This window comes from Thermococcus prieurii (assembly GCF_054657655.1).
In genome coordinates, this window is record NZ_BAAHYH010000001.1 from 161,313 (window position 1) to 214,570 (window position 53,258).

58 protein-coding genes, 1 rRNA gene and 2 pseudogenes (2 of these 61 cut by a window edge) are annotated in these 53,258 nt (G+C 55.1%); 36 read left to right on the plus strand and 25 right to left on the minus strand.

The window, feature by feature from the left end:
• From ACYQ04_RS00970 to ACYQ04_RS00980, 3 genes are all read right to left on the minus strand, one after another.
• Positions 1-389, minus strand: the 5' portion of a protein-coding gene (locus tag ACYQ04_RS00970; RefSeq protein WP_460126843.1) for a ParA family protein. Its footprint begins 382 nt before the window's first position; the window shows 389 of its 771 coding nt (coding positions 1-389); its start codon is at positions 387-389; the stop codon falls past the left edge of the window.
• A 26-nt stretch (positions 390-415) separates the two neighbouring features.
• On the minus strand, positions 416-1,651 hold the full coding sequence (gene ftsZ / locus ACYQ04_RS00975) for a cell division protein FtsZ (RefSeq protein WP_099212142.1): 1,236 nt from the start codon (positions 1,649-1,651) through the stop codon (positions 416-418).
• 68 nt (positions 1,652-1,719) lie between these two features.
• Positions 1,720-1,911 carry a ribbon-helix-helix domain-containing protein gene (locus ACYQ04_RS00980; RefSeq protein WP_042691673.1) on the minus strand — a complete coding sequence of 64 codons (192 nt, stop codon included), beginning with the start codon at positions 1,909-1,911 and terminating at the stop codon, positions 1,720-1,722.
• A 159-nt stretch (positions 1,912-2,070) separates the two neighbouring features.
• On the opposite strand from ACYQ04_RS00980, the gene cgi121 reads away from it, so the two are divergent.
• The 4 genes from cgi121 (at position 2,071) to ACYQ04_RS01000 (ending at position 5,226) form a co-directional block, all read left to right on the plus strand.
• Positions 2,071-2,478, plus strand: coding sequence for a KEOPS complex subunit Cgi121 (gene cgi121 / locus ACYQ04_RS00985; protein WP_460126846.1), 408 nt, complete (start codon positions 2,071-2,073; stop codon positions 2,476-2,478).
• Positions 2,479-2,566: 88 nt separating this feature from the next.
• Positions 2,567-3,745: a pyridoxal phosphate-dependent aminotransferase gene (locus ACYQ04_RS00990; protein WP_460126848.1), complete on the plus strand. Its 1,179-nt coding sequence runs from the start codon at positions 2,567-2,569 to the stop codon at positions 3,743-3,745.
• 9 nt (positions 3,746-3,754) lie between these two features.
• Entirely contained in the window at positions 3,755-4,021 is a 267-nt protein-coding gene (locus tag ACYQ04_RS00995; RefSeq protein ID WP_460126850.1) for a TMEM165/GDT1 family protein, read from the plus strand.
• Between the two features lie 11 nt (positions 4,022-4,032).
• Positions 4,033-5,226 carry an MFS transporter gene (locus tag ACYQ04_RS01000; RefSeq protein WP_460126852.1) on the plus strand — a complete coding sequence of 398 codons (1,194 nt, stop codon included), beginning with the start codon at positions 4,033-4,035 and terminating at the stop codon, positions 5,224-5,226.
• Here the strand turns inward: ACYQ04_RS01000 and ACYQ04_RS01005 are convergent.
• Positions 5,223-6,323, minus strand: coding sequence for a TRM11 family SAM-dependent methyltransferase (locus tag ACYQ04_RS01005; RefSeq protein ID WP_460126854.1), 1,101 nt, complete (start codon positions 6,321-6,323; stop codon positions 5,223-5,225). The genes ACYQ04_RS01000 and ACYQ04_RS01005 overlap by 4 nt on opposite strands.
• 69 nt (positions 6,324-6,392) lie before the next feature.
• On the opposite strand from ACYQ04_RS01005, the gene ACYQ04_RS01010 reads away from it, so the two are divergent.
• Genes ACYQ04_RS01010 through ACYQ04_RS01020 form a run of 3 tightly spaced genes read left to right on the plus strand, consistent with a single transcriptional unit; the run spans position 6,393 to position 8,354 of the window.
• Positions 6,393-7,691: a prenyltransferase gene (locus ACYQ04_RS01010; protein WP_460126856.1), complete on the plus strand. Its 1,299-nt coding sequence runs from the start codon at positions 6,393-6,395 to the stop codon at positions 7,689-7,691.
• Entirely contained in the window at positions 7,645-7,926 is a 282-nt protein-coding gene (locus tag ACYQ04_RS01015; RefSeq protein WP_460126858.1) for a hypothetical protein, read from the plus strand. The genes ACYQ04_RS01010 and ACYQ04_RS01015 overlap by 47 nt, the downstream gene beginning before the upstream one ends.
• A 5-nt stretch (positions 7,927-7,931) precedes the next feature.
• A complete protein-coding gene (locus ACYQ04_RS01020; RefSeq protein ID WP_460126860.1) occupies positions 7,932-8,354 on the plus strand; it encodes a secondary thiamine-phosphate synthase enzyme YjbQ in 423 nt (140 codons plus the stop codon).
• Here the strand turns inward: ACYQ04_RS01020 and ACYQ04_RS01025 are convergent, their stop codons facing one another.
• Positions 8,355-8,912 (minus strand): Era-like GTP-binding protein, encoded by a 558-nt coding sequence (locus tag ACYQ04_RS01025; RefSeq protein ID WP_460126862.1) that lies wholly within the window; start codon positions 8,910-8,912, stop codon positions 8,355-8,357.
• Positions 8,913-8,961: 49 nt separating this feature from the next.
• On the opposite strand from ACYQ04_RS01025, the gene ACYQ04_RS01030 reads away from it, so the two are divergent.
• Together ACYQ04_RS01030 and ACYQ04_RS01035 are read left to right on the plus strand one after the other, a co-directional pair.
• Positions 8,962-9,270 (plus strand): GTP-binding protein, encoded by a 309-nt coding sequence (locus ACYQ04_RS01030; protein ID WP_167913821.1) that lies wholly within the window; start codon positions 8,962-8,964, stop codon positions 9,268-9,270.
• A gap of 2 nt (positions 9,271-9,272) precedes the next feature.
• The gene (locus tag ACYQ04_RS01035; protein ID WP_460126865.1) at positions 9,273-9,830 is read left to right on the plus strand and encodes an HD domain-containing protein; all 558 of its coding nucleotides are present in this window, start codon (positions 9,273-9,275) and stop codon (positions 9,828-9,830) included.
• A 25-nt stretch (positions 9,831-9,855) separates the two neighbouring features.
• On the opposite strand, the gene ACYQ04_RS01040 is transcribed toward ACYQ04_RS01035, so the two are convergent.
• From ACYQ04_RS01040 to ACYQ04_RS01050, 3 genes are read right to left on the minus strand one after another with little or no spacing between them, the layout of a single operon-like run.
• Positions 9,856-10,716 carry a hypothetical protein gene (locus tag ACYQ04_RS01040; RefSeq protein WP_460126867.1) on the minus strand — a complete coding sequence of 287 codons (861 nt, stop codon included), beginning with the start codon at positions 10,714-10,716 and terminating at the stop codon, positions 9,856-9,858.
• A gap of 22 nt (positions 10,717-10,738) precedes the next feature.
• Entirely contained in the window at positions 10,739-11,026 is a 288-nt protein-coding gene (locus ACYQ04_RS01045; RefSeq protein WP_460126869.1) for a hypothetical protein, read from the minus strand.
• Positions 11,027-11,071: 45 nt separating this feature from the next.
• On the minus strand, positions 11,072-12,436 hold the full coding sequence (locus ACYQ04_RS01050) for an ATP-binding protein (RefSeq protein WP_460126871.1): 1,365 nt from the start codon (positions 12,434-12,436) through the stop codon (positions 11,072-11,074).
• 138 nt (positions 12,437-12,574) lie between these two features.
• On the opposite strand from ACYQ04_RS01050, the gene wtpA reads away from it, so the two are divergent.
• From wtpA to wtpC, 3 genes are read left to right on the plus strand one after another with little or no spacing between them, the layout of a single operon-like run.
• Entirely contained in the window at positions 12,575-13,633 is a 1,059-nt protein-coding gene (wtpA, locus tag ACYQ04_RS01055) for a tungstate ABC transporter substrate-binding protein WtpA (RefSeq protein ID WP_460127244.1), read from the plus strand.
• A 37-nt stretch (positions 13,634-13,670) separates the two neighbouring features.
• The gene (gene wtpB / locus ACYQ04_RS01060; RefSeq protein WP_460126873.1) at positions 13,671-14,423 is read left to right on the plus strand and encodes a tungstate ABC transporter permease WtpB; all 753 of its coding nucleotides are present in this window, start codon (positions 13,671-13,673) and stop codon (positions 14,421-14,423) included.
• Complete coding sequence (gene wtpC / locus ACYQ04_RS01065; protein ID WP_460126875.1) at positions 14,410-15,444, plus strand: tungstate ABC transporter ATP-binding protein WtpC; 1,035 nt, start codon at positions 14,410-14,412, stop codon at positions 15,442-15,444. Before wtpB ends, wtpC begins: the two co-directional genes overlap by 14 nt.
• Here wtpC and tsaA read toward each other — a convergent pair.
• On the minus strand, positions 15,416-16,072 hold the full coding sequence (gene tsaA / locus ACYQ04_RS01070; RefSeq protein WP_460127245.1) for a tRNA (N6-threonylcarbamoyladenosine(37)-N6)-methyltransferase TrmO: 657 nt from the start codon (positions 16,070-16,072) through the stop codon (positions 15,416-15,418). The genes wtpC and tsaA overlap by 29 nt on opposite strands.
• Before the next feature lie 33 nt (positions 16,073-16,105).
• Complete coding sequence (locus ACYQ04_RS01075; protein ID WP_460127246.1) at positions 16,106-17,371, minus strand: adenosylhomocysteinase; 1,266 nt, start codon at positions 17,369-17,371, stop codon at positions 16,106-16,108.
• Positions 17,372-17,424: 53 nt separating this feature from the next.
• Between ACYQ04_RS01075 and ACYQ04_RS01080 the strand changes: the two genes are divergently transcribed.
• Together ACYQ04_RS01080 and ACYQ04_RS01085 are read left to right on the plus strand one after the other, a co-directional pair.
• Complete coding sequence (locus tag ACYQ04_RS01080; protein WP_460126877.1) at positions 17,425-17,997, plus strand: cyclase family protein; 573 nt, start codon at positions 17,425-17,427, stop codon at positions 17,995-17,997.
• 223 nt (positions 17,998-18,220) lie between these two features.
• Positions 18,221-19,384, plus strand: a complete 1,164-nt coding sequence (locus ACYQ04_RS01085) for a cell wall-binding repeat-containing protein (RefSeq protein ID WP_460126879.1) — start codon at positions 18,221-18,223, stop codon at positions 19,382-19,384.
• Here ACYQ04_RS01085 and ACYQ04_RS01090 read toward each other — a convergent pair whose 3' ends face one another.
• Complete coding sequence (locus ACYQ04_RS01090) at positions 19,385-19,747, minus strand: ribonuclease P protein component 4 (protein WP_460126880.1); 363 nt, start codon at positions 19,745-19,747, stop codon at positions 19,385-19,387.
• A gap of 1 nt (position 19,748) precedes the next feature.
• Positions 19,749-21,236: a hypothetical protein gene (locus ACYQ04_RS01095; RefSeq protein WP_460126882.1), complete on the minus strand. Its 1,488-nt coding sequence runs from the start codon at positions 21,234-21,236 to the stop codon at positions 19,749-19,751.
• Positions 21,237-21,289: 53 nt separating this feature from the next.
• Here ACYQ04_RS01095 and rrf point away from each other — a divergent pair.
• Positions 21,290-21,411: ribosomal RNA gene (rrf, locus tag ACYQ04_RS01100) — 5S ribosomal RNA — on the plus strand.
• 74 nt (positions 21,412-21,485) lie between these two features.
• Entirely contained in the window at positions 21,486-22,520 is a 1,035-nt protein-coding gene (locus ACYQ04_RS01105) for a hypothetical protein (RefSeq protein WP_460126884.1), read from the plus strand.
• Here the strand turns inward: ACYQ04_RS01105 and ACYQ04_RS01110 are convergent.
• A complete protein-coding gene (locus ACYQ04_RS01110; protein ID WP_460127247.1) occupies positions 22,500-23,243 on the minus strand; it encodes a PH0542 domain-containing protein in 744 nt (247 codons plus the stop codon). The genes ACYQ04_RS01105 and ACYQ04_RS01110 overlap by 21 nt on opposite strands.
• A 69-nt stretch (positions 23,244-23,312) precedes the next feature.
• Between ACYQ04_RS01110 and ACYQ04_RS01115 the strand changes: the two genes are divergently transcribed.
• Entirely contained in the window at positions 23,313-24,584 is a 1,272-nt protein-coding gene (locus ACYQ04_RS01115; protein ID WP_460126886.1) for an outer membrane protein assembly factor BamB family protein, read from the plus strand.
• Here ACYQ04_RS01115 and ACYQ04_RS01120 read toward each other — a convergent pair.
• Genes ACYQ04_RS01120 through ACYQ04_RS01165 form a run of 10 tightly spaced genes read right to left on the minus strand, consistent with a single transcriptional unit; the run spans position 24,577 to position 35,237 of the window.
• Positions 24,577-25,602 (minus strand): CheF family chemotaxis protein, encoded by a 1,026-nt coding sequence (locus ACYQ04_RS01120; protein WP_460126888.1) that lies wholly within the window; start codon positions 25,600-25,602, stop codon positions 24,577-24,579. The genes ACYQ04_RS01115 and ACYQ04_RS01120 overlap by 8 nt on opposite strands.
• 18 nt (positions 25,603-25,620) lie before the next feature.
• Positions 25,621-26,361, minus strand: a complete 741-nt coding sequence (locus tag ACYQ04_RS01125; RefSeq protein WP_460126890.1) for a hypothetical protein — start codon at positions 26,359-26,361, stop codon at positions 25,621-25,623.
• Positions 26,362-26,400: 39 nt separating this feature from the next.
• A complete protein-coding gene (locus ACYQ04_RS01130) occupies positions 26,401-28,644 on the minus strand; it encodes a methyl-accepting chemotaxis protein (protein ID WP_460126892.1) in 2,244 nt (747 codons plus the stop codon).
• 25 nt (positions 28,645-28,669) lie between these two features.
• A complete protein-coding gene (locus tag ACYQ04_RS01135; protein WP_460126894.1) occupies positions 28,670-29,161 on the minus strand; it encodes a chemotaxis protein CheD in 492 nt (163 codons plus the stop codon).
• Positions 29,162-29,164: 3 nt separating this feature from the next.
• Entirely contained in the window at positions 29,165-29,962 is a 798-nt protein-coding gene (locus tag ACYQ04_RS01140) for a chemotaxis protein CheC (RefSeq protein ID WP_460126896.1), read from the minus strand.
• A complete protein-coding gene (locus ACYQ04_RS01145) occupies positions 29,959-30,591 on the minus strand; it encodes a chemotaxis protein CheC (RefSeq protein ID WP_099212079.1) in 633 nt (210 codons plus the stop codon). Before ACYQ04_RS01145 ends, ACYQ04_RS01140 begins: the two co-directional genes overlap by 4 nt.
• Entirely contained in the window at positions 30,581-32,929 is a 2,349-nt protein-coding gene (locus ACYQ04_RS01150) for a chemotaxis protein CheW (RefSeq protein WP_460126898.1), read from the minus strand. Before ACYQ04_RS01150 ends, ACYQ04_RS01145 begins: the two co-directional genes overlap by 11 nt.
• Positions 32,904-34,013 carry a protein-glutamate methylesterase/protein-glutamine glutaminase gene (locus tag ACYQ04_RS01155; RefSeq protein ID WP_460126900.1) on the minus strand — a complete coding sequence of 370 codons (1,110 nt, stop codon included), beginning with the start codon at positions 34,011-34,013 and terminating at the stop codon, positions 32,904-32,906. The genes ACYQ04_RS01150 and ACYQ04_RS01155 overlap by 26 nt, the downstream gene beginning before the upstream one ends.
• A gap of 11 nt (positions 34,014-34,024) precedes the next feature.
• On the minus strand, positions 34,025-34,387 hold the full coding sequence (locus ACYQ04_RS01160; protein ID WP_042690875.1) for a response regulator: 363 nt from the start codon (positions 34,385-34,387) through the stop codon (positions 34,025-34,027).
• Positions 34,362-35,237: a CheR family methyltransferase gene (locus tag ACYQ04_RS01165; protein ID WP_460126903.1), complete on the minus strand. Its 876-nt coding sequence runs from the start codon at positions 35,235-35,237 to the stop codon at positions 34,362-34,364. The genes ACYQ04_RS01160 and ACYQ04_RS01165 overlap by 26 nt, the downstream gene beginning before the upstream one ends.
• A 243-nt stretch (positions 35,238-35,480) precedes the next feature.
• Here ACYQ04_RS01165 and ACYQ04_RS01170 point away from each other — a divergent pair, with 243 nt between their 5' ends.
• Together ACYQ04_RS01170 and ACYQ04_RS01175 are read left to right on the plus strand one after the other, a co-directional pair.
• Entirely contained in the window at positions 35,481-36,689 is a 1,209-nt protein-coding gene (locus ACYQ04_RS01170) for a methyl-accepting chemotaxis protein (protein ID WP_460126905.1), read from the plus strand.
• A 4-nt stretch (positions 36,690-36,693) separates the two neighbouring features.
• Entirely contained in the window at positions 36,694-37,134 is a 441-nt protein-coding gene (locus tag ACYQ04_RS01175; RefSeq protein ID WP_460126907.1) for a chemotaxis protein CheW, read from the plus strand.
• Here ACYQ04_RS01175 and ACYQ04_RS01180 read toward each other — a convergent pair.
• Positions 37,131-38,177 (minus strand): hypothetical protein, encoded by a 1,047-nt coding sequence (locus tag ACYQ04_RS01180; RefSeq protein WP_460126908.1) that lies wholly within the window; start codon positions 38,175-38,177, stop codon positions 37,131-37,133. The two genes, ACYQ04_RS01175 and ACYQ04_RS01180, sit on opposite strands and share 4 nt — an antisense overlap.
• 84 nt (positions 38,178-38,261) lie before the next feature.
• On the opposite strand from ACYQ04_RS01180, the gene ACYQ04_RS01185 reads away from it, so the two are divergent.
• The 17 genes and pseudogenes from ACYQ04_RS01185 (at position 38,262) to ACYQ04_RS01265 (ending at position 53,118) form a co-directional block, all read left to right on the plus strand.
• Complete coding sequence (locus ACYQ04_RS01185; RefSeq protein ID WP_158523841.1) at positions 38,262-38,477, plus strand: hypothetical protein; 216 nt, start codon at positions 38,262-38,264, stop codon at positions 38,475-38,477.
• Entirely contained in the window at positions 38,474-38,803 is a 330-nt protein-coding gene (locus ACYQ04_RS01190) for a helix-turn-helix domain-containing protein (RefSeq protein ID WP_042690868.1), read from the plus strand. Before ACYQ04_RS01185 ends, ACYQ04_RS01190 begins: the two co-directional genes overlap by 4 nt.
• A 9-nt stretch (positions 38,804-38,812) precedes the next feature.
• Positions 38,813-39,766, plus strand: a complete 954-nt coding sequence (locus tag ACYQ04_RS01195) for a class I SAM-dependent methyltransferase (RefSeq protein WP_460126909.1) — start codon at positions 38,813-38,815, stop codon at positions 39,764-39,766.
• 145 nt (positions 39,767-39,911) lie between these two features.
• Positions 39,912-40,547 (plus strand): flagellin, encoded by a 636-nt coding sequence (locus ACYQ04_RS01200; protein ID WP_099212063.1) that lies wholly within the window; start codon positions 39,912-39,914, stop codon positions 40,545-40,547.
• Between the two features lie 13 nt (positions 40,548-40,560).
• Entirely contained in the window at positions 40,561-41,196 is a 636-nt protein-coding gene (locus ACYQ04_RS01205) for a flagellin (protein WP_099212061.1), read from the plus strand.
• A gap of 54 nt (positions 41,197-41,250) precedes the next feature.
• Positions 41,251-41,916, plus strand: coding sequence for a flagellin (locus ACYQ04_RS01210; protein WP_460126910.1), 666 nt, complete (start codon positions 41,251-41,253; stop codon positions 41,914-41,916).
• A gap of 10 nt (positions 41,917-41,926) precedes the next feature.
• Positions 41,927-42,703 carry a flagellin gene (locus ACYQ04_RS01215; protein WP_460126911.1) on the plus strand — a complete coding sequence of 259 codons (777 nt, stop codon included), beginning with the start codon at positions 41,927-41,929 and terminating at the stop codon, positions 42,701-42,703.
• 12 nt (positions 42,704-42,715) lie between these two features.
• Entirely contained in the window at positions 42,716-43,195 is a 480-nt protein-coding gene (locus ACYQ04_RS01220; protein ID WP_460126912.1) for a flagella accessory protein C, read from the plus strand.
• A 3-nt stretch (positions 43,196-43,198) separates the two neighbouring features.
• The gene (locus ACYQ04_RS01225; RefSeq protein WP_460126913.1) at positions 43,199-44,635 is read left to right on the plus strand and encodes a FlaD/FlaE family flagellar protein; all 1,437 of its coding nucleotides are present in this window, start codon (positions 43,199-43,201) and stop codon (positions 44,633-44,635) included.
• A 20-nt stretch (positions 44,636-44,655) separates the two neighbouring features.
• Positions 44,656-45,177: a flagella gene (locus tag ACYQ04_RS01230; protein WP_099212050.1), complete on the plus strand. Its 522-nt coding sequence runs from the start codon at positions 44,656-44,658 to the stop codon at positions 45,175-45,177.
• Positions 45,177-45,659: an archaellum stator protein ArlG gene (gene arlG, locus ACYQ04_RS01235; RefSeq protein WP_460126914.1), complete on the plus strand. Its 483-nt coding sequence runs from the start codon at positions 45,177-45,179 to the stop codon at positions 45,657-45,659. The genes ACYQ04_RS01230 and arlG overlap by 1 nt, the downstream gene beginning before the upstream one ends.
• A 41-nt stretch (positions 45,660-45,700) precedes the next feature.
• Positions 45,701-46,399, plus strand: a complete 699-nt coding sequence (arlH, locus tag ACYQ04_RS01240) for an archaellum protein ArlH (protein WP_099212047.1) — start codon at positions 45,701-45,703, stop codon at positions 46,397-46,399.
• 1 nt (position 46,400) lies between these two features.
• A pseudogene (locus ACYQ04_RS01245) lies at positions 46,401-48,042 on the plus strand (type II/IV secretion system ATPase subunit).
• 10 nt (positions 48,043-48,052) lie between these two features.
• Positions 48,053-49,796, plus strand: a pseudogene (gene flaJ, locus ACYQ04_RS01250) (archaellar assembly protein FlaJ).
• On the plus strand, positions 49,793-51,766 hold the full coding sequence (locus tag ACYQ04_RS01255) for a COG1361 family protein (RefSeq protein WP_460126915.1): 1,974 nt from the start codon (positions 49,793-49,795) through the stop codon (positions 51,764-51,766). The pseudogene flaJ and the gene ACYQ04_RS01255 overlap by 4 nt, the downstream one beginning before the upstream one ends.
• 41 nt (positions 51,767-51,807) lie before the next feature.
• A complete protein-coding gene (locus ACYQ04_RS01260) occupies positions 51,808-52,458 on the plus strand; it encodes a protein-L-isoaspartate(D-aspartate) O-methyltransferase (RefSeq protein WP_460126916.1) in 651 nt (216 codons plus the stop codon).
• A gap of 39 nt (positions 52,459-52,497) precedes the next feature.
• The gene (locus tag ACYQ04_RS01265) at positions 52,498-53,118 is read left to right on the plus strand and encodes an HAD-IB family phosphatase (RefSeq protein ID WP_460126917.1); all 621 of its coding nucleotides are present in this window, start codon (positions 52,498-52,500) and stop codon (positions 53,116-53,118) included.
• 135 nt (positions 53,119-53,253) lie between these two features.
• Here the strand turns inward: ACYQ04_RS01265 and ACYQ04_RS01270 are convergent, their stop codons facing one another.
• Positions 53,254-53,258: the 3' portion of an A24 family peptidase C-terminal domain-containing protein gene (locus ACYQ04_RS01270; RefSeq protein WP_460126918.1), read on the minus strand. 1,213 nt of this gene lie beyond the right edge of the window; 5 of the gene's 1,218 nt are visible here — the last part of the coding sequence; the start codon falls outside the window, past its right edge — the gene reads right to left on this strand; its stop codon occupies positions 53,254-53,256.

Here is a 53,258-nt window from a genome sequence, read left to right on the forward strand (position 1 = left end):
CTCGGCGGGTTGTCTATTAGAACGTAGTCATAGTCGGGCAGAATTGGTAGTAGGGCCTTTTCAAGCCTCCTCTCGCGGTTGTAGGCGTTGATTATCTCGATTTCCTTGGCCGAGAGGTTTAGGTGGCTCGGAATGAGGTCAAGGTTTTCCCGGACGCTTATCAGGCTCTCATCAATTTCGCTCTCCCTTGTCATGAGCGTTCCAACGTGCCTCTCGGCGTAGTCGAGGACTTTCATACCGATTAAACCAAAGGTTAGGTTGAACTGCGGGTCAACGTCAACGAGCAGGACCCTCTTGCCCATATCAGCCAGGGAGTAGCCGAGGTTCATCGTCAGGGTTGTCTTCCCGACTCCCCCCTTCTGATTGGCAACGCTGATTACCACTGCCATGGTTTTCACCCGATGAGTTAAAAGAGTCAGGAAAGGTCCTCAAAGTCGTCAAGGACCCTGCTCACGTAGGTTGGAAGCCCACCCTTTGACTCTTCCCTCCTGGCTATCGTCTTGTAGAGCTTGTCCTCGAAGGATTCGAAGGTCTTCTTGGGCTTTGCCGGCAGGAGGGACTCCTTTGGTGCGAGCTGGAGTGCCGTTTCGCCTCCGAGAATGTGTGGACTCTTGACGCCGGTCATTATCACCATGGCCCTGACCATCTTGCCCATATCCTCGTCAATCCTTGCACCCCACTTGATTTCGCTCTTCTCGCCGAGCTTCTCGTAGACGATGTTCATGGCCTCGTTAATCTCACCAAGGCTGACGTCCGGGCCAACGGTGAAGTGGACGAGGGCCTTCTCACCGCTTCCGTACTCGACGTCGAGGAGCTTGTTCTGGAGGGCGTTCTTGACGGCGTCAACGGCCCTGTTGCTCGAATCGCTCTCGCCTATTCCAATCAAAGCCGCTCCACCGTTCTTCATAACGCTGTAAACGTCCGCGAAGTCGATGTTCACCATCGACGGGAGCTTAATCGTCTCGGTTATGCCCTTGACCATCCTGGCTATTATCTCGTCGGCGAAGCGGAAGGCCGCGTTTATCGGCAACTTGGGAACGAGCTGGAGGAGCTTGTCGTTCTCGATTATCACAACGGTGTCCGAGTAGTAGAGAAGGGCCTTTATTCCTGCCCTCGCTTTCTCAATTCTCAGCTTGCCCTCGTTCTTGAAGGGGAACGTTACAACGCTCACGACAAGGGGTTCTCTAAACCTACCGTTGTGCCTGGCGCGCTCCTTGATGACCCTTGCCACAACAGGCGCCGCCCCGGTTCCGGTTCCGTTGCCCATTCCGGCGGTTATGAAGACGAGGTCAGCGTCACCGATGGTCTCGGCAATCTCATGGGCACTCGCCTCGGCGGCCCGGTAGCCTATCTCGGGGTCTCCACCTGAACCCTTACCCTGGGTTATCTCCTTACCGAGGAGGAGTTTTTTATGGGCCTTCGCGTGCTTCAGCGCCTGCGCGTCGGTGTTCATCGCTATGAGCTCCGCGCCCTGGACGCCGAGCTCGTACAGGCGCGTTATGGTATTGTTACCGGAGCCACCAACACCAACGATTACAATCTTTATCAAGTCGTCGTCATCCTCCATGAGACTCTCTTCCATCTTTGGCCTCTTTGGCTCGTCGTCGAGGTCTATCTTTATTCCCGCCTGCTCAAGCAGTTTAAACACCATCGCCCCAACCCCCATGTTAAGTATGGCGTGGGTTTAATGCCCTGATTTAAAACCTGATTTAAAGCGGCTTATTTTATGATGTAGTCAGGCGTTGAGCGGTTTTCAGTCTCAAGGCGGTACAGTTCCTTTTTCAGAAGCTCGCGTATAGCCTCGCGGATGATTTCACTTCTGTTGGGGTAAACACCCTTTTTAACGAGCTGGTCCATCGCGTTTATGAGCCCCTGCGGGAGCTGGACGCTTATGATTCTCATCCTGCTCATTCCTGCACCACCACGTTCATTAAGCCGCTGGAGTAGATAGTGATTAATTAGTTAAATACTTTGTGCTTTGGTTTTAATATTATGATAATATTAATTTCAAAAATTTTTTGAAAAACTCTTTTAAGGTTCGAATCTAAACGAAAAGATGGTGGTTCGAGAGTGATTCGCGTAACGGATGGAGTGTTCATTACGAGGGTTTTGGTTCGAAACGTTGAGGCGGTCCTTCCTTACCTTGGGAGTGACGTTCAACTGGTGAATACCAACTGTTGGAGAGCCGTTGCGTTCGCCTCGATACTGGCTTTGAGGGCTTTTGAGCGAAAAACCAACCATGCAAAGACCCTAGGGGGAGAACTGCTCCTTCGCTTGGCTGGAACACTCCAGATTAAGGATGCGATAATGGAAGTGGGTGTGAAACCTGGTGAGAATTATCTCGTCGTCTTTGGGGACGAGGCTGACACGAAGCGTGTCCTTGAGGACCTTGGATTGGAAGAGCTTCCCATCGATGAGTGCCCCGACGAAATCGCGAAAACTTTTTTTGAAAAATCAGCCCTCGTCGAAGTTTTGTAGGTGAAATTTCCCTTGTTCCAACGTTTGGTTAAGGATAGGTTTATATACCGCCCCTTTTACACCCCCGCAGTGCCCGGGGGGATGATGAATGCGCTACAAGAAGAGAAAATACTTCCTCGCCGGAAGGATAAACATAATCCAGCGCTCGAAGATTAGGGAGCTCTTCGAGAAGGCCCGGAAGATGGAAAACGTTATCTCCCTCGGAATAGGCGAACCGGACTTCGACACGCCGGAAGTTATTAAAGAGGCCGCTAAGAGAGCCCTCGACGAGGGCTACACGCATTACACACCCAACGCGGGCATCCCCGAGTTTAGGGAGGCCATAGCGGAGTACTACAAGGAGTTCTACAACGTTGATGTTGAAACTGAGAACATTATCGTTACCGCTGGTGCTTACGAGGCAACTTATTTGGCCTTCCAAAGCATCCTCGAACAGGGCGATGACGTTATCATCCCGGACCCTGCCTTCGTCTGCTACGTGGAGGACGCTAAGATAGCCGAGGCCGGAATCATTAGGATTCCCCTCCGCGAGGAGTACAAGTTCCGCCTCAACCCTGATGAGCTCGTCGAGGCGATAACGAAGAGGACGAGGATGATTGTCATCAACTACCCCAACAACCCGACCGGAGCCGTTATGAAGAAGTCCGTCGTCAAGGCCATAGCAGATATAGCCCAGGACTACAACATCTATATCCTCAGCGACGAGCCCTATGAGCACTTCCTCTACGAGGGTGCGAAGCACTACCCGATGATTAAGTACGCCCCTGACAACACGATTCTGGCCAACTCCTTCTCGAAGACCTTCGCCATGACCGGCTGGCGCCTTGGCTTCGCCATCGCTCCCAAGCAGGTCATCAGGGATATGATTAAGCTCCACGCCTACGTCGTCGGCAACGTTACGTCCTTCGTCCAGATTGCGGGCATAACGGCACTCCGCGACAAGAGGAGCTGGGAAGCCGTTGAGAGGATGAGGCAGGTCTACGACGAGAGGAGGAAGCTCGTTCTGAAGCATCTAAGTGAAGTGCCGCACCTCGAGGCCTTCAAACCAAAGGGTGCCTTCTACGTCTGGGTCAAGATTGACCCGGAGCTCGACATGACGAGCGAGGATTTCGCGGACTGGCTCCTTGAAAACGCTGGGGTCGTGGTAATCCCCGGAACCGCCTTTGGAAAACAGGGTGAGGGCTGGGTCAGGATAAGCTACGCAACCGAGAAGGAGAAGCTCATCGAGGCAATGGAGAGGATGAAGGGGGCGCTCTCCAAGCTGTGAGGTGGTTCGATGGAAAACGTCCTCCTCATGATTTTTATTACAACTTTTTTGGCCGAGTTTGGGGATAAGACCCAGCTGACTACCATAGCTTTCGCCTCGAAGTACGGATGGAAAACTGCTTTCTTGGGTGCAATCCTCGGCCTTGCGGCCGTTAACCTGATAGGAGCCCTCATTGGCCAAGAGCTTGGTAACATGTTGCCCGCATCGCTGATTAGGAAGGGCGCCGGGGTGCTCTTCATAGTCTTCGGCGTCCTCATGCTGCTTGGAAAGCTTTAGGGGTGGTTGCCATGGACAAGAGGTGGTCAACGGTATTGCTTAACACCGCTCTCCTTGCTTCCGGCTTTGGAACGATGCACATGCTCGAGAAGTTTAAGGACGCGGTTTTGACTCACTACGGAATTACCGAGGCAATGATGAGCTACCAGCAGACCGCGTACGTCGTCGGTCTCTTCGTCGCGTTCCTCCTCGGCGGAACGAGCCTTTTTAAGGGCTCCTTCAAGAGGAGCGTGGCTCTAATAGTTAGCTTCGCAGCGATTCCGCAGTTCCTGATTCCCTTCATGCCCAGCTGGTGGGGAGTTGTAGCACTCCGCTTCTTCCAGGGCTTTATCGTCGCTCTCATAGCGGTCTTCAGCAACCAGATTGGAAGGCTCTTCGTGGCCGAGAGGCCCTTTGCGAAGGGTATAATCCTTTCGGGAATCTTCTGGGGTGGAATCTACGGCATAAACCTCGCCAAGTGGGCCGGTGGAAGTAAGGCAAGCTGGTCATCAGTCACCCATGCGTTCCTAATCTCGGCCGTACTCATGTACGTCATGCTGGCAATCTGGTGGCTCTTCATTGAGGACTTCGAGATTCCAAAGGAGAAGCGCTCATCCAAGGGCAGCGTCTGGAAGATGCCCTTCACTTGGGTATTCGGGTTCACGTTCTTCCCGGCGCTCTGGATTATCTTCACCCTCGGTTCATTCACCCTCAACAGGGTCCACTTCAGCAGCTCCCAGGTGGCCAACCTCGTCATGACCCTTGAGGTCTCAATGGGCCTGTGGTCGATAATCATGGGCTACCTCGGCTACCGCCTCTCGGTTAAGAACACCAGCAACCGCGGTCTGTTTAAGGCCATCGTCAGCGTCATGACTCTCTCCTACGCGGTAACCTTCGCGGGAATCTTCATTGTCTGGAAGGCGATACTCGCCAACGACTACACGCTGGCACTCCTCGGAATAGCGATAACCGGAATCGTCCAGGGAACGGGTCCGGCCTTCTGGACCACCGCCCCCGCGGCCTACCCGAAGGAAATCTATCCAGAGGCCAGCTTCGCCCTGGGCCTAATCTCGAACTCAGCGAACGCGGTAGCCCCGAACGTCATGTTCGTCCTCGTGAAGGGCGTCACGACGGGGATGATAATCTACCTCGGCATGGCCCTGCTCGGAATACTCCTCCTGCTGGCATCGAGCAGGATGAGGCTCCCTGTCGAGGAGCTCTCCTAACCCCTTTTCTTTATTACATGGATATCCCTAACTAAGCGGTGTCTTTCTTCGTAGTCGAGGTGCCTGGATATAACCTCGAAGCCCAGTTTTCCGAGCCATCTCCGCTCCTTCTGGTAGATGCTCCCGTCCCTCAGCCTGTAGGCAGGGAAGACGAAGACTATCCTTCCGTTTCTCTTGAGCACATCGCTAAAGCTCTCGAAGACCGAAAAGTACAGCCTGTCCAGTTCGTTAGCGAGCTTTATCGCCTCCCCCCTGCCTGGGTTCCTCTTCAGGGGCTTTCCGAGGTAGGGTTCGGTGACTATGGCATCAAAGCGCTCGCGGAAACAGCGCTTCAGCTTCCTCGCGTCGCAGACCTCTATTCTGGTCGAATTCTTGAGCCTGAACTCCCGCCTGAGCCACTCGATGTTCCGCCTCGCTTCCCTCACCCTCTCGGGGTCGCGGTCGCTTCCGTAAGCGGGCAACCCCTGGAGGACGAACTCCTGAAGGACCGTTCCGATACCGCAGAAGGGGTCGAGGAAGAGGCCCTTTCTTACCTCCGTGAGGTTCACCATTATCCGGGCGAGCCTCGGCGGAATCGAGAGGATTGGCCTCTGAACCGGTCTTTCCACGTCGAGCTTCTTCAGCTCGAAGGGGTCGGTAACCTTAACCGTCTCGCCCACGAGAAAGCTTCCATCATCGCGAAATAGGAAGACAACGTCCTTAACCTCTGGAAAACCCTTCAGAATCAGCTCGGCCGGCATGGAGTAGACCTTTGCCGGCTTGAAGAACTTGGCCGGGCCTTTCCTCTTGAACTCCCTCTTTATCGCGCTCCCCAGCTTTCTCCAGAGCCTCCAGTCGTCCCTTCCGTAGAGGCTGACCGTGAAGAGCCTGGCGTATTCGAGGTTCTTTATCGCTTCCTCTCCTTCTCCGACGATTCTCACGAGCTTGAGCGACCCTCCGAGCCAGCGGAAGTGCCTCTCTATTGAAGGCTTTGACTCGAAAACAATCCAGTTTTTTCCTTCCTCAATAGGTTTAACCTTTAGACCAAAGCGCCTCGCGAATGAGAAGAACTCCGCTCTTCCAAGCTCGGGATTCTTGCCTAATATCACTCCATACATGGATTGCGCTTTGGGTAAGTTTTTAAAAAGCTTCCGAGTAATAAGGTCAGCCTTGAAGCGGTGGTCGACATGCTCATCGAGGAAGCCCTCAAATCAGTTGCGGCCATCCCGGACCCTTACATCAGGGCCGTTACTTACGCGAAGATGGGTGAAAAGCTCGCCGTCGCTCGAAATCCCCTTTACCGGGAAGCGTTTCTCAGCGCCTTTGAGTCCCTAAGTGGCATCGATGACCCCTACGCCCTGATGAAGGCGCTGATTTCAATTGGGAGTTCCCTTGGTCGTTCTGGACTCAAGGCGTATAAGAGAGTTTTTGCGAGGATTTTAAACGAATCGCGGTTCCTTGCCCATCCCCAGAGAGATGAGATACTCCGCACGGCTTCCCTCGCCCTCGTCTCCTTCGGGGACGTAGGTGAGGCAATTAACTTTGCCCTCGAAATCTCGAACGGGGATTTGAGGCAGTCTACCCTCGTGGCCGTGGTTAGGGCTGCGTCCCGCTCCCTTGAGAGGAACTCCCTGAAGACCGCTTACCGCATTAGAAAGATTAAGCTTGCCATGGAGTACATAACGGATGAGCCATACCGCTCCAAGGCCCTTTTAGAGCTCTCTAAGGGATTGATATCTTTGGGGAGTTACGGGGATGCATTCTCTGCGGTCGAGGCCATGGGGTCACGTGAATGGGCAAAACAGGCTTTCAAGGAGCTGGCGTTCAGGTTAAGCGAGCTTGGGGTTATAGAACGCTACGTTGAATCGTTCGTGTCCCTGGCGGAGGGATTATCCCGCAAATTTGGAGAGGAGTTTTGGGTCGAGCTGGCCACTGCCCTCGCACTCGCGGGGAGGGGGGAGCTTGCGGTCGGGCTTTTGAGAAAGCTTGGACTCGAGTCCATTAAGCGTGTTGCCTTGGATGTTCTCGATAAGAACCCCTCCGCACTTAAGGAGTTGCTCTCGGCGCTCTCCCACGAAGAGGCCCTCGAAGTTGGCAGGGTTTTAATGAACAGGATTCTCGAGGAGCCCTCCCCAGAGAAGAAGAGAATCGTGAACACCATAGCGAGGTTCGTCCGGTCTGAGGAGATGCTGGCCAAAGTCGCGCGCTTTTACGTTCTCATTGGTGACGTTGAGTCGGCTCGAGGAATAGGGGCGTTTCTACAGAACCCCAAACTTCGTTCGATTGTCATGGCCGACGTTGCCCACCACTACCTCAAACTCGGACGGGTTGAGGAAGCCATAGACACCGCCCTTGAAGTCCGCGACGCTCGGTTTGCCTCTCTGCTGATGTCGGAAATACTCATAAAGGCCGTTGAGAAAGAAGTTGAGGGGTCTGGTCATGGAGAGGTTGAAGGCTCTGATGGGGAGGCGCGGAGAAGGACTTGACTTCGTTAAGGACCTGGTGGGGCTCCTCCTCGCGGGAAGCGACGTTTATTCTCATGAGCCCGTCTTTAAGGACGCCATCGAGGAGATTTACTCGGTTTTAAAGGAGGAGGTTCGCTCCGGCAAATTTGAACTCCTCGATGCATACGAAACCGCGGTGGTATTAAAGGCCGTTGTTTTTAAGGAGAAACTCGAAAGGGAGCACCTCCTCAGAAAGCTCCTTGCCGAGCTGGGGTGATTGTTATGCTGTACGAGATAAGTATTGAGACGAAGGAACTCTGCCAGGTTGTTGACATAACGAACGAGGTTCAGAGGCTTGTTTATCGCTCCAAGGTGAAGCACGGGATAGCGGTCGTCTTCACCCACCACACGACGACGGGCCTCTTCATAAACGAGTACGAGCCTGGCTTAATCGAGGACATCAAGGCCAAGATGGCCGAGCTCGTGCCGAGGGAAGGTTCCTACGCCCACGACAGGATTGACAGGAACGCGCACGCGCACATAAAGGCGAGCATCTTCCTCAACCCTGAGGTTGTCGTTCCCATAGACCAGGCGGAGCTCCATCTTGGAACCTGGCAGAGGATTCTGTTTGTGGAGCTCGACGGGCCGAGGCACAGGAAGGTCTACGTCATGATATGCCCCTGCCCCGAGATGCCGGAGGAATGATTAGACGTACATCGCCATGTGGGCAATCCTTTCAAGGAGCTCGTTGAAGCCCTCGTAGGTAACCAGCGATAATGCCAGTGGCTCCTGCTCCAGCCTCTTCTTTATGATTTCCCCGAGCTCCTCCACTCGTTCCCTCGGGACGAGGTCAATCTTGTTGATGACAACGATTATCGGCTTGTCGTAGCGCATCTTGAGCATGTGGTGGAGCTTCTCCATTCCCCTGTGCAGGCCGACGGTCGCGTCGACCATGTGAATTATTATGTCCGCCGAGACTATCTCGTCTATGAGCTCTTTGAACTTCTCCTCGCTGAGGACCTTCCCGCGGAGCTCGAGCCTCGGGTCGAAGAGCCCTGCCGTGTCTATGAGCACGAACTCATCTGCCCCTCCGAAGGGGTTCTTCATGCCCTTGGGTATCTTCAGCTTTCCAAAGCGCTTCCTCACGAGTCCCTTCGTCGTCCCGGGTAAATCCTCCACCTCGCTCACCTTTCCGCCCACGAGTGCGTTCATGAGGGTTGATTTGCCGACGTTTTCGGCACCGATTATCGCAACCTTTATCATCCCCTCACCCCCTACTTCAACTCAGCGGTTGAATTTAAAGGTGATTGGCATGAGGCGCGTCAAGCTCGGTCATCACTATTACTACGTCGTCACGCCCGATGACCTTAACGGGAAGCTGAGGGGCAAAAACGTCGTCCTCGAAGGCGAAATCGAGGACAAGCCCGTCATCGAGTTCCTGCCGATGGAACTGCCGAGCTGGAGGACGACCTTTAAAATCCACGGGATAAGGGTTGACTTCGCGGGGAGTCCCTGCATAGGCAAAGGCGACACCGTTAAGGTCTACGGTCGCTTCCTCGGCGATGCAATCATCGCCACCGCCATCGAGACCGAGAGGGCCCTCTTCACGACGGAGGAGTGAGCATGCTCGACCTCCTAATCGAACTTGGCAACCTCAAGAGGCTACCAAGAACGGGCTGGCTCCTCAGGGGCGTTCCTAACCCGGAGAGCGTGGCCGAGCACAGCTACCGCGTGGCACTAATAACGCTTTTCCTCGCGGACGAGCTGAAGGCAAAAGGGGTCGAAATCGACGTCGAGAAAGCCCTGAAGATAGCGCTCCTCCACGACGTCGGAGAGGCGAGGATAACGGACATACCGAAGACGGCCCAGTACTACCTCGACAAGGGCAAGGCCGAGAAGAAAGCGGTTATGGAGCTTCTGCTTTCATCGCCAAAGCCAAAGGAGTACTTCAAGCTCTGGCGCGAGTATGAAGAGGAGACGAGCACAGAAGGGAGGCTCGTGAAGTTCGCGGACAGATTAGAGATGCTGATTCAGGCCTACGAGTACGAGAAGGTCGGCTTCAGGAACCTCGACGAGTTCTGGGGAACCCTCGAAAAGCTCCGCGAGAGCGAGTTCTACTCCCATTTCCGGGAGCTCGTTGAGGGACTCGTGGAGATGCGGGAGAAGTTGCATCGTGGTTAGTCTAATCGCGGTGCAACAATTGGACCTACGAGAGCTCCCGCAGGAACTCCTCGGCCCCCTCGAAGTCCCTCCTCTCGAGGAGCCTCTCGAAGGCAAGGTAGAGACCGAGGAGCTCAAGGTTTTTCTCCCTCATAAGCTCATCAACCCGGGCGTCGAGCTCTCTGAGGGCCCTTTCGACAGCCTCATGAGAATAGCCGGCGAACTTCAGCCCGCTGAGAATCCCGAGGAGCTTCTGGGTCTCTAGGGTGAGTGAGTTCGGTATTCCCTCCGTACGTAGTCCCTCCCCGACTGCCTTCTTCGTTTCTGGGAAGCTTGGTTTCTTCGGCACTGCCTGCACCTGCCTCGCTGTAGGTGCTGTTGGTTTTTGCTGTTCTTTCTTTGGAGTTATTCTCCAGTCCTCTGGAGTTTTGCTAAATTCTTCCCACATGAGTGTGTCCATATATTCTCTGAACTTTTCGATCTTTTCGAGATCTTCCGCGGTGTACTCGTCTTTGCCCTCCTTCCCGAAAAATCGTGCCAGCTCTTCCGCGGCCTCTATGGCCTTTTGTAGTAGTTTCTTCGCGCGCTCTCTTTGTATCTGAGTGTCTGGTATGTTGTGTGCTTGCAAAAATGCATCTATGAATTTTTCTTGTACCGCGGAATCCCTTTTTATCTTTTCAAATTCCGGGAGAAGGTTGCCCTCTTTGGGCGGCCAGTCTGGGAGCATAATCTTTCCATTTGGCAAGAGTTTTGCGTTTCTATGATGTTTCCCTATCGTGTAGTAGTATATTGGCTCTCCGAACTCCTTTTCAAGTTCCTCGAGTATTTTCTCAGTTCTTTTTCCGAGTTCTTCGTAATCCCGGACCCCTTCTCTCAGTGTAGGCCACAGGCTCATGAGTTGTAGCATGATTGTCCATTTCTGCGCGTCTTCAAAGGATCTGTGAATGTGGTGGTCTTTGCCTTTGAACACAAAGTAGTCGTGTGTGTGTTATGGCGTTTATTATCCCCTCTCGGCTGTTATATGCGTCCGGCTTCTTTGGTGCTGGCGTCCTGCCATATCTGTATACTATAAAGTCGTGGATTTTTCCCGCCTCTCCTGACAGCGTATGGCGATGTCTCAGGAGGTCTGTTGCTACAATCTCAACGGATCTGGATTTAAGGAATCCTTCCTTCTTCTTCTGCTTCTTGCCCGTCCGGGTGTGCACGTAGTATACCATATTACCACCCATCACTCTACGGCATCGGAAAGAAAAGCCTTTCCCTCAGAGGAAGTCCTTCAAGTCCCAGACGGGGTAGCTTTCCTCCCTCAGCCCCTCCTTTCCCTCAACGCCCTTCGCGATGAGGCCGTAAAGCTCTTCCCAACTTTCGAATCCCGTGACCTTGGCTTTTCTCTCAAGGTCCTTCAGGATTCCCCTCGCTTCCCGTTCACTCAAATCTTTCCATTTAACCTCGACAAACAGGGCCTTCCTCTCCCGCTCGTTCAAGGCAACCAAATCGATTTCCTCGCCCCTGTGCCACCACCTTCCGATTTTCGTGAACTTAAACGGCAGTTTTTCCGTCCTGTTCAGCTCGATTAAAAACTGCTTGGCAATGTCCTCAAACGCAAAGCCGAGGTAGCGGTTGAAATCCCGCTTGAAATCTTCGAGGGCCCCGTCAGGAAAACCGCTCTCGATTTCCTCGAAGTACGGTGCGACAAACCGGAACCAGAAGGCGAAGTAGAGGTCTTTAAAACGGTAAATCCCCCTCTTTGCCTTCCTCCCGATGGGCAGTTCCCTCTTTAGAATCCCGAGGTCTTCGAGAATTCTGAGGTAACGCGCCGTGTTCTTAGGCTCGATGAACGAATACCCGGCGATTTCATTGACGCGCGTCTTCCCTCTCGCAACGGCCTCGAGTACCGTGTAGTAAGTTTCAGGCTCCCGGAACTCCTCCTCAAGCAGTTCCTTCGCCTCGCGGAAGAGGAAGGCGTTCGGGTCAAAGAAGTTCCGCGTTATCTCCCCCTCGATGTCCCTTCCGCTGAGGAGCTCGAGGTACCTTGGAACGCCTGACGTTACTGCGTAGAGCTTTACTGCGTCCTCTGGAGCCAAGCTCGGGAACCACTCGAAGAGGTGCCTGAAGCGAAGGGGCTGAAGGTTGAGCGTCGCGTCGCTCCTGCCGTAGAGCGGACTTGAGTAGTCGAAGAAGCTTCTCTTCAGCAGTCCGACTGAGGAAGCCGAAAGAATTAGCATGACGTCGCTTTCAGGAAGAACTTCATCAACGATGCTCTGAAACTCCGCCTCGACTTCCGAGTAGCGGAGCAGATAGGAGAACTCATCAAGGAACACAACAAGTCTGCCCCCAGTTTGAGACACTATGAAGCGGAAGGCGTCTGTGAAAGTCGCGAAGTTCGGGACTGGAATCTTAAAGTGCTCCCCGATGGCCCGGTTGAGCTTCGCGAGGTTGTACTCCCACACCCTCTTCTCGAACTGAACCGCTATGGCCTCCTTGTCCTTCAAGAACTCCCTAACGAGGCGACTTTTCCCGATTCTTCTCCTTCCCGTGACGAGAACGAGCGTGAAGCCCGTTTTCTCGTAAAGTTCGTTGAGCGTTTTGAGTTCCCTCTCCCTGTCTACAAATTTTCGAATCTTCATAATATAATTACAGGTCGAAACTTGATAAAAAGGTTTCGTTGGGGCGTTGATTCACGAAAACACTTTCATTTACGTTAACGCATCTGTTTGCTCAAAATGTTTAAATACCCGTTTCTGTCCCTTATACCGGTGGTCTCTATGAGGAAGGTGGTTTTCCCGTTGATAGGGCTCCTCATACTCTCGGTTCTCGCGGCGGGGTGTATATCATCGTCAAGTAGCTCCGGCTCCGCCTCACCGAGGACTTCAAAGCCCCTCAAGGAGGAAACCCTGATAATCTTCCACGCCGGTTCGCTGAGCGTCCCGCTCCAGCAGCTGGAGTCCGAGTTCGCCAAGTACGCCGAGGAAAACCTCGGGGTTAAGGTGAAGTTCCAGGACGAGGCGAGCGGCAGCGTCATGGCCTGCAGGAAGGTAACGGATTTACACAAACCCGCTGACATAGTTGCGACGGCCGACTACACCCTCATCCCGGAGCTTTTGATTCCCAACTACACCGACTTCTACGTGATGTTCGCGACAAACCAGATAGTCATTGCCTTCACCAACAAGAGCAAGTACGCGAACGAGATTAACTCGACCAACTGGTACGAGATTCTGGCCAAGCCGGGCGTCAAGTTCGGCTTCAGCAACCCCAACGACGACCCCTGCGGCTACCGCGCAGTCATGGTCATGATGCTGGCGAGCCTTTACTACCACAAGCCGATATTCAAGACGCTGGTTGAGGACAACACCAACATATACGCAAACGGAACCCACATATACGTTCCCAAGGTGATACAGTTCAAGACCGACAAGATAGTCATGAGACCCAAGGAGACCGACCTTGTTGGTCTCGTGGAGAGCGGAGCCGTTGACTACTTCTTCATATACAAGAGCGTCGCCGAGCAGCATCACCTTCGCTACATAACCCTGCCGAAGCAGATAAACCTCGAGGACTTCAAGCTCGCGAACTACTACGGCCAGGTCGAGGTTACCATAGGCTCCACAGGCAAGACAATCAAGGCCAAGCCCATCGTCTACGGCGTCACCGTGCTGAAGAACGCCCCCCACAGGGAGCTGGCCCTCGAGTTCCTCAAGTTCTGGCTCAGCCAGCAGGGCAGGGAGATATTTGAGAAGAACTATCAGGACTTCCTCAACCCGCCGATAGCGTTCGGCAACGTTCCTGACCAAATCAAGGACGAGGTGAAGGTCGAGGGGTGAGCTTTTTATTCCCCTCTCCCAATTCAGGGGGAGAGCGATGAGGCGCGACTACACCCTCTACTTTTTCACGGCACTGGGGAGCTTCCTAATCGTCTACATACTCCTGCCCCTGGCCATGATTTACCTCAAGCAGGCCCAGGATTTTCAGGCCTTCGTCAGGACCCTCCACGACCCAGTTGTGATTTCTGCCGTCAAGCGGTCCCTTTTAACGGCCACGGCGACCGCTTTGATAGCGCTCCTCTTCGGCGTCCCCCTCGGCTACGTTCTGGCCAGAAAGGACTTCCCGGGGAAGAGCTTCGTTCAGGCGGTTGTCGATGTCCCGATAGTGATTCCCCACTCCGTCGTTGGCATAATGCTCCTCGTCACTTACTCCACCTATATTCTCGACAACTACAAGGGCATAATCGGGGCCATGCTTTTCGTCTCGGCCTCCTTCACGATAAACTCAGCCAGGGACGGCTTCTTGGCCGTTGACGAGAAGCTTGAGGCGGTTGCGAGAACCCTCGGAGCTTCCCGATTGAGGGCCTTTTTCTTGATTTCCCTTCCGATGGCCTTCCCGAGCATAGCGAGCGGGGCCATAATGACGTGGGCCCGCGCCATAAGCGAGGTCGGTTCAATCCTGATAGTTGCCTACTACCCGATGACTGCTCAGGTTCTAATTCTCGAGTACTTCAACAACTACGGTCTGAGGTCTTCCCGGCCGATAGCGGTCCTCATGGTCACGATAAGCCTCGGCATCTTCGTCGTCCTCAGGTGGCTGATAGGGAGGCGGGCCAATGCTCAGGGCTGAGGGAATCTCCAAGGACTGGAAGGAGTTCCACCTCAGGGATATAACCCTCGAGGTTAAAAAGGGCGAGCACTTCATAATCCTCGGTCCAAGCGGTGCGGGGAAGACGGTTCTCCTCGAGATAATCGCGGGGATAATAGAGCCGGACTCGGGGAGGGTTTACCTCAGAGGCAGAGACGTTACAGATTTGCCACCCGAAAAGCGCGGTTTAGCCTACGTCCCCCAGAACTACGCCCTCTTCCCGAACATGAGCGTCTACGACAACATAGCCTTCGGCCTGAAGGTCAGGAAGGTGCCAAAGCCCGAAATAGAGCGAAAGGCTAGGGAAATCTCCGAGGTTCTCGGTATAGAACACCTCCTCCACAGGAAGCCGAGGACGCTGAGCGGTGGAGAGCAACAGAGGGTAGCTTTAGCGAGGGCTTTAGTAGTCGAGCCACATTTAATCCTCCTCGACGAGCCCTTCGCGAACCTCGACGTCGGGACGAGGGCGAGGCTTCTGGTTGAAATGAAGCGCTGGAAGCGAGAGCTGGGCTTCACAGCCCTGCACGTAACGCATTCTTTTGAAGAGGCCATAAGCCTCGGCGACCGCGTCGGGGTGATGCTCGACGGCAGGCTCGTTCAGGTTGGTAAGGTCAGGGACGTCTTCTCAAGACCTGTGAGCGAGGAAGTCGCTCGCTTCCTCGGCTTCGAGAACATAATCGAGGGAATCGCCGAAGGGAGAAAGCTCAGGGTCAACGGCATCGAGATTGAACTTCCTGTTGAAGCTAAAGGAAGGGTCAGGGTCGGCTTAAGACCGGAGGACATAATAATCTCAACCGAGCCGATAAAGAGCTCCGCCAGAAACGAGTTCAAAGCGGTCGTTGAGTCAATCGAGGAGCTCGGCCCGCTCGTGAGGGTTCACCTTTCCCTCGGCGATATAATCCTTACGGCCTTTATAACCCGCTCATCGATGCTCGAACTCGGGATAGAGAAGGGAAAGGAGGTCTACGTCAGCTTCAAGGCGAGCGCGCTCCACGTGTTCTGAGCTTGTCCCTTATCTCTACCGGCAGGCTCTCGTAGACCTCATTGAGGGCATCGATGAGCTCGATGAGTTCTTTAGCCGTCAGCGTCGTCGTCTTCGGGCCGATTTCGAGTATCAGCGCGTCGTATTCCTCCGGCGAGACCTCCTCAAGCTCGTCTAAATGCTCGGCTTTCCTCGGGATTATGTTCACCTCTCCAATCATTCTACCGGCCCTTATCTCGGCCTCCCGCTCCTCTATCGGCACCTCCTTGGGACAGTCGTAGCGCTCGACGAAAATCTTGATGTCAACCACCGGCGTTCCGTCGAGGGCGTCGATATCGTCTATGTAGAGCCTTCCCTCCTCGATGCGGTGAATTCTGACGGTGTAAAGAGCTATTGGATTCGGTCTGTAGGGCGAGCGCGTCGCGAAGACGCCGGTGAGCGGGTTCTTCGGGTTCCCGTAGGGGTGCACCTTCAGGATTCTTCTCCTTGCCGGCGTGTCGCTCTCGTGGAACCAGAGGACGAGCTTGACCCAGTCACCTTCCCTGAGGCCCTCCGTTGCCTCCCAGAACTCGGGCAGGATTTCTATGTGCGTTTCCTCGCTTTTCCTTACGAAGCCGACCGGCACGATTTTGAAGAGTTCGAAGTTCATGGGCATCACCCAAGAAAGAAAGCGGAAAAGGAATCAGGTTCCGTGCTCCCAGCTCTCAAGGTATTCCTTCTGCTCCTCGGTGAGCTCCTCAATCTTTATTCCCATGGCTGAGAGCTTAATCCTCGCGACCATCTCGTCAATCTCCCTCGGCAGGACGTAGACCTTTGGCTCAAGCCTCTCGTGGTTCTCCTTGATGTACTGCGCCGCTTTCGCCTGAAGGGCAAAGCTCATGTCCATAATCTCCGCCGGGTGGCCGTCGGCCGCCGCTAAATTGACCAGCCTTCCATCGGCCAGGAGGTAGAGCCTCCTTCCGTCCTTAAGCTTGTACTCCCTGATGTTGGGCCTCGGCTCGCTTATCTCAACGGCGAGCTCCTCCAGGTCGGGCTTCCATATCTCAACGTCGAAGTGGCCGGCGTTGGCCATTATGACGCCGTCCTTCATCAGCTCGAAGTGCTCTTTGCGAATGCACTTGATGTTGCCCGTCGAGGTAACGAAGATGTCTCCTATCTTGGATGCCTCCTTCATGTCCATGACAAGGAAGCCGTCCATCCTCGCCTCCAAAGCCCTAATCGGGTCGACCTCAACAACGATTACGGTAGCGCCGAGGCCCCTTGCCCTCATCGCTATTCCCCTTCCGCACCAGCCGTAGCCGACAACGACGACGTTCTTTCCGGCGACGAGCAGGTTTGTGGTCCTTATTATGCCGTCCCACGTGGACTGGCCGGTTCCGTAGCGGTTGTCGAAGAGGTATTTGGTATAGCTGTCGTTGACCGCTATGATTGGGAACCTCAGAACCCCGTCCTTCTCCATCGCTCTCAATCTGATAACCCCGGTGGTCGTTTCCTCGCTCGCGCCCCAGATTTCGCCTATCAGTTCCTGCCTTTCCCTGTGGACGGTGCTTATCATGTCCGCTCCATCGTCTATGATGATGTTGGGCCTTATGTCAAGGGCGCGATGCATGTTCTCGTAGTACTCCTCCCTGCTCTCGCCTCTAATCGCGTAGACCTTGACGCCAGCTTTAGCCAATGCGGCGACGACATCATCTTGGGTGCTCAGCGGGTTGCTGGCGGCGGCAGAAACCTCCGCTCCCCCGGCCTTGAGGGTCAGGAGCAGGAAGGCCGTCTTCATCTCGAGGTGAAGGGTTGTGGCGATTCTGACGCCCTTGAAGGGCTTCTCCCTCTCGAACTCCTTCCTTATCGTCTGGAGAACGGGCATGAAGCGCGAGACCCAGTCAATCTTCTTCTCCCCGCTCGGAGCGAGCGAGATGTCCTTGACGCAGTAATCCTTCGTGCAGTCCATACCAATCACCGGTGGGTTTTTAATTTCCGGGGTTAAAAAGGGTTGGTGTTGTTATGATAGTCGACCTCTCGCTCCCCCTGGGAGAGGACACGCCGGTTTACCCCGGCGATCCGGAGGTAAAGGTCAGGCCCTGGGCCTTCATCGAGCGCGACGGCTACTACATGAACGCCCTCAAGCTCGGCGAGCACTCGGGGACGCATGTTGACGCTCCGGCCCACTTCATTCCCGGCGGAAAGACGGTGGACGAGATGCCCCTCGAGAAGTTCATCGGAGAGGCCTTCGTTATTGACGTTCGCAATGGCGAGGGAACTGTTAAACTCGACGAACTGCCGGATTCTGGCTATTACGGGAAAATCGTCCTCTTCCTAACCGGCGGGAGGGAGCTTTCGCCGGAGGTCGCGCTATTCCTCGTGGCGGAGGGTGTTAAAGCCGTTGGCACCGACGCGATGAGCATCGGTGACGAGACGGTTCACACGATTCTCCTCAGCGAAGAGGTGCCGGTGTTCGAGAACCTCGTCAACCTTGAGGCCCTGGTTGGGCGAACCTTCACGTTCATAGGCCTCCCCCTGAGAATCGAGGGTGGCTCTGGAAGCCCTGTTAGGGCGGTAGCGATAGTCGAAGATTAACGTTCCCTTTGGTTTCTCCTGTGATACCGTGGCTTTTCTCGGGTAACTGCTGGATAGTTTTGCCCCTGGAACGATTTGGAACGATGAGGTTCTTTCTGGTTCGTTGTGGGAAGTATGAGAACGAACGAAATGCCCCGGATTTTTTAGAAACCGTCTATTTGACCTTAATTTCGTGAAAAAAGCTTAAATAGGGCTTTTTCGTAGTTGGTAATGGTGATGAGCCATGATGGGTAAGAAGTTGGTGGCAGTCCTGTTCGGACTGCTTATGATTGGAATGGCATTTGGAGCGGGAAGTGCATACGCAGGGGAAGCGACGGTTACAGTAATCCTCGTCAGCGACAATGCCGCGGACAACGCGATAGCGCAGTACCTCGCCAACCTGACCGGTGCGGTCGTCGTGACGACCACCTGGGGCACCTACGACCCAAACGTTACGGCGGAGATACTGAGCTACGCCCCGGACCAGGTTATAATAATAGGCGGTCCCGATGCGGTTGTGAGCGAGTACGTTACCGACCTTGAGGAGTACAACATAACCGTTTACCGCTGGTGGGGAGCCAACAGGTATGAGACTGACCTCGCAGTTATGGGCAACGCCAGCAAGGTCTTTGGAATCAAGTTCAACGCCAGCGTCGTCGTTGCCGGCAACGACAGCCTTGCAGTCCAGACCGCCCTCAGGCTCGCTGTCCAGAACCGCGCGATGATAATATACGTCAACCAGTCGACCAACGTCACCAAGCTCATGGAGAGGTTCCAGGTCAGGGAGATGGTAATGGTCCAGAGCAAGGTCTCTGAGAAGGTCATGGAAAAGGTCTCCAGGGAGCTCAAGGCCTGCAACTGCACCGCCAAGCAGGTCCAGGCCAACGTTACGACCGAGCAGGTTAAGATGATTATGGAGCAGGTCCGCGAGAGGCTCATGGCCATCGAGGAGATAGCGAACACCACGAACTCCACTCAGCTTAGGGAACAGGTCAGGGAGATGCTCCAGCTCATGGAGCAGGCTAACGCAAGCCTTCAGGCAGGAAACGTCACCGGAGCCTACGCTTTGGCCCTTAAGCTTCAGGTGAAGACCGAGTTCGCCCTCAAGGAGGCTAACAAAGAGCTCCACAGGGCCATGGAAAAGAACGGAAAGCTCGCCCTTGAGATGGAGCTTGAGAAGATTGAGGCCCAGCTTGAGATCCTTGAGAAGGCAGGAGTTAACGTCAGCTCCGTTCAGACAATCCTTGACAAGGTCAGGGAGGCAATTGATGCGGGGAACTACAGCGTTGCCAGGGTGCTCCTCAAGGATGCCAAGAAGGCTCTCCACGAGCTCTATATGGAGAACAGGGAAACCGTTAAGATGAACCCGGGAATGGGTTCAAAGCCAGAGAAGAGCGGAAGGCACTGATTAGGTTTCTTCCCCTTTTCTCCTCGCTTTTTTCTCCCGCAGGTACGGGTAGCGCATTATGTGCCCGCAGTTGAGACACTTTATGACGACATGGGGGTAGGGTTTGCTCCTCAGTCTCACGCGCGCGTTCTTTCCCGGGACGAGGAAGGAGTGACAGCGCTTGCAGTAGCGACGCTTCCACTTTCTCGGGAGTCTTATCTTGGCCTTCTGCTGGACGGCAAGGGCTATCTCAACGTATCTGTTCGCCAACTCCGGGCTGTACGGAAAAACCCTTTCCGCGAGGGTGAAGAGCGTCTCAACGCGCTCCCTCGCTATCCGTTTCTTCTCCCTTTGCTCCTTCTTCCTCAGGAACTTCTTCCCCACACTACCACCTCACCAGCTTCAGCTTTCCGGGGAACGGTTCGTAGAGGTAACCCTCGCGGAGCAACTTCTCAAGGGTCTCCCCCGCGTGCTCCCTCCTAAAACCGGCCTCGATGAGGGCCTTTAAGAACTCCTCCCTCGTGACCGTTCCGTCAATGGATGTCGCCTCGAGGTCTTCAAAGATTCTAACGCCAATCTCCGCCACCCGGGAGTTCCCTATGTAGCGCTCGTATTCCTTCAGGAGCCTCAGCTTTTCCCTGTCGGGAAGTTCGTTTATCCACGTGTCGGTTATCTCCTGGTACAGACCGAGCAGGTTGCTTATGAGGCCCCTTCCGAGTTTTCCTTCAAAGCGTCTCATCGCACCGAGAAGCCTCGCCCCGAGCCTGTACCTAAGCCCGACGTTAAAGACCTTGCCCGAGAGAGTCAGGGCATCGAAGAGCTCCCCGTACTCGTTTCGGTTTCTCATCAGGAACGCCTCAAAGCGGTAGCGGTAGTCCTCCATCTCACCGAGGTTTAAAACTCCAACGCGCCTTCTGGCGACCATGATTGTGGCGACGACGTTGGGCATCAGCTCCTCAAGCTCGCGGTTTCGCTCGTAGGCAACGTCCTCGGTTATTACGAGCGGGGCCTCCCCGAGAGTTGCGGTATCGTCTTCGGGCTTCATCACGAGCCTCGGGCTGAGAAAGCCTGCGCTCTTTTCCCGGAAGTGCTCCTCCGCCCACTTGGGCACCGGTCTGGGCCTCTTCAGCATGGCCCTCGTGTGGGGGACGTAGTAGGCCAACTTCGCCCTCGGCCTCGCGAACCTGAAGTCGAGGCCCAAGAACTCATCGTCGAACTCCGTCCATCTGTCCCGCCTGAGCTTCAGCTCCTCCGGAAGGAGCGAGTGGAGGTATTTCAACGCTTCCCAGAGTGAGAGAACCGAGCGCTCGCGCTCCCCCTTGAAGGCCGAGAACGTCACCCCCTCCCCCCAGTTCCCCGCTCCTATGACGGTCGGGGCACTCAGGAGGGAATATATTATAGCCCTCTCCGTCTCGTAGTTCGCGTAGACCGTGCTTGAAATGAGCTCCTCAAGTTCGCCCCGGCTCAGCGTGTAGCCCTCGTAGCGGAGCCAGCGGTTTTCGTAGGGGGTTTCCTTCAGCTCGATGACGCGGAGAAGCTTGAGGTTTCCGTAGGGGTAGGCGTCGAGTATTCCTCTGACCCTCACGTAGGCGCCGGAATAAACGCTATCCTCAATCGCGCTCGCTTCATCTATCCTCAGAACGAGGTACGCCCTGAGCCTGCTCTTCTTCAGTTCTTCCGGCGAGAGAGGGGAGAGCAGGTAGTAGACGGCATCCCTCGGCGCGTGAGGTGGTTGTCTGAGTAGCAGGAAGCCTTCAACCTCAACCTCCTCCCCGTTCCTCCCCTGGATTTCGCGAAGGAAATCCCTAACCCTGGTCTCTGGTGTCAGGGGCTCCCTGTGCTCCTCCCTGAGTAGCGCGAGTAGCTCTTCCATCGAAGCCTGAAGGACCGCAAAGTTTATAAAGTCATCTCTGAAGGTGTTATCGGCACGGCGGCCATAGCGGCGGGGTTACACCCGGTCTCGTTTCGACCCCGGAAGTTAAGCCCGCCTGCGTTCCCGGGTGTACTGCCCTCCGAGAGGGGGCGGGAAACCGGGAACGCCGCCGGCCACTAACCTTCTCTCGTAACCACCTACACAAAAGCTATTTAAGCGGTTTGTAGCTATTTTTTACGGTCGGTAGTCATGCTCAAGAAGTCAGCGAGGGGCAGGTTGAGCTGGGACTACATAAAGGACAGACACTCCGAAGTTATCGGTGAGCTTAAAACCCTTCGTAACTGGGACGAGGTTAAGTCCGCGATTCCAGAGTCCGAGACGCTCGGTGACTACTCCCTTTTGGCACTCGAGGCGATTGCTGCGGTAATCCGGGAGCTTAGGATTGAGCGCTCCTTCCTCAGCGAGAAGATTGAGACCATAAACCGGAAGCTCGAGGAGCTCGGGACCTCACACCGGGAGCTCAGCTACTCCGTGGAGAAGCAGTTCAAGGAACTTGAGAACAGAATCTCAGAGCTGGAGCAGAGGACGCTCTTTCTGGAGGGCGTTGAGGCCATAGTGCCGAGGATAAACGAGCTGGAGGAAAGACTTGACCGACTTCCGGCTGAGCTCTTCAAGCGCGTTGAGGATGCCTACGGTAAGAAGGTTGACGAGCACCTTCACCGCATACTTGAGGAGCGCCTCGAGTCCCTGAGGGAGGAGCTGAAGCGGGAGGTCTTCGGCATAAGCGTTGACCTTTCCCGGGCCCTTAGGGACCTTCAGGAGCACTACGAGAAGCTCGTCGAGGAAAACGTCCGGCTCAGGGGTCTGGCAAAGGAAAACGAGAAGCTGAGGAAGAAGCTCGTTGAGCGCGAGCGCGAGCTTGAGGAGCTGAAGAAGAGGCTCGCAATGTTCCAGGAGATGGCAAAGCGCGTCGATGCCCTGAGCGAGAAGATTGGGAAGTACGAGGAGAGGCTCAAGGAAATAAAGACGATTGAGCGGGAGCTCGTCTCATTAACCGGAGCGAGGGACGCTAGGTCGGCGATTGAGGTTTTGAAGAAGGACTTCGTTCCCAAATCCCAGTTCGAGCAAACCGTTCGGGAGATAAAGTCCGCGCTGGCCGAGGTTGAGTCCCTGAAGGAGGAGAACGAACGCCTCAGGCGGGAGAACGAGAAACTTAAGGAGGCCCTCAAGACAATCCTCCAGGAGCGGTTGGAAGGCGGGGAATCACCTCTCCAGGAGAAGTAGCCGTTTCATGCCCTCCTTCAGCCTTTTCTGAACGAGGTCGCTTTTATCGTCCTCTATAGACTGGAGCTTCGATATCACGACCTTTCTCAGCTTGTCGTTCTTCTCCCCGAGGGAGACGAGGGTCTCGACGGCGCTCGCGCGCACGAGGTCGTCCTCGTCCTGGAGGAGTGTGAAGAGCTTCGGCAAGAACGGCGTTACGTAGCGCAGACCGTTCTCACTCAGCGCCGCTATGAAGTTCAAAGCGGCGAGCTTGTCGGATGCGTCCTTTGAAATCAGCATGAATCCTATGTCCCTGAAAACGTTGCCGAGCAGGCTTGGTCTGGCCTTCATAATCTCCTCGAGGACGTACGTTGAGTTCACCTTAATCTTGGGGTCGCCTATGCGGTAGTTCGCAAAGATTACCGGAACGACCTTGCTCACTTTCTCCGGTGCAATATCGGCCAGAACGCCGAAGGCTCTGGCTATCTCCTGGGTTAGCGGCACGGCCTCACTTTTCCTGAGCATAACCATCAGCTTCGTCAGGAGTGACTCATGGAGCTCCGGCATGTCCCTCAGGACCTCGACGACGACTCGGAGGGCGTTCTTCTGAACCGTCCAGAGGTCATCGTCGAGAAGCTCAAGAACTTCCTTGAGGAATTCCTTGTCTATGGAAGCCCTTGCCACGATTTCCTGGAGCCTCTCCCCCGTCGCCAGTGCCTCCCTTAGGTCGAACTCCTCCTCCATCTCTTCCACCAAGTGGAGTACGGCAAAGGTTTATATAAGCTTTTCACCACTCCTTTTGGGGGATTAGCCATGAAGAGAAGCGTTCCAGTGATTTTAGTGGCTTTACTGGCGTTTCTTCTGCTCGGAAGCGTTTCAGCGTCTCAGAATCCAGTGCTGTGGAAGGGAACCCTCTGCGAGAACGTGAAGTACCAGAAGAGCATAGAGGCAGTTGCCCTCACGAATGGGACCGTTTACGCCGCCTGCTCCTACAGACAGGTGGTGAGTTCAAAGGGCCTCGTTGAAATCTACTACCTGGGTAACCTCGCGGCTTTTTCGCTCAACGGAACCAAACTGTGGCAGAATTCCTCCGGCTACACAGTTAAGCTCGTACCCGTTCGGGGAGGTCTCCTCGTGGGGAGCTTCGGTGGTCTCCTGAAGTTCGACAACATGGGTCGTGTCGTGGCCACGTACGACGTCCTTAACAAGCTCTACGACTTCGCAATCTCGGGGGAAACCGCTTACCTCGTGGACGGCGACTTCTACGTCTCGGGTAACAGGACCTCGTACAGGGGTCACGTTTACGCCGTAAAGCTCAACGGGAACTTCACCCCCCTCTGGAACATCACCTTCAACGATATGCTCACCCGGGTTCGTGTAGGGGAGGTAATCTACGCGAGCTCAGGCTTTCCCTCGGGCTACGTTGGAAAGTGGCAGTTCGGCTCGCTCTACGGAATTTCTCGCCAAGGAAAGCTCCTCTGGAACGTGAGCTTCGGTCACTGGGTCAGGGATTTGGAGGTCTGGAAGGGCAACGCGGTCCTTGGAACCGGCTGGGACGACTCTAAAGGCCGTCTCTACGTGGTCTCCCCGAGTGGAAAAGTGCTCCTCAACGAGAGCCTCTTCTACACCGAAGACATTCTGGTTCTCAACGATACAGCTTACGTCAGTGGTTACGACGGCAAAAACGGAACGCTCGTCGCCGTTGAACTGCCCTCCGGAAAGACCCTTTGGGAGAGGAGGTTCCCCTACCGCGTTAAGGTCCTTGCCTACACCGACGGCGTTCTCTTGGCTGGAACCGGTAGGTTCGTGAGCAAGGCCGAGAACGGAACGACCTACGTTTACAGCGTCGGAAACCTCTACGCCATCAACCCAAAGGACGGAAAGACCCTCGGCGAGCTCCCGAACACGGGCTACGTCAGGAGCATAGCCGTGAAGGGCAACGAGGCGGTAATTGGAACCGCGAGTTCAACGTTCTACGTGGTCGATGTCGATGCAATGAAAGGAAGCCAGAAGAGTTCGATATGCGGGCCTGGGTTCATAGTTCTCCTCGCCGTTGCGGTGCTACTCCTGAGGAGGTTCACATAGAGACGAGGCCGTATTCGATTAGCTTGTTCACTATTTTTCTTCCTTCCCTCGTGAGGTCTACGACCTTCCTTATCATGACTATCTTGAGGAGCCCCTTGTCTATCATCCTGTCGTAGATTTCCTCGATTTCCCTCTCGCTGAGGCCGAGGAACTGGTGTATCTCGAGCGGGTTTAGACCGGAGTAGAGCGCCATGAGTATCTGCTTCTCCGTTTCGTCGAGGCTCTGAAGCTCTTTAAGTTCTTTCTCCATTACCTCCTTGAACTCCGCCTGGAGCGTTGGGAACTCCTTCGAGACCTTCATGATGAACTCGAAGTAGCCTGGTATGTACTTGAGCAGGTAGCGCAGAATGAAGAGCCTCGTCTTCTTCTCGGGGATGTAGAGGTAGGACGTTACGGTCTCGCTGATGTAGAAGTGCTTTATCTTCCACGCCTGAACCTTCTTGCCGTCCATGTCAACTTCCTCGACGTCCATGTCCTCAACGTCCGAGAATATCGGGATGGGCCTCATGTCGGGGTCGAGAACCACGATGTTCCTCTCGGTTTTCCCCTTCTTGGCGGACTTGACGGAGACTATCCTCAGCGAACCGTCCTGCCACTTGGAGTCCATGTTTATCGCTCCGCCCTTAATTCTCGCGAGCTGTAGTCTGACGGCCTTTCCGTTTATCAGTGTTTCAAAAATCGTGTGGACGAACTCTTGAAACTTCTTCTCGTCGTATATGAGCAGGTTGTCGCCTATCGTCAGGATGAGCGTGAGGTCGCCCCTTCCGGGAACGTAGAACTTCATCCCGAAGTGCTCCTTCTCTGGGTTGAGCTTGTAGTTGTCGGGAACGTTTACGGCCAGGTCCGTCAGGGACGAGAACGGGAAGTTGTCCTCGCCAACGACCTCCCCCATGCGAAGATACTTCAGAATAAGCCTATCGTGCTGAATAACCCCGAGGGCATCGCGCCAGTTTACCCTACCGGAGCCCTTCCATGACGAGATTATGGCTACCTTGACCCGGGTTTCTGTGACGGCCATGGCTCATCCCTTCCGCCCTCACGTGAGGGCCTGGTACTCTTCGAGCTGCTTCTCCAGCTTCTCAACCTTCGCGCGGAGCTTCTCGCACTCCTGCGAGAGCTTAACCTCGAGGGGCGTTACCGCCGGGTTCCCGCCGCGCGAGGATATCATTTCGTCGAGGATGTTTATAGCGTTGTTGATGCTACTCGTTATCCTTATAAGGGCTTCCTCCGGCGGGAGCTTAACGGTCGTCTTGCCGTCCTTGCTCTTGACCGTAATCGGGAGCTTCGTCCTCGCGACGTACGCTATCACCTGGTTGAGCTTCTCCTTGTCCTTTTGGCTCGGGAAGCGCGCAAGCCAGAGCTTCTTGAACTCGTCGAGTTCGGCAAGGACCTTCATGAGGAACGCGTTGTACTCGTCCTCGCTTATGTATCCAAGGGTGTAACCTCTCGCGACGTCGAGGAGCATGAGGAGCCTCTCCTTTTTGTGCCTGGCCTCGTCGAGGACGCGCTGGACCTTCTCGTCGATGACCTGGCGGAGCTTCTTGATGAGCTCCTCCTCGTTGACCCCCGAGACGCTCATCTGCTTCTTCTCCTCCTTGGGAACTCTCTTGGGCTCCTCTCTCTTCGGTGCGGGGCTCTCGCTCTTCAGCTCCCGCTCGAGGAGCGCCGCGTAGAGTTCGCCCATCTGGTTGCTTATCGCGTTGGTGATGATGTACGCTGTGACGACCATGCCGAGCAACACCACGACCGCGATGACTGCAATCATTATCCAGTCCACGTTCTCACCCCCTCAAACTGGAAAGGGAAACAACGAAAGTCAGAGTTTGAATTTGCTGATGATGTTTCTGAGTTGTTCGACGATTCTCTTCAAGTCGTTGGCGGCACGCTCAAGCTCCTCAGTGGCGGCAGTCTGCTCTTCAACGGCAGAGCTAACCTCCTCAGCACTGGCGGTCGTTTCCTCAGCACTCGCAGCCAAATTCTCCAAAGCACGCAACGCCTTATCAACCTCCTCCTGCGTGCGGATAATCTGCTCCTTCACCTCACCCATCCTGCCACTGGCCTCCTGCAGGAGGTCGGCGATGTTGCCGAGGTAGGTTATCGTCTCCCTGAGGGTCTCGGCGCTCTCGCCAACCACTTCAACGCCCTTCTCCGTGCTCTCCACTGCGTCCTTGATTTCGGTGGTTATCTGGTCGATGATGTTCTTGATGTTGTCAGCGGCCTGCTTGCTCTCCTCAGCAAGCTTCCTAATCTCCTGAGCAACGACGGCAAAGCCCCTGCCTGCTTCTCCGGCTCTTGCCGCCTCAATAGCCGCGTTGAGGGCAAGCAGGTTCGTCTGCTCGGCAATGTTCGTAATCACATCCGTAATCTCCTCAATACTCCTGCTCATCTCCGCGACCTTCGTAACGGCGTGCTCAATCTTGCTCATGGTCTCTTGAATGCTCTCTATCTGCTGGGCTGAGACCTCGCTCTTCTCCCTGCCTTCGTTGGCGATGTTCACTACCTCTCCAACAGCTCCTTCGAACTCCTCCATTGCCCTGACGCTTTCGGCGCTGGTTTCTGCAACGAAGCGCATTCCCTCGGTTATTTCGTTGATGTGCTCCTGCTGCCTCTGCGCTTCAATGCTAACCTGCTGAACCGCCTCATTAACCTGATTAATCGCCTCCGTAACATCCTTTGAAATCTGGGCGAGGGTGTTCGCCTTCTTCTCGAGTTCGTCGGTAACGTTGACGATTTCGCCAATTAGACCCTTGAGTTTCTCGTTGGTGTCTTTGAGGTCTTCGAGGATTTCTTTGAGTTCGCCTTTGGCCTCCATGCTTAAACCGTTGCTTAAATCACCCTCTGCGAGACGTTCGAGTTTTGTTGCTATCGTGTTTAAGGTTCCCACAAGGTCCTTCCCAACCGCCTCAAACGCCTTAATCAACGCACCAATCTCATCGTCCTCCAAGTACCGAATCCTCTTAAGCTCCCTGTTCACCTCACTCAACCTGCCCTCAGCAAGAGCCTGCGCCACGCGCTTGAGCTCCTCCAGGGGCTTTATTGAGCTCTGGGTAATCTTGTATGCGGCGCCAACGAGAACGGCGGATATCGCAAGGATTATGAGCGTCATGTACAGTGCCGCCCTCTGGGTTGTCTTCCTCGTGTCGTCCACCGCCTTTATTATGCCCGCACTTATCTCGCTGACTGGGACCTTGGCGAAGACGTACCAGCCCGTTTCGGGAATCTTAACACCCGCGGCGACGGCGCGCACCCCTTCCCATGTGTATATCGTCGTGGCGTTTGGTTCTCCGCTCTTGATTATCTCGGCGACGGGTTTGAGGCTGGGCTCTTTGAAGACATTGAGCTTCATCTCAATCTGGGGGTTGGGGTGGATGTATATCAGGCCGTTTGGGCCGACGACGTACGCGTAGCCTGTTTTTCCTATCTTAACGCTTGTAACGGCCTTTGCGAGCGTGTCTATGAACACATCCAGACCAATGACACCAACGAGTTTACCGTTGTAATAGACTGGAACGGCGTAGGTCACGACCCACTTTCCGGTTGAGGCGTCGCGATATGGCTGGCTCCAGACCGGTCCGTTCTTCTGGACTGCCTCCTGGTACCATGGCCTCTTCCTCGGGTCGTAACCGGCCGGAAGCTTCTGCTCAGGATAAATGTACATGTTACCGTTCACGTCGCCGAAGTACACCGCGCTGAGCTTTGGCTCCGCTTTGGCTATCGTTGAAAAGCGTTCGAGGAGCAGGGGCTTCAGCTTTTCAGCGTAGCCGGGACTTCCAAATGGCGTCCCGGTCTTGTTCAGGTCGTTCAGCGATATTATGGTGAGCTGTTGCGTGGCCCGTCCGAGGGCTTCGACCTCCTTAAAGAACCCGCTGAACTGTTCCGCCAGTGCTTTCGCCTGCGCCATAGTCATTTCCTTGGCCTGGTAGTCCACCTCTGGTGCCAGCTTCTGCTGGATTATGTCGCTCGTGTGGTTTCCCGTGTACAGCATCATGGCGCTGGCTATCACTGCCACGAGGAACAGCGAAACGACAACGATACCAACAATTTTCGTCCTGAAGTTCATCGAATCACCCCCTCGTGTTCCTGATTCAATAAATCTTCTCGATGACTTTTCCGCCTGAAACCTTCCTCATTCTGACTTTACCCGTTGATAGGTCGAGGTAAATCGTCCTTCCGCCCTTTCCGCCCGTGTCCTCCGCGATCAGTCTTATGCCGTACTTCCTGAGCTCCCGCTTCGCCACCTCGACGTTTCTCTGCCCTATCATCAGCTTCTCGTTGGTCACGTTGGTGAACATGTGCGCTCCCCCGAAGAGCTTTGCCTCGGCCCTCCTCGGGTTTCCGCCGAGCTTCTGGATGTCCCTGATGAGCAACTGCAGGCCTGTATCGACGTACTTGGCCGGGTTTCCCTTGTTGCCGTAGTAGCTCGCCTCCGGCAGGAGCGCGTGGAGCAGACCGCCAACCTTGGTCAGGCGGTCGTAGAGGGTTATACCGACACAGCTACCTAACCCGTAGGTGCTGATTATCCCCTCCTTCTTGCCGACCGCGTAGTCACCGATGCCGACCTTTATCTCCGCCGGCAAGGTTCAACCCTCGGTTTTCTCGTTGATTGTAGGCTCGGAGTCCACGGCAGGGGTCTTTTGAGCTTCCTCGGTGGATTTTTCGGGAGCTTCTTCAGGGGTACTCTCCGGGACCTCCTCAACCCTGCTCTCGCTCACCTCTTCCCCGGGCTCTATCGTCTCTTCGGGCGGTATCTCGGGCTCGACGTCCTTTACCTGGGCCTCAAGCTTGCCGACGAGCTTGTCAAAGGCGTCTTTGGTTGGCACAAGGTAGAACAGGCTCTCTATTCCCGTGTCCTTCTGGTAAAAGCGTGTCTTGAACATTATGACCTCGGTGACGTCCCTGAGGTCGGGCCTCGACAGCTCCTTCTCAACGTCGTAGAGGCTCTCGGCCGGCTTTGGTGGGCTCAGGGAAACGGGTTCCTCGATGAGCTTCGCGAGTATGTCCGTGTAAACCGAAATCAGTATGTTGCCTATCTCCATTATCGCCGAGCGTCCCATCTCGTCTATTCCCTCGTCGCCGGGGTCCATCCCGAGGAGCGTCATGACGAGAGCTTTGGCGCTCTCCTTGGGGAACTGGAGTATCGTCAAACCGCTGAGCCCCTCAGTTATGTCGAACATCACAACGAAACTGTTCGTTATTCCCTTGCTTGCGAGCTCGTGGAGGAACTTTGCCCTGGGAATTACGCTGACGGTCGGGGGCTCCATCTCTATCTCGCCTATCATGTTCGAGAGCGCCGTGAGAGCGTGGCTCATCGCTATGTTGGAGGCTTCCCTAAATATGTCCTGATACCACTCCGAAAACCAGTTCTTGTGCCCGCTCATACGAATCCCCCCAGCAGGGTATCAACAATCTTCTTCATCGAGGCCGGGTGTGGGATAATCGTGAAGTGCTCCTTGAACTCTATTCCCTCAATCTTCATCTCGGTTTTGAGGAGCATCGTGTAGTCGCAGTGCTGGGCAACGTCGGCCAGCGCGAAGTCCAGTATCGCTGGGGTGAAGTCAATCGCTATGTCCGGCGGCGTCTGGTTGATTTCCGTTCCGAGAAACTCGCTGAGGGCGTTGGCGAAGGCCGAGATTAGGATGTTGCCCATCTCCATAACGGCCGACGCAACCATGTCGTCGAACTCGGTCGTCGTCCCGGGTTCCTGGCCCATCATGAGGTCGAATATCCTAAGGGCATCCTCAAAGTCGAGGAAAAAGAACGCGTGGCCCTCAAAGCCCCCGCTGAGCTGTATGTAAACTGCCACCTTGACGTCCTCGCCGACCTTTTCCGGGACGGACTTGATGGAGGTTATCTCTATCTCCGGAACCGTGATGTTCACCGTCAAACCCGTCATCTCGCTGAGGGCATCGGCTGCCCGTGAGGCACCTATGTTGAAGGTCTCGACCAGCGCGCTCTTGGCGACCTCGTCGAGGTTCTTTATGTACTCCTCGTAGTTCTCAGATTCCACCACGTCCACCTCCGAGGAGACCGTTAATCTCGATAATCAGCACGACGCTACCGTCACCGAGTATTGTCGCTCCGGCAAAACCACTGATGTGCGAGAGCATCTTGCCGAGGCTCTTGATGACGATGTCCTTCTTGTGGAGGAGCTCGTCAACTCCTATGGCCACCTTCTGGGCGCCAAGGTCAACGACCAGGGCCGGGAACTCTTCAAGCTTTGGAACTGGCAGGCCGAAGAGCTCGTGGAGCATTATGACGGGTATAATCTCACCGCGGAGAACTATGACCTCCTTTCCGCCGATGCTCTTGAGGTTCTCGCGCTTTATCTCGATGCTCTCTATTATGTTGTTTATTGGAACCGCGTAGACCTCGTCCTGCACCTTGATGAGGAGCGCCTGGATGATGGCCATGCTCACTGGTAACTTGAGCACGAAGGTCGTTCCCTTCCCGACCTCGCTGTAAACGGCTATGCTTCCGTTGAGGCTCTTAACGACTTCCTTGACGACGTCCATACCGACTCCTCTTCCAGAAACGTCCGTGACCTGGTCCTTGGTGCTGAAGCCCGGCAGGAAGATTAGGTTTATCGCCTCCTCGTCGCTCATCTCCGCGGCCTGCTCCGGGGTTATTAGGCCCTTCTCTATCGCCTTCCTCTTAATCTTCTCAGGGTCTATTCCCCTTCCGTCGTCCCTGACGATTATCTCGACGTGGCTCCTCTCACGCCTTGCTATGAGCTCAAGCTTTCCTGCCCTCGGCTTGCCGAGCTTCTCGCGCTCCTCCGGTGGCTCAATGCCGTGGTCTATGGCGTTTCTGAGGAGGTGGACGAGAACGTCACCGAGCTTGTCGAGTATCGTCCTGTCAACCTCGATGTCCGCTCCCTCGATGATGAACTCGACTTCCTTGCCCATCTTCCTCGCGAGCTCGCGGACCATCCTCGGGAACTTGTTGAAGACTTCAGCGACAGGTGTGAGACGCATCTCCATTATCTCGTCCTGCAGCTCGGTGAGGAGCCTTGAGAGCGTTGACAGCGTCTCGAGAAGCTCCCTGTCGCCGAGCCTCTCCGCTATCTGCTCAAGCCTTCCCTTGGTGATGACGAGCTCACCGACGAGGTTCATCAGTCTGTCTAGGTGTCCCACGTCCACCTTGATTATCTTGGAAATCTTGACCTTTGGCGTCTTTATCGGGCCTTTTACGGTCTTTTTCCCTTTCTTTTCGGTCTTCTCTTCCTTTTTCGCCTCCTTCTTTTCGGCTTTGGGCTGGGTCTGGGCCGGAGCGCCCTCTCCTACTTCCCTAACGTCGGCGCTCTCGACGTCCGGGTGCTTGGTGATTATCTTAACTATGTCCTCCTTGTTGAGGTTCGTCTTCAGAATGACCCTGAAGTAGTAACCGTCAATCAGCTCGCCGTTCTGGATGTCAATCTCGTTTGGTTCGGTCTTCTCAACGAGGCCAACCTTCTGAAGGTCCTGGAGAACGAGATAAGAGCGAACACCTTTGAGTGGGGCGTCCTTCTGGAGGTAAACGGTGACCTCGTATTTCTTTTCTCCTCCCTCAACCTTTGCGCCCTCTCCGCTCGCAACTGTCTCGCCGCCGAGCGTCTGAACCTCGACCTTCTCAACCTCGGGATGCCGAGAAACGACCGTTTTAATTTTCTCCGGGTCCTCTTCGGTCTCTATGACGAACTCAAGAACGTCAACGTCTGCCTTTCCGTCCTCGATGACCTTCCTCTCGGGGTTTGTCTCGACGACGACTCCCAGTTCATCGAGGTCAGAAAGGATGAGAAAAGCCCTGACCCCCCTCAGGGGGGCGTCCTTCTGGAAGTAGACCTTCACGAGGTAGCGGTTGCCGGAGGGGGGAGCTCCTGGAGTTTCGGCTTCTTCCGCTTTTCCTTCTTCGGGAGCTTTCTCCTCCGTTTCCTCTTCCTTCCTCCCACCGCCTGCTCCCGCCTGGTCGAAGAACTTCTGGGCCTTCTCGAAGAGCGAATCAACGTCGAAGTCGCCCTCCTCCCCGGTCTCCTCGATGTTGTCAACCATGGCCTCGATGATGTCGAGGAATTCGAGGAGGACGTCTATGAGCTCTGGAGTTGGCTCAATCTTACCGCTCCTGACGAGGTCGAAGAGGTTCTCCATCTTGTGGGCCACTTCGCTGAGCTTCATGAAGCCCATAGTCGCGGCCGTACCCTTGAGTGTGTGGGCGTCGCGGAAAATCTGGTCTATCATTGCCTTCTTCTCTTCCTCGCTGCCGCCTTCTTTGACTATCTTCTCCAGCGTGAGTATGGCGTTGCTGAGGCTGTCTATCCTATCCCTCGCGTCGGCGAGGAACTCATCAAGGTACTGTGAAAGGTCCTCCACCGCCACCACCCCGCTTTATCTTGTTCACTGCCATCACAACGGTGTCGGCGATTTTATCGAGCGGCACGATGTAGTCAACCATGCCCGTCTCGGCGGCCGCCTTTGGCATTCCGTAGATTATCGAGGTCTCCTTGTCCTGCGCGATGGTGATTCCGCCCTTCTTCTTGATGGCGACTATTCCCTGGGCCCCGTCTCGTCCCATCCCCGTCATAACGACGCCGACGGTTTTCCTCCCAAAGACCTCCGCGGCGGTAATCATCATCGGGTCGGCGGCAGGCCTTACGCCGTGTATCTTCGGTTTCTTGTTGAGGGTTATCACGGGCTTTCCACGCCTCAGCTCGACCTCCATGTGGTAGTCACCAGGCGCAACGTAGGCCCAGTCCTCCTCGATGGGCTCACCGTCTTCCGCCTCCTTCACGTTGAGCTTGCTGACGCTGTCGAGCCTCTTGGCGAAGGACTTCGTGAAGCCTGGGGGCATGTGCTGGACGAGCAGGATTGCCGCGCCGAGGTGCTCTGGGAACTTGGGGAAAACCTTGAGGAGGGACTGCGGTCCACCGGTTGAGGCCGCCATTGCAACCGCAATCCTAGCGGGAACCCCTTTCCTCTTGACCTTGCTCTTCTGGGCCCTCAGCAGTCTCGTCCTCTTGAGCTCAAGGAACCTCTTTGGAACCTTCGCCGCCTCCTTGATTTTCGCGATTATCTCGTCCTTCATCTCCTTCATGCTGAGGGAGATTGAAGAGCTGGGCTTTGGAATGAAGTCAATCGCTCCGTACTCGAGGGCCTTTATCGTCGCCTCAGCACCTTCCTGTGTCAGTGCGCTGACCATGATTACCGGCGTCGGGCTCTGCTTCATTATCACCCTGAGGGCGTCGAGGCCGTTCATTCGTGGCATTTCAATGTCGAGCGTTACCACGTCGGGCTTGTGGAGCTTGACCATGTTTATGGCCTCGATTCCATCACGGGCTTCGCAGCAAACTTCAAGCTCGGGGTCGGAGTTGATTATATCCCTGAGTATCTTGCGCATGAATGCCGAGTCATCAACGACGAGTACCCTAATCTTTTTCCTGGGTGAGCTCAGGGGCATCATCACTCACCCTAACTCGACAGTACGCGGTTGATTTCCTCAAGCACCTTCGGGGCCTGGAAGGGCTTGACGATGTATCCAGAGGCGCCGGCCTTGAGGGCTTCCATGACCTTGCTCTCCTGTCCGACGGCGGTAATCATGATTATCTTGGCGTTGGGGTCAATCTTCTTTATCTCGCGAACGGCCGTTATTCCGTCCATCTCCGGCATGACTATGTCCATCGTTACCACGTCGGGCTTGAGCTCCTGGTATTTCTGAACGGCCTCCTTTCCGTTGCTTGCTTCCCCAACAACCTGGTGGCCGCCCTGTGTCAGTATCTTCTTCAGGAGCATGCGCATAAATGCGGCGTCATCTACGACCAAAACCCGGGCCATACTTCTTCACCTCCGGCTTTACGTTCAGGTTCTTGCGGTAAATCCTCGCGACGAGGTCGTACAATTTGAACAGCTTTGCCGCGTTTCCGAGTATCGTCTCGGTTTTACCGAGAATAAGGAAACCGTGGTCTTCGAGCGAATCGTACAGCTTGGCAAATATCTCCTCCTGCGCCTCCCTCTTGATGTAAATCAGCACGTTGCGGATGAATATGACGTCGAAACCCGTTGGATACCTCGGGCTGAAGAGGTTGAACTGCTGGAACTTAACGAGCCTTCTAATCTTCGGAGACACGCGGTAGCGCTCGTCGCTGACCCTCGTGAAGTACTTCGGTATCATGTGCCTTGGGACCTGCTTCTCGACGACATCAACCGGGTACTCCCCGCGCATCGCCACCGCCAGCGCTTCCCTGTCTATGTCTGTCGCGAGTATCTGAACCCTGAAGCCGCCGAGATTCTCTCCAAGGGCCTCGTAGAGGGTCATCGCTATCGAGTATGGCTCCTGTCCCGTGGAGCAGGCCGCGCTCCATATCTTGAGCGAGGAGCTGTGTTGTTCCCTCTTTATCTTCACGAGCTCGGGTATGACCTTTCTCTCGAAGGTCTTCCACACGACGGGGTCGCGGAAGAACTCGGTGACGTTTATAGCGACTGTTAAGAGCAGTTCGTCTAGCTCCTTTTTGTTGGTCCTAATCAGGCGGTAATACTCCATGAAGTTCGTAATCCCCAGCTTTCTCATCCTCGCGCGTATTCTTCGCATGAGGTATGAATCCTTGTAGGCGTCACTGCTAACCTTGAGGTGCCGAAAGAGTTCCTCCTTAATCTTCAGGTAGCCGGGGTCCTTGTAGTTCATCATTCTCTAATCACCTTGGTGAACCTCCGGGATGAAGGCGAGCCCGTTGGGGGCTCAACGAAATTCCCTACAAGTTTATGGGCTTTTTCTCGTAAAAAGCCTTTAGTGTAGATGGTTGTGTAGGTGCATACGCAGGTCGTTACGAATCCAAGGGTTATTATTGTAACTCGTAGTTTTGGTTATTACATACATACGAAAGTCTTTTATCCCTGAAGTGACAATAAGTACCAGTCAGGGGGTGCGCCCATGGGCAGGTCAGTGGCTATCGCCTCGGTGCTATCGGTTCCAGTGGTCACGCTCGCGGGTTCTGCGGTTTCTCTAGCGGTGGGTGCAATAGCGGGCATCGGCACTGCTCTGGTCGTTGGACTCTACCTCTCCTCCAGTCCCAGAAGGGAAGACCTCCTCGACGTTCTTGAGAAGCTCATCGATGGAGAGCACGTCCCCCTCGAGGGCCTTGATTCGGAAACCGCTTCCCGTCTTCTCCGCGTAGTTGAGAAAGCCAAGTCAAAGAGGGAGGTCAGGATTGAGAGGGTAGGCGTTCCGGAGGAAGTTCATGATGTCCTTGAAGAGCTCAGGAACGCCGACGAGAAGGCAACGTCGCTTCTGGAGAGCGCGGACTTTGGGGTTTCCCTTGACTCCAATGGTCTGCTCACGCTCATCCAAGAGGAGCGCTCCCGCGTGGCAGAGCTCGGGGACTACATCCAGACACTTACGGCGGGCATAGAGGAAATGAACACCCAAGCTCAGGCGCTGACCGATTACGCCCTCGAAACGGCGAACATGGCCGAGAAGGGCAAGCAGATTTCCGACAACGTGGCTTTGAACGTCGCGAGCATCAACGAGGTCAACCAGGATATGGAGAAGGCCCTGTCGCTCCTCGTCGAGCACTCACGTAGAATTGGCGAAATCGTCGAGGTCATCGGCAACATCGCGGAGCAGACAAACCTTTTGGCCCTCAACGCCGCAATAGAGGCTGCGAGGAGCGGAGAGCACGGAAGGGGCTTTGCTGTGGTCGCTGAAAACATCCGTGAGCTGGCCGACCAGTCCAAGAAGTCAACCGACCAGATTGCAGAGCTCATCAGGAACATGCAGGAGAGCATTGACAAGGTCGTCGGCTCAATAAAGAAAGAGTTCACGGTCACAGAGGAGATAAAGGACGCCGTTCAAGAGCTCATCGCGGCCTTCGACGATATAGCGAGACGCGCCAACGAGACGGCCAACATGATAAAGGAGCTCTCCGACAGCATAGAGGGCCAGGCTCAGTCTGTTCAGATGCTGATGGACACTTTGGACAGCGTTTACAAGGTTCAGGAGGACCTTTCGACGGAGGTTGATAACTTCACGGCCTTCATCTCCGACGTGCAGACGAGGTTGGAGGAGATTAGAAAGGGTCTTAAGGAGCTTGCCGAATCGGTTTCGCGTTCACGTGAACTCCTTGAAAGGGTTGGGGGGTGATACCTTGGGGGAGATTCAGGTTGTGGCTTTCATGGTCGGCAACGAGGAGTTCTGCCTTGACATATCCAAGGTCAGGGAAATCAAGGAGATGATGCCCATAACCCGCGTTCCCAACGCGCCGGACTTCGTTGAGGGCGTCATAAACCTGCGCGGTCAGATTACCACCGTCGTCAACCTCAAGAAGCTCCTCGGCTATTACGACCTGGACGAGGACCTCTCCAAGAAGAAGATTATCATCGCCGAGGTCAAGGACGAGGTTGTGGGCATAATCGTTGACGCCGTCTCGGACGTCATAACCCTCACCGAGGAGCAGATAGAACAGCCTCCGAAGACCCTCGCCAGCAGGGTGGACATACGCTACATAAAGGGCATCGCCAAGATAAACGACGGCGAAAGGCTTCTCATAATGATTGACCTCGACAAGCTCCTCGGCGACGAGTTCTAGAGTAGGTTGAGGTCCTTTAGAATTTCCTCTATGTCGTCTTTCTTCTCTTCGGGCTCCTTCTCAACGGCTCCGAGCTTGAGCATTAACTTCTGCACCTGTTCCTCCAGCCGTCTCAGCTCCTCGAACTGGTAGCGCAGCTTCTCGTAGAACTCCTTTTCCACTGGCGTCACAGGGACGGGTTCTCCGAGCATCTCGGCAATCCTGTCGATTTCACCGGCTAACTCGTAGGTTATCCTGTGTATCTCGATGAAGCTCTTCTCGGGCGAGAGTTCTTTGTCCCCGCGCTTCATCGGGAGTTCGAGCCTCTTGGTCTTGACTATGACCTCGTTGAACTTGGAGTAAACGTTCTCGTCCGGGACGGAAACGATGGCCAGCTTCCTCAGATTTTTGAGGAGTTCGACGAGGTTCTCTTTGAGCTCCTGGAACTCCTTCTGCCCCTTTCCGGTCAGGACGTAGACCTTCGCGATGTCCCTGAGCGAGAGGAGTGCGCGCTTGGCTTCGAGAAGGCCCTCGCGGAGCTTCTCTGGTTGGAGGGTTATGGCGGCCTTGATGACCTCGAGGAACTCCTCAACTTCCTCGTTCTTCCGCCTCTCGATGACCTCTTCGAGGTGCTCTATCTCCTCCTCAAGCTCCCTGATGATTTCCTCCCTGAGCTCCTCCTTTATAAGCTCCCTGCTCTCCTCAACTTCCCTTTCCAGCTTTTCGACCCTGCCTTCGAGCCTCTCAAGGCCGCTCTTAACGCTCCCAATCTCGAAGTCGAACTTCGTCTCGAACTTCTTGAACTCTTTCAGGGACTTTTCAAGTGAGGTCAGCTTTTCCCGTATCTCCCTGAGCTCCGGGAGCTGGGTTGAGCCCCTTTCCGTGGTTCTTAGTTCAGAAAGCCTTTTCTCGATGGCAGAGCGGAACCCGGTGAAGTTCTCTTCGAGCTCCATTAGGTCGTCTTTGAGTTCGAAATATCTCGCGAGAACCTTGTTCGTAACGTCCCTAACGTAGAGAACTAGCGCCACTGCAACCACTGCCGTTACTGCAATCGCTTCCCACATGATTACCACCCGCGGAGCCCGTGGAACTAATATGGGCAACGATGTTTTAAACCTTTTTTGAACCCTCTTTAGATTTTTTCCAAGATGATGGGTGAAGGGCCCAATATTCCACCATCATCGAAATGTTGTGATGATTTTTCAATTCAGTGGGTTTTGTATTGGTTAAGGGACATTCTCCATGCGAAAACGTTATATATCTTCCAAGCGCTAACAATAATACGGTGCACCTGCACGCTTAGCTACATAAACTTCAGCGGGCTACAATCAGGCTCAGAAAAACCCGGGGTGGTGGAGGAATGAACTCGGTGGTGATAGACCCGCAGGTGCTCAGGTCATTGCACCGCAGTGAGCTCAGGAAGAAGATACTGATGTACCTGAACGAGATATACCCGTCCGCAACGTACCTGTCGGAGATTGCAAGGGTCGTCGGTTCTGACCCCTCGAACGTTAGGGGAGCTCTCGTTGGTCTTGGTAACCGGTACAACGGTGAGAGCTCCCTGGTTTACCTCGGTCTCGTTGAGGAGATAGCGAGCAACGGCTTCAAGTACTACCGCCTTACAGAATACGGCAAGAAGGTCGTGGATTACCTGAAGGAATACTACCGCTACTACAGGCGGTTCCTGTGAGGTGGGGAGATGACCTCCCCAAGGGTCGTGGACACCAACATAGACCACATGGTCAGGATTGCCATACTCCAGATTGTTTCCCTCGGCACGAAACACGGTATATTTTCCCTCCTTGCGAAGGAGCCCACCCTCCAAGAGCTCCTTGAGGGAGTAGGTCTTCCAAACAGGGCCCTGCTCGTGAGGTTCATCTCCACGTTGCAGGACCTCCGAATCGTCGAGGTTCGCGCCGGGAGGCTCCACCTCAACGGTTTTTCATATACCCTCGAGATTCCTCCAGATAAGTACGACCTCCTTCTCCCGGACTGGGTTTCCATTCACGAGGAGATTTATCGAATGGTGGACTACGCCTTCATAACTCCCACCCATCCACACATCCTCATGGACTTCGACAAGGACGCCGACTTCTGGGACATGAGAATGAGCACCTCCTTTGCGAGGGCCTACCGTGAGGTCATGGCCGACGTTGCCGGCCTAAAGCCTGGTTCGGCGGTTCTCGATATCGGCTGCGGTTCAGTATCGCCTGAGTTCTTCGGCAGGATTGTGGGCTACGATGGTCTCTACCTCGGCCTCGACTACTCACCGGCGCTCCTTGAGATAGCCCGCTCCAGGGCCGAGGAAAAAAACCTCCCCATTTCCCTTAAAGAGCTCGACGCTCGGCTTATACGGCCCGTCAACGAGTACGACGCTGTTCTGATGAGCTTTGTCCTCGAGTACATCCCGGACAGGGCTAAAGTCCTCAAGAACGCTTTGGAAACCTTGAAAGATGGGGGTAAGCTGGTGATAGTAGAACCCTTCAGGGACACCTTTGAGAACGTTTCGGCCCTTGAGTTCTTTGAAACCCTTAATCGGGACTTCATAGGCTTTCCAATGACTCAGGAGATTTTAAAGGCCGTTGAAAAGTTGGGCTTCACCGTGCGCGTTGAGCGGCCCGGTAAGAGCCTCCTCGTTCTTGAAAAACTATAACCCCTCCCAGCCCCTATCGTTGGGTTCTTTTTTGGTACCTACATATGCACCTACACAATCACCTACACTACTAAGAACAAAAAAGGGCTTTATATTTTTCGGGCGTAACCACTAACGCAAATAACCCTATGGGGGTGCGTGGTGAATGAAGGCCAGGACCAGAAGAGGTGCCGTGGGTATCGGTACCCTGATTGTGTTCATAGCAATGGTTCTAGTGGCGGCTGTTGCCGCGGCAGTGCTTATCAACACGAGTGGTTATCTGCAGCAGAAGGCTTCCAGCACTGGCAGGGAGAGCACTGAGCAGGTCGCCAGCGGAATACAGGTCATGCAGGTGGTTGGTTACTACAACGCGGCGGACAACGGACTGACCAAGCTCGCTATCTACGTTACTCCGAACGCGGGCAGTGCCGGAATCGACCTCAACAACACCAAGATAATCCTCAGCAACGGTACCGCTCAGGCGGTTCTCAAGTACAACTCGAAGTTCTATGACAACACCTCAAACAACATCTTCGGCTCCACCGCTTGGCCGAACGTTACCTACAAGACCAACTTTGGTATCATCGTCATACAGGACTACGACCACAGCGTTAAGAAGGACTCCCCGACCATGAACGCCGGTGACATCGTCGTCCTTACCGTTGACGTTGGCGACCTCTTTGGAGCGATACCGGTCAGGACTCACATCACCGGACAGGTCGTTCCAGAGTTCGGAGCTCCGGGTGTTATCGACTTCACGACCCCGAGCACTTACACAACCGCGGTGGTGCAGTTGCAGTGAGGGGGTGATGTGAGTGAGGCTCGTTAGAAAGAGGAGGGGTGCCGTTGGTATTGGCACCCTTATAGTCTTCATCGCCATGGTCCTCGTCGCGGCTGTTGCCGCGGCAGTGCTTATCAACACGAGTGGTTATCTGCAGCAGAAGGCTTCCAGCACTGGCAGGGAGAGCACTGAGCAGGTCGCCAGCGGAATACAGGTCCTGCACGTGGTCGGCCACACCAACGCCGACAAGACCCTCATAACCCAGCTCGCTATCTACGTTACTCCGAACGCGGGCAGTGCCGGAATCGACCTCAAGACCACCAAGATACTCCTCGCCAACAACGCAACCCAGGTCTACCTCACGTACAACAACAGTATCGATGGCACTGACGTCTCGAACGTGTTTGATCCGAACCTCTGGACCAACACCAGCTCCACCAAGTACGTTGCCCTGATAATACAGGACTACGACAAGTCAGCCATCAAGGGAACCACGCTCAACAAGGGCGACATAGCGGCCCTCCTCGTCAACGCGACCGCTGTGTTTGGTACCGGAATACCCGTTAGGACCCACATAACCGGCAAGGTTATCCCAGAGTTTGGTGCCCCGGGCGTCATCGACTTCACCACTCCAAGCACCTACACTACCGAGGTCATCAACCTCCAGTGACGCTTCTCTTCCCCTTTGACTTTCGTTCTTTGACAATTTTCAGGAGGTGATACCTTGCGGAGGGGAGCAATAGGCATTGGCACGCTGATAGTCTTCATTGCAATGGTGCTCGTCGCGGCAGTGGCGGCAGGAGTTATCATCGGCACAGCGGGCTATCTCGAGCAGAAGGCTCAGGCCGCCGGGAGGCAGACCACCCAGGAGGTTGCGAGCGGTCTCAAGGTCGTTAACATCTACGGCTACGTGAACACAACGCCACCGAGCAAGGGGACAATAACGAAGATGGCGATATTCATAGCGCCCAACTCGGGTAGCGAGGGCATAGACCTCAGCAACGTCAAGATAGTCCTAAGCGACGGGGTTAGACTCGTCGTCTACAACTACAGCGAAATCCTGTATCGGGGCATCATAGACGACCTCTTCAACGGCACCAACATCACAAAGCAGGTTTGGGACAACCCGAACCTCACGAACACAACGTTTGCAATAGTTGTAATCCACGACGGAGGCAGCAAGATGGACGTAAGGCATCCGAACCTCGAGTGGGGCGACATGGTGGCGTTGCTCCTCAAGACAACGGTGTTCAGGACCGAGGATGGCAGGGCGGGCATTGGCCCGGCGACCAAGATAGTGGGCAAAGTCATACCAGAGGTCGGTGCGGCGGGAGTTATAGACTTCACCACTCCAGCCACGTTCAACTACAACGTGATGGTGCTCCAGTGAGGTGATGGGTATGAGACGCGGTGCGATTGGTATTGGCACGCTCATCGTGTTCATTGCAATGGTCCTAGTTGCCGCAGTGGCCGCCGGCGTGCTCATAAGCACGAGCGGCTACCTGCAACAGAAAGCCATGGCGACGGGTAGGGAAACCACCCAGGAGGTTGCGAGTGGAATAAAGGTAATGAACATCTACGGCTACGTTTACGGCAACCCGCCGTCCGGCCACAACATAACCCGCCTAGTCATCTACGTCAGTCCCAACGCCGGAAGTGGGGGCATAAACCTCGCCCACGTTAAGGTGGTCATAAGCAACGGCAAGCAGATGGCCGTGTTCAGGTACTACAACCCGAGCGAGGACGAGAACATCAGCGGCGTGAAGGTCAACGCCACGTACTTCCACTACGCCGGCGACATCGAGAACATCTTCCAGTACAACACCTCATACCTGCCTTACGGCAACAAATCGACGACCCTCAAGGTTGCAGACAACATCACCCAGCTCTGGGAGAACCTGTACAACGCCACTGTAAACGGTCACCTAATCTTCGGCATCGTGGCCGTTCAGGATTACGATGGCAGTATCTCCGACAACCCGGACAACCCCACCTTGAGCTGGGGCGACATAGCGGCGCTCCTCGTGTGGATGACACCGTTCAAGGGAGGGGACAAGTTCGGTCTACCACCGGCCACTAAAGTCACTGGAAAGGTCATTCCAGAGAACGGCGCAGGCGGTGTCATTGACTTCACAACGCCCAACACTTACACACAGAACATCATACAGTTGCAGTGAGGGGGTGGGACGATGGCCTTAGCGTTCCTTTCATCTTTATTTGGGAAGAAAAAAACCAAGGAAGAACCCGCCCCCTCCTCAGAGCCCTTGGAAGTGGAGGAGCTCGAGGAAGAGGTTGAGAGCAGGCAGGAGAACGAGCAGATTACGCAGATACTCGAGAGGATAAACGAGATTGAGAACGACATCCCGAGGATAAAGATAAGCATCGACACCCTCAAGAAGCAGATACAGGAGCTCCGCGACGACATCGACAGGCTCGACAAGACCATCAAGGACGTCATGATGCTCTACGAGGTCATCAGCCAGGAGATAAACCCCTTCAAGGAGCAGATGGGGCAGGAGAACCCGCTCACCAGTGAGATACAGGAGCTCAGGAAGGAACTGGAAGACTTAAAGCTTGAGATTGCCCAGATAAAGAATGACATAAAGGTGCTCGCCGGCTACGGCGTTGACCTCGACTCGATAATCTATGAGGTGCTTGCGGAGGTGTGACGCATGGAGGTGGCAAGGCTCGTCACAGAGGCGGACATCAACGCAAAGCTCGCAGAGCTCAAGGGCAAGGTTCCCAGCGTCGTCATAAACGACCTCCGGGAGAAGCTGATAGCGAGAAAGGAGAACCTCACCTACGAACAGCTCGAGAAGATAATCCAGAAGGTCCTCGAAACCTACGGCAACCAGGTGACCAAGTACGAACAGCTCAGCAAGCGCGTTGACGAGCTGGGCAAAAGACTAACCGACCTCAGCATGCAGCTGAGCAGGCTCGTTGAGACCCTCGAAACGGCCAAGTTTGATGTTCATGAGAAGAAGGCCGAATCCGTCTCGAAGAAGGTCGAGGAAGTTCACGAGAAGATTGGCAAGCTTGAGGAACTCCTCGAGGAAGAGGAGGAGAAAGAGGAGGCTCCCTCCGAACTCGTTGAAAAGCTTGAGGAGCTCCACAAGAAAGTTGAGGAGCTCGCGGAGAAGGTTGAGGAGAAGACTGCAAGTGAGAAGCTTGAGGAGGCTCAGGAGAGGCTTGAAGAACTCCAGGCCAAGATTGAAGCCGGCGAAGAGGTCAGCGAGGAGGAACTCGCCGCGGCTGAGCAGGCCGTTGCAGAGGCTCAGGCAGAGCTTGCCCAAGAGGAGGAGAAGGCCGAAGAGGCCGGGCCAGTTGTGGAAATCGAGGAAGTTCCCGAGGCTTCAGAGGTTGAAGAAGTAGCCGAGGTCCAAGAGGCGCCTGTTGAGGAGGAAGGGGTCGAGGAACTCAAGGTTGAGGAGGTGCCTGAGACCGTCGAGGAGGTCGAAGAAGTCGAGGAAAAACCCGTGGAGGAAGTTTCCGAAGAGGCGGGGCAACAGGAGGTCGTCGAGGAAGTACCCGAGGAGGTCAAGGCTGAGGAAGTTGAGGCTCCCACAGAAGAAACGCCCGAAGAAGTTGAGGTCATCCCCGAGGAGGGGGTTGAGGAAGTTTCGATTGAAGAAGTTCCCGCTCATGAGTTTGTTGAAGAAAAGAAGGAAGGTGGTGTTGGCATGGCTGAAAAGCTTCAGATTCCCGAGGACATCGCGAGCCTTCTCTTCGAGGAGGAGCCAAGGAAGGCCAGGCTTGAGAAACTACCCGAGGACATCGTTTCCACCATGATAGCGCTCAAGTGGCTCGGATTCCTCATCGACAGGGTCGGCATACAGAACCTTGAGAGGGTTCTAGAGTTCTACTACGAAATCGGCTGGATAAGCGAGGAAGTGCTCAACCAGCTGCTCCGCTACGCCAAGGGCACCAGACCGCACCACAGGGACCCGGAGTGGAAGCCGGCCGAGAAGCTCACCGTTCAGGACCACCTCATAAGCCTGCTGTTCATCGAGCGTCTCAGGGGACTCAGGATTAACAGAAACGTCCTTGATAAACTTGAAAGGGAAATCAAGATGCTGGAAAAGACGCTCGATGAATTCTATGGCATCTGAGGGCTTGGAGGGGGCGGCCTATGGGGTTCAGCGTCTCAGCGAGTGCAGCGATAATCTTCATTTCATTTTTGATGATGGCTGGGACGCTCTACACCGCCTGGGACAATGCCTACGCCAACGTTCAGGCCGCCCGCGAGTATTGGTACAACCTCAAGCTTTCACAGTTGAACACTCTGTCCTCTCTAAACGCTAAGAACAGTAGTGTCAGCACGGGGACTACATATTACAACATAACCCTCGCAATTCGGAGCAATGGGATTACCCTATACGTCCCCCACTGGAGCGGAACGTATGATGGAAAGCTGGTTACACTTTACAACGTTAACGACGATAACGTTGGTTTCCTCTCCAATTACACCTATCTCCTCCCTGGCGGTGAGGTCCTGCTGAACGTTACGTACATACCCCTCGATAGCACTCACCACACGCTGAACGTAGTCTTCGGAAATGGGTGCTGGGTCAGGTTCAACTGGTACTACAACACAACGACGAACTCGGTGTACGTTACCACATCGAGGGGCTGTCCAACGGAGGTGAGCTGATGGGGGCAGGTGGACCTGCAAGCGAACTCATAATGTTCATAGTTGCCGTGCTCGTTGCTGGGAGCGTTGCCGGGGCACTGGCCTACGTTACCAACGACATAGCCCAGGGGATACACACCAGGGGTTCAATGCTGGCCAGTGACCTAAGGACGGATTTCGCGATAATAAACGACCCCAACAATATACCCACGGCCGGAACTGGGCCGTATAATTACACGTTTTACATAAAGAACATAGGCCAGAATCCCATTCCTTTCACGTCCTCTGCCGTTCAGGTCCTGATTAACGGTGTCATGATTCCCCCCAGCAATTTGACCTTCATTGACCCTGTAACAAAGGCCGAGATAACGACGCTTCAGCCCTACGAGGTCGGTGCAATAAACGTCACCCTCGGGACGGCGCTCACCTCCGGTGATTACTACACCCTAACAGTGGTACTGGAGAACGGCAAGAAGCACACGTTCGTCTTCAAGGCACCGTGATGCGTAGGGGGCTAAAATAAAGCGAGACGGTGGTGGTCACCTTGGTCGAGGAACTGCTCAAGATAGAACTCAAGGGCGACGAGCTCCACAGGCGTCTCGGCGGCGGAATCCCCGCTGGAACAATAATGCTCGTCGAAGGCGACAGGGGTAGCGGTAAATCCATCTTCGTCCAGAGGCTCCTCTACGGGTTCCTCATGAACGGCTACACCGCGAGCTACATCTCAAGCCAGTACACCACCGTTGAGTACATAAAGCAGATGGAGTCCCTCGGGTACAGCGTTATCCCCTTTCTAATCAGGAAGAAGCTCATATTCGTCTCCCTTTACCCCCTCTTGAGCGGTGTGAGTGAGAAGAGGAAGTTCCTGAGCAGGCTTTTCGGTGAGCCCCGCCTCTGGGAACCGGATATAATGATAATCGATTCATTCTCATCCCTCCTCTCGCGCGAGCAGGACCCTTCCGCCGTTAGGGACTTCCTCCTCTACGTGAAGAAGATGGCTTCCCTGGACAAGGTGATTATACTCACCGCGAACACCGAGGAAATTGACCGCGACTCTCTCTTCGTCCTTGAAGAAGCGGCCACGATGCTCCTAAGGCTGAGCGTGAAGGTCTTCGGTGGGGATTTGAAGAACTCGGCGACGATAGTCAAGTACAACAACGCCAAGGGTGTCTTCCAGAAGATTATACCCTTCCGCGTCGAGCCGAAGGTGGGGCTGATAGTAGAGATAGCGGCGGTGGTGTGATATGGCGCAGGTGGTCAGCGACACCCTTGAGGAGGCAATGGCGAGGAACCCCCACCTTCGCAAGTACATTGACCAGTTTAGAAAGAAGTACGGCAAGATGCCGGAGTTCTACGCCCAGCTCAGCAGGGACATGAAGGACATAATGTACCCCAACATCATCTACCCGGTGGGAGACCCGATATTCATCCACATCTACGCCGACCCGGCCACCGCCGAAAAGCGCTACATAGTCATCGAGCCAAGGATAGAGAGCAGGGAGGAGGAAGAGAAGTACAACATGATTCGCGACAAAATCCTTGAGATAGCCCCGACTAGGGACATCCCGGAGGAGCAGGAGGAGTTCGAGAGGTTCCTCGATGCACTCTTCGATGAGGCAGTCCTCGGCCTTGTAAAGTCAGGGGGTAGGAAAGGGCTCGGAAAGGGAAAGGGCTTCGTCATCACCAAGGAGGAGATGGAGAAGTTCCGCTACCTCATCAAGAGGGACATCATAGGTATAGGCCCCCTCGAGCCCCTCGCGAGGGACCCGTACATAGAGGATATTCCACATCATCGGCGCCAACAACATCTCCCTCGTCCACAAGATATTCGAGATGATGCAGACCAACATAAGCTTCGGCGACGACGTGAAGCTCGCGGACTACTTCAAGAACATAGCCGAGCGTATTGGAAGGCCCGTCAGCGACAGGAACCCGATAGTTGACGGTGCCCTGCCCGACGGTTCGCGTATAAACATAATCTACTCGCCGGACATCTCCATCAAGGGTCCGAGCGCGACAATCCGTAAGTTCTCGGCGACGCCGATAAGCATCACCCAGCTGATAGCGTGGGGAACGCTCAGTGCAGAGGTCGCCGCATACCTCTGGATAGCCCTCGAGTACGGTATGAGCGTCTTCGTCTGTGGTGAGACGGCTTCCGGTAAGACCACTCTACTCAACTCGATTATCCCCTTCATCAAGCCCGGTTCAAAGATATTCACCGCCGAGGATACGCCTGAGGTTCAGGTTCCCCACCCGGTCTGGCAGAGGCTCATCACGCGTGAGCGCGGTCCCGAGGAGAGCCGTGTTACCCTGTTCGACCTCCTCAAGGCGGCCCTGCGTTCGAGGCCGAACTACATCATCGTCGGTGAGATTCGTGGTGCCGAGGGTGCCATCGCGTTCCAGGCAATGCAGACCGGTCACCCGGTCATGAGCACCTTCCACGCGGGCGACATCAAGAAGATGATACAGCGTTTCACCGGCCACCCGATAAATGTCCCGATAACCTTCATTGACAACCTCAACATAGCGGTCTTCCAGCAGGCGGTCTACGTCAGGGGTAAGTTCCTGAGGAGAACGGTGAGCGTCGTCGAGATTGAGGGCTACTACGAGGAGCTCGGAGGAGTTGCGACGAGGAACGTCTTCGAGTGGGACCCCGTTGCGGACAAGCACATCTTTAGGGGTTTCAACAACTCCTACATCCTTGAGAGGAAGATAGCCGAGATTGCCGGCTACGAAGACCCCAAGGACATCTACAACGAGCTCTTCCTGCGCGCGAGAATCCTTCAGAGGATGGTCGAGCTCGGCATAACCAATTACTGGGACGTCTACAAGGAAATCAAGGCCTTCTACCTCAGGGGTCTCGAAGGCTTGAGCTTCAGGGTCTGAGGTGATGGCAATGGCCGACGAGAAAATCAGCATCTTCACAAAGGCCGACCTAAACATGGAGGCGTACCTCAGGAAGGTCCTGCTGCCCTACCTAGGTATTTCCGCGGTTCTGTTTATCGTCGTGGGGTTAATCTCAAGGCTTTTTCCAGTCCCAACTGGCATTAAAGTTCTCCTCTTCATGATTCCTCTTATCCTCTCATCTACGCGGCCGTTTACCCATACATCGTGGCGGATTCCAAAAGATTTCAATCAACTCGAAGATGCCCTACTTCATCACGTACTTCGCGGTGCTCTCGACGAGCGAGATGGGCCGTTCTGACCTCATAAGAATCCTCGCACAGGACCCGAAGCTCGGTGCGATAGCCGGTGAGCTCAAGAAGGTTCACACCATCGTCAACAAGCTCCATCTTTCGATGCCGGAAGCGTTCCGCTTCCTCGCTAGGAGAACTCCGAGCCAGATGTTCGCCGACTTCCTTGACAGGCTGGCTTACTCCCTCGACAGCGGTGTCGACCTGAAGGAGTACCTCTTCCAGGAGCAGCAGACGGTCATGGACGACTACCAGACCTTCTATGAAGGCGCACTCTACGACCTCGACATCTTCAAGGAGATTTACGAGTCAATCATCATCTCGGTCGTCTTCATAGCCTCGTTCGTTATCATCGGTCGATAATCACAGGTATGGACATCGGCAGGATGGGCCTCTACGCCGTTGCCATGACCCTCGCCGCCGAGCTGGGAATCCTGCCTCGTCGTCAAGTTCAGAATGCCTGAGGACCCGATATGGGCGGACAGCAGGGGGATAAAGGACCCGCGCAGGGAGCGTATAAAGCGCGCCGCGATTTACTCTCTCATTGCAATGGTCATTACGGCGCTGGTGTATGTGCTCATCATAAAGCCCCGCTTTGCCCTGCCGTCTCCCTTCGCCCTCGCGCTAATCCTGACCCCCCTCTATTACCTCGGGCGGGTTGTGGATAAGGAGGAGAAGTCCATATTTAGGAAGGACGAGAACTTTCCGGCCTTCATCAGGAGTCTGAGCTCGTCTTTGGCGGCGAGCGGTGCCTCACTCGTGCTCGTCCTGAAGTACCTCAGCGCCCACGACTTCGGTTCGCTCACCGACGACATCAAGGCACTGTACAGAAGGCTTGCCATACGCGTTGACAGGGACAGGGCCTGGGACTTCTTCATAGCCGGAACAGGGAGCTGGCTAATCGGTATATTCTCTGAGATATTCCGTGAGAGCCTCAGGATGGGTGCGGAACCGGATTACGTTGGCCTTATCATCAGCAGGAACTTTGAGAGGCTCGTCCGCCTCAGGAGGAAAAGGCAGCAGAGCATAGCGAGCTTCATAGGCATCATATACGGCCTAACCGGTGCCTTCGCTTTCTCTCTCGCGGCCTCGTTCCAAGTGGCGGTTTCGATAAGCAAGATGTTCTCCGGGATGAACCTAAACGTCGCCAACAACTACATCGGCAACCTCATCCACGTGATTCCTCCCTCGGGGATGGCGTTCCTAACGTACATAATGCTCGTCCTGATGGTCCTTCACTCCCTGCTCGCCAGCATGGTTATCAAGCTCGCCGATGGCGGGCACATCCTCGGCTCCTCAAGGTACTTCGTCATACTGGCATGGATATTCGCGGTGGGAATGTACCTCGGCCAGAGCCTCATGGCCAAGATGATGAACGTGGGCGCGGGTGGGGCAAGCGGGCAGATGGTGGCATACCTTCTAAGCCTCGCGGGGGTGATTCTATGAAGCGGGTCGTTCTGTTCTCACTCCTCATTCTTGCGTTCCTCGTAACGCTCCACGGGGCCAGCGCGTCATCCTTCAGCGGGTGGGTCTACGTTCCGGGAACGGTCTCCGCCAACAACGTCACGCTCCATTTTGAAGACGTATCCCTGACTGGCGAGCTCCTTGGGCGGGCCTTCGTTAACGGTACCTACTACGGCGACTTTGCCTTAAGACCCGGCTCCGAGTTCAAGGTCGGCAACGTCGTGCTCCACTACTACAAGGCCTTCGTTGGCTCTAAGGTGGCAGTTCTGGTCGGCTTTGACTTCCTGAACCTGACCGTGGGGGAGTCGGTCACCCTTGGATACTACCGCTTCCAGGTCGTTGCCGTTGGTCCAAACGGAGCAACGATAAGGGCGTACTACCTGGGGACTGAGAAGGATTTCACGGCTTCCAGCTTCAAGGTCGGCCACGTTTCCGTTACCGTATCCTCTTACCCGGAGGTCTTTAACGGTTACCTAAAGGTCGGGGAGGAGATTCACGTTGACGGCCACTACCTCGTGTTCGAGAAGGCATGGGTTGAGAACTCGACTGGAACCCTCGTTAAGAAGCTTCTCTTCAACGTGGATGGAAAGAACTACACGCTGACGGCGGGCGAGAAAGCGGACGTGGGGGTTTTCCACGTCGATGTGAAAGATTTGGTTGTCGTCACGAACTCCACGTCCGAGTCCTGCGTCGCGTGCTCAAGCTACGCCGACGTAACTGTGAACTTCATAGGGGCTTCCCTTGCCGTCAAAACAGTTCCGGACTTCGAGTTCTCCCTCCAGCCCGGCCAGACGAGGAACGTGGGGCCGTACCTCTTCAAGTACCTCTACCCGTTCTCCTCTTCCGCCCAAGTTGAGCTCATGAACAACTGCGGGCAGAAGATTACCGGAGCGAAGCTCACGAACTCCACGATATCGGCCGTTCTCTACTACGGCGGCGTCGTCATCGCGCTCGATTCAGTTGCCTCTGATGGAACGGCTACGTTCTACGGCTTCCTGAACCCGTCCGAGTTTCCGAACGTAACCAAAACCGCCAACCTCCTCATGACCCTGAAAGTTGGGGAGGGCCGCCAGTACGTGCCTATGAACGTGAACCTGACGCTGACGAACACAGGAACGGTTCCCCTGTCGCACATCTCCGTGGTTTTCAGCCCTGGGACCGGCTTCCGGGTTCTGGGAAGCGATAGCTTTGAGATAGCCTCTTTACCTCCCAACAAAACCCTCGTCCTCCATCTCAGGGTCCTTCCAATGAAGGAGGGAACGCTCAAGCTCGGCACGGCCACGGCCGTTGCGCTGGCGCCCTTCGAGCTTGCCTGCAGTCACTGTACGGTGCTCCACTTCACCTCCAACGACCCCGCGGTGAGGGTTAGAACCTCTGCCCTCGCGTATTCGATTGCCCTCTCGGCTCCCCCCAAGGTGGAGGTCGGGTCGGCGTTCCCCCTCGTAGTGACGGTTAGGAACACTGGCAACGTTAAAGTTCCCGCGAACGTGAGCGTCAGGATTCCCGCGGGCCTCGCGGTCGAGTCGTCGTCGGGGCTCAAGGTTGTGAACGGCAGCGTTCTCTTCGCGGTCGAGCTGAAGCCGGGGGAGGTCAGAAAGCTCAAACTGAACGTTGTCCCATACGTCAACGGAACGGCAAAAATCACCGCCCGGGTTTCATCGCTGACCGGCCTCCTGAACACGACCTCCATAACGTTGAACGTGAGTACTCCGGAAGGGGGTGTTGTAACGGTCTCGGCCCCCTGCAACGGCACGGTCACAACGTCCACGGTTCCGGGGAAGGAAGTCACGGTTACCAAAACCGAGTACAAAACGAAGACCGTAACCTCAACGACCACCTCAAGCGTCCCCTACACACCGCTCAGGACAAAGTTAATCTGGCTGGTCCTCGGGTCCCTCATCGGTGCCGGTGCGATAATAGCAATAGCCTGGTACCAGGCCAGGTCGTCGTGACCCTTTTATCATCTTCTTCCTAACCTTCGCAGGGGGTCTGCATGAACCTCGACGAGCTCTGGGCGAGAACGGTTGAGAACCTCGTTCGCGAGGGAATAATAAGGAGCGAAGCGGTTAAACGGGCCTTTCTAAAGTATCCCCGCTACCTCTTTGTTGAGGAGAAGTACCGGAAGTACGCCCACCTCGACGAGCCGCTGCCGATTCCGGCCGGGCAGACGGTAAGCGCCCCCCACATGGTGGCCATAATGCTTGAGCTCGCCGAGCTTAAGCCCGGCATGAACGTCCTCGAGATAGGGACCGGGAGTGGGTGGAACGCTTCTCTTATAGCCGAGCTCGTCAAGACCGACGTCTACACCGTCGAGAGGATTCCAGAGCTGGTCGAGTTCGCGAGGAGGAACCTGGAGCGTGCCGGTGTAAAAAACGTCCACGTTATTCCCGGCGACGGGACGCTTGGCTTCCCGCCGAAGGCTCCCTACGACAGGATAATCGTAACGGCCGGGGCACCGGACATACCGAAGCCTCTAATCGAACAGCTCAAGCCCGGCGGAAAGCTCATAATCCCAGTCGGGAGCTACCACCTCTGGCAGGATTTGCTTGAGGTAATCAAGCTCGAAGACGGCTCGGTTAAGGTCAAGAACCACGGGGGCGTTGCCTTCGTGCCCCTCATCGGGGAACACGGCTGGAGGGAGTAGGCTTTTAAGTTCGGTCCCTCTTCATAACCCGGTGATAGAATGAGGCTCATAGCTTTCGACGTCGAGGGAACCCTTGTAAAAGCAAAGTCAAGCTGGGTCGAGCTCCACAAGAAGTTCGGCACGTGGAAGAGGGGAAAGGAGTACGCGGAGCTCTTCTTTGCCGGAAAGATAGACTACGCGAAGTGGGCGGAGCTGGATGCCTCGCTCTGGATTGGCCGGAGGAAGGAGGAAATCCTTGAGTGGGCAGACTCGGTCGAGTACAACGACTACGCCTTTGAGCTGATGGACTTTCTGCGCGAGAACGGCTTCAAAATAGCCCTCCTCTCGAGTGGGCTGATGTGCCTGGCCGGAAGGGTTGCGAGGGAGCTTAAGGCCGACTACGTTTTCGCCAACGAGCTGGTCTTCGAGGACGGAAAAGTTGCCGGCGTCATTCCGAGGGTTGACTTCGAGGGGAAGGGCGCGATACTCAGAAGGCTCAAGGAGGAGCTCAAACCTGAACTGACGATAGCGGTCGGCGACGGCTTCAACGACCTCAGCATGTTCCGCGAGGCGGACGTGGCGATAGCGATAAACCCGCACGAGGGAGTCGAAGGCGACCACGTCGTCGAGAGCCTGAGAGAAGTGCGGGAGATAGTCGAGGGACTGATAGGGGGTCGGTGAAGGGCGTGCTCCTCACCGCTCGGCAAAGCAAAAGCTCGTCATCCCCCTGTCGGCCCGACCGGAACCCCCGGTTCACGATTCCCCAGGGAGGGCGGGCGCCGGGCCGGTGGAAAATTGGGGGAAGGCCTTAAAACTTTAGA

What these genes read in the sequence shown, in the direction of transcription:
- ACYQ04_RS01105 (WP_460126884.1), top strand. Translation starts at nt 21,486, where the DNA reads ATGCTCAAGAAGTCAGCGAGGGGCAGGTTGAGCTGGGACTACATAAAG.
- ACYQ04_RS01160 (WP_042690875.1), bottom strand. Translation starts at nt 34,387, where the DNA reads ATGGCCCGGGTTTTGGTCGTAGATGACGCCGCATTTATGCGCATGCTC.
- ACYQ04_RS01225 (WP_460126913.1), top strand. Translation starts at nt 43,199, where the DNA reads ATGGAGGTGGCAAGGCTCGTCACAGAGGCGGACATCAACGCAAAGCTC.
- ftsZ (WP_099212142.1), bottom strand. Translation starts at nt 1,651, where the DNA reads ATGGTGTTTAAACTGCTTGAGCAGGCGGGAATAAAGATAGACCTCGAC.
- ACYQ04_RS01180 (WP_460126908.1), bottom strand. Translation starts at nt 38,177, where the DNA reads ATGTGGGAAGCGATTGCAGTAACGGCAGTGGTTGCAGTGGCGCTAGTT.
- ACYQ04_RS01185 (WP_158523841.1), top strand. Translation starts at nt 38,262, where the DNA reads ATGATGGGTGAAGGGCCCAATATTCCACCATCATCGAAATGTTGTGAT.
- ACYQ04_RS01030 (WP_167913821.1), top strand. Translation starts at nt 8,962, where the DNA reads ATGAGGCGCGTCAAGCTCGGTCATCACTATTACTACGTCGTCACGCCC.
- ACYQ04_RS01025 (WP_460126862.1), bottom strand. Translation starts at nt 8,912, where the DNA reads ATGATAAAGGTTGCGATAATCGGTGCCGAAAACGTCGGCAAATCAACC.
- ACYQ04_RS01155 (WP_460126900.1), bottom strand. Translation starts at nt 34,013, where the DNA reads ATGCCCCTGAGCTCACCCAGGAAAAAGATTAGGGTACTCGTCGTTGAT.
- ACYQ04_RS01140 (WP_460126896.1), bottom strand. Translation starts at nt 29,962, where the DNA reads ATGAGCGGGCACAAGAACTGGTTTTCGGAGTGGTATCAGGACATATTT.
- ACYQ04_RS01120 (WP_460126888.1), bottom strand. Translation starts at nt 25,602, where the DNA reads ATGGCCGTCACAGAAACCCGGGTCAAGGTAGCCATAATCTCGTCATGG.
- ACYQ04_RS01110 (WP_460127247.1), bottom strand. Translation starts at nt 23,243, where the DNA reads ATGGAGGAGGAGTTCGACCTAAGGGAGGCACTGGCGACGGGGGAGAGG.
- ACYQ04_RS01255 (WP_460126915.1), top strand. Translation starts at nt 49,793, where the DNA reads ATGAAGCGGGTCGTTCTGTTCTCACTCCTCATTCTTGCGTTCCTCGTA.
- ACYQ04_RS01050 (WP_460126871.1), bottom strand. Translation starts at nt 12,436, where the DNA reads ATGAAGATTCGAAAATTTGTAGACAGGGAGAGGGAACTCAAAACGCTC.
- ACYQ04_RS01085 (WP_460126879.1), top strand. Translation starts at nt 18,221, where the DNA reads ATGATGGGTAAGAAGTTGGTGGCAGTCCTGTTCGGACTGCTTATGATT.
- ACYQ04_RS00990 (WP_460126848.1), top strand. Translation starts at nt 2,567, where the DNA reads ATGCGCTACAAGAAGAGAAAATACTTCCTCGCCGGAAGGATAAACATA.
- ACYQ04_RS01080 (WP_460126877.1), top strand. Translation starts at nt 17,425, where the DNA reads ATGATAGTCGACCTCTCGCTCCCCCTGGGAGAGGACACGCCGGTTTAC.
- ACYQ04_RS01260 (WP_460126916.1), top strand. Translation starts at nt 51,808, where the DNA reads ATGAACCTCGACGAGCTCTGGGCGAGAACGGTTGAGAACCTCGTTCGC.
- wtpC (WP_460126875.1), top strand. Translation starts at nt 14,410, where the DNA reads ATGCTCAGGGCTGAGGGAATCTCCAAGGACTGGAAGGAGTTCCACCTC.
- ACYQ04_RS01195 (WP_460126909.1), top strand. Translation starts at nt 38,813, where the DNA reads ATGACCTCCCCAAGGGTCGTGGACACCAACATAGACCACATGGTCAGG.
- ACYQ04_RS01075 (WP_460127246.1), bottom strand. Translation starts at nt 17,371, where the DNA reads ATGGACTGCACGAAGGATTACTGCGTCAAGGACATCTCGCTCGCTCCG.
- ACYQ04_RS01230 (WP_099212050.1), top strand. Translation starts at nt 44,656, where the DNA reads ATGGGGTTCAGCGTCTCAGCGAGTGCAGCGATAATCTTCATTTCATTT.
- ACYQ04_RS01000 (WP_460126852.1), top strand. Translation starts at nt 4,033, where the DNA reads ATGGACAAGAGGTGGTCAACGGTATTGCTTAACACCGCTCTCCTTGCT.
- ACYQ04_RS01010 (WP_460126856.1), top strand. Translation starts at nt 6,393, where the DNA reads ATGCTCATCGAGGAAGCCCTCAAATCAGTTGCGGCCATCCCGGACCCT.
- ACYQ04_RS01045 (WP_460126869.1), bottom strand. Translation starts at nt 11,026, where the DNA reads ATGGTATACTACGTGCACACCCGGACGGGCAAGAAGCAGAAGAAGAAG.
- ACYQ04_RS01165 (WP_460126903.1), bottom strand. Translation starts at nt 35,237, where the DNA reads ATGATGAACTACAAGGACCCCGGCTACCTGAAGATTAAGGAGGAACTC.
- ACYQ04_RS01035 (WP_460126865.1), top strand. Translation starts at nt 9,273, where the DNA reads ATGCTCGACCTCCTAATCGAACTTGGCAACCTCAAGAGGCTACCAAGA.
- ACYQ04_RS01215 (WP_460126911.1), top strand. Translation starts at nt 41,927, where the DNA reads ATGAGACGCGGTGCGATTGGTATTGGCACGCTCATCGTGTTCATTGCA.
- tsaA (WP_460127245.1), bottom strand. Translation starts at nt 16,072, where the DNA reads ATGAACTTCGAACTCTTCAAAATCGTGCCGGTCGGCTTCGTAAGGAAA.
- ACYQ04_RS01020 (WP_460126860.1), top strand. Translation starts at nt 7,932, where the DNA reads ATGCTGTACGAGATAAGTATTGAGACGAAGGAACTCTGCCAGGTTGTT.
- wtpA (WP_460127244.1), top strand. Translation starts at nt 12,575, where the DNA reads ATGAGGAAGGTGGTTTTCCCGTTGATAGGGCTCCTCATACTCTCGGTT.
- ACYQ04_RS01200 (WP_099212063.1), top strand. Translation starts at nt 39,912, where the DNA reads ATGAAGGCCAGGACCAGAAGAGGTGCCGTGGGTATCGGTACCCTGATT.
- ACYQ04_RS01170 (WP_460126905.1), top strand. Translation starts at nt 35,481, where the DNA reads ATGGGCAGGTCAGTGGCTATCGCCTCGGTGCTATCGGTTCCAGTGGTC.
- arlG (WP_460126914.1), top strand. Translation starts at nt 45,177, where the DNA reads ATGGGGGCAGGTGGACCTGCAAGCGAACTCATAATGTTCATAGTTGCC.
- ACYQ04_RS01130 (WP_460126892.1), bottom strand. Translation starts at nt 28,644, where the DNA reads ATGAACTTCAGGACGAAAATTGTTGGTATCGTTGTCGTTTCGCTGTTC.
- ACYQ04_RS01095 (WP_460126882.1), bottom strand. Translation starts at nt 21,236, where the DNA reads ATGGAAGAGCTACTCGCGCTACTCAGGGAGGAGCACAGGGAGCCCCTG.
- ACYQ04_RS01015 (WP_460126858.1), top strand. Translation starts at nt 7,645, where the DNA reads ATGGAGAGGTTGAAGGCTCTGATGGGGAGGCGCGGAGAAGGACTTGAC.
- ACYQ04_RS00995 (WP_460126850.1), top strand. Translation starts at nt 3,755, where the DNA reads ATGGAAAACGTCCTCCTCATGATTTTTATTACAACTTTTTTGGCCGAG.
- ACYQ04_RS01115 (WP_460126886.1), top strand. Translation starts at nt 23,313, where the DNA reads ATGAAGAGAAGCGTTCCAGTGATTTTAGTGGCTTTACTGGCGTTTCTT.
- ACYQ04_RS00980 (WP_042691673.1), bottom strand. Translation starts at nt 1,911, where the DNA reads ATGAGCAGGATGAGAATCATAAGCGTCCAGCTCCCGCAGGGGCTCATA.
- ACYQ04_RS01040 (WP_460126867.1), bottom strand. Translation starts at nt 10,716, where the DNA reads ATGCTACAACTCATGAGCCTGTGGCCTACACTGAGAGAAGGGGTCCGG.
- ACYQ04_RS01005 (WP_460126854.1), bottom strand. Translation starts at nt 6,323, where the DNA reads ATGTATGGAGTGATATTAGGCAAGAATCCCGAGCTTGGAAGAGCGGAG.
- ACYQ04_RS01265 (WP_460126917.1), top strand. Translation starts at nt 52,498, where the DNA reads ATGAGGCTCATAGCTTTCGACGTCGAGGGAACCCTTGTAAAAGCAAAG.
- ACYQ04_RS01220 (WP_460126912.1), top strand. Translation starts at nt 42,716, where the DNA reads ATGGCCTTAGCGTTCCTTTCATCTTTATTTGGGAAGAAAAAAACCAAG.
- wtpB (WP_460126873.1), top strand. Translation starts at nt 13,671, where the DNA reads ATGAGGCGCGACTACACCCTCTACTTTTTCACGGCACTGGGGAGCTTC.
- ACYQ04_RS01190 (WP_042690868.1), top strand. Translation starts at nt 38,474, where the DNA reads ATGAACTCGGTGGTGATAGACCCGCAGGTGCTCAGGTCATTGCACCGC.